Below are 57,671 nucleotides of genomic sequence, written 5' to 3'. Positions count from 1 at the left end.
CTCGGAGCCCTTGACGGTCGTCACGACCTCCGCGTCCTCACCGAACTCGGCGGCGTAGACGCCGCGACGGGCCTCGGCGAGGACGAAGATCCGCCCGGCGAACTCACCGGAGTTGACCCGGACCACCGAGTAGTCGATCTCGGGGTGGACGGCGGCGGCGAGGTTGGAGGGCAGGGTCCACGGCGTGGTGGTCCACACCAGTGCCTCGGCGCCGTGGAACGGGCTGTCCTGCGGGGCCTCCAGGGGCAGCCCGACGGTGACGGCCGGGTCCTGACGCATCTTGTAGGCGTCGTCCAGGCGGGTCTCCTGGTTGGACAGTGGCGTCTGCTCGTACCAGGAGTACGGCAGCACGCGGAAGCCCTTGTAGATCAGCCCCTTGTCGTAGAGCCGCTTGAAGGCCCACAGCACGGACTCGGTGAAGTCGATGTCGAGGGTCTTGTAGTCGTTCTCGAAGTCCACCCAGCGGGCCTGGCGGTGGACGTACTTCTCCCACTCGTCGGTGTACTGCAGCACCGACATCTCGCAGGCGTTGTTGAACTCGGCCAGGCCCATGTCGAGGATCTGGGACTTCTCGGTGATACCGAGCTGCTTCTCGGCCTCGAGCTCGGCGGGCAGGCCGTGGCAGTCCCAGCCGAACCTGCGCTCGACCCTGTACCCACGCATGGTGCGGTAACGCGGGACGACGTCCTTGACGTACCCGGTGAGCAGGTGACCGTAGTGGGGCAGGCCGTTGGCGAACGGGGGCCCGTCGTAGAAGACGTACTCCTGCGCGTCCGCACGGTTACGGATGGACTCGCGGAACGTGTCGCGCTCGTCCCACCGCTGCAGGACCGTCTCCTCGAGGGCGGGGAACGACGGCGTCTGGGACGTGGCGCCCCCGGCGAGGTCGAGCACGGGGTACGCGCTGCCGGTGGCAGCGGGCTCGCCGTCGGCGCGCTCGGTCGCTACGGGTTCGGTGCTCATCTGGGCGGACTCCTCGCGTACGGGGCCCGCACGAGTTCGCATCCGTGGGGCCGTCAGGCCTGCGCTCGGGGACGAACCGGATCGCGTCTGGCGCGTTCCGTCCGCGGTACCACCCCGTTTGGCGACGACGTGCGACGCCCACTCGTGGGTCGGGCTGTGACGGGCTCCCCCGTTCGGTTCTACTGAGCGGTCCCCGCCGTGCGGGATCCCACCGTTCTTCCGAGCACTCCCCGGTGATGGCCGGATCTCCGCGCGTCCGGCTCACGACCGGACAGGTTCAGATATTACCCGTCGGTGCGGGCGTCCGCCTCTTCCGAGGTCGCCCGCGGCTCGCGGTCGCGCTCGGCGCGCCCCCGGACAAGGTCCACCAGCAGCAGGATGAGCCCCAGGGCCCCGACGAGGATGCACGCCCACGCCCACCCGATCTGACCTGTCGCGACGGCCGCCACGAGGAAGGCGAAACCGAGGACCGTCAGTCCGAGCGCGGCGACGAGCATCCGTGCCTCCTGGTGGGCGAATCCTTGTGTTGGGCGAATTCTGGGAGCTGTGCGATGGGAAAGGGGGTCGCACCGTCGGTGGCCCCGTCCCCCACCCCGAATATACGTCGGTCCCCGCACCCTTGGGCAGGGGCGGGGACCGCATCGGTCACGCGGAGTGGATCACTCGGCGCGGTGACCGCCGTCCTTCTTGGCCGACTGGTCGGACGAGCCGGGAGCGCCGGCACTGCCGGTACCCTCGCCGGCCGCGGACGAGGCCGCCGGGCCGCCCGGGGTGGACGAGGCCGCAGTGGCCGCCGGGGCGGCCGGGGCGGCCGATCCGGTCTTGCCGAGCTCCGAGAGCTGGTTCTCCAGGTAGCTGGTGAGGCGGCTGCGGTAGTCCTTCTCGAACGTCCGCAGCTGGTCGATCCGGCTCTCGAGCACGCCACGCTGCTGGTTGATGGTGGCCATGATCTCGGTGTGCTTGCGCTCGGCGTCGGCCTGCAGGGCGTCGGCCTTCGCCTGCGCCTCCTTGACCTGCTGCTCGGACCGGGCCTGGGCGTCCTTGACGATGCCGTCGGACTTGCTCTTGGCCTCGGTGAGGATCTTGTCGGCCTCCTTGCGGGCGTCGCCGACCATCTTCTCGGACTGGGACTTGGCGTCGCCGACCAGGCGATCGGACTGGGACTTGGCGTCGCCCACCAGCCGGTCGGACTCGCTGCGGGCCTTGGCCATGAGTCCGTCGGACTCCTTCTTGGCCTCGCCGGTGAGCCGGTCGGCCATCTCCTGGGCCATGGCCAGGACGCGGGCGGCGCGCAGGTGGGTCTCGTTGTTGGCGGCGCCGTCGTCCTCGCTCTTGCCCAGCGACGGGGTCGCGGCGGCCGGAGTCGGGGTGGTCGGCGCGGCGGCCGCAGCAGGTGCGGGCGCGGGGGTCGGCGCGGGCGCCGGGGCGGCCGGCTGCTGTGCCGTACCCGAGCCGCCGGTGGCGGCGCCGGAGGACTTGCCGGACTCGTCGGCGGCCTTGCGCGCCTTCTCGAGATCCTTGGTGAGCTCCTCCACCCGCTGGCGGAGGTCCTCGTTGTCCGAAACGAGTTCCGCGAGCTCCGTCTCGACCAGGTCGAGGAACTGGTCGACCTCGTCCTCGTTGTAGCCCCGCTTGCCGATCGGCGGCTTGGAGAACGCGACGTTGTGCACATCGGCTGGAGTCAACGGCATGGGATACCCCTCGTGGTCGTCTCGGGTGCCGGCCCGGCGTTGTCGCACCGGACCCGCGACTTCATTACTACCTTAACGGTGGCCAATCTAGTCACAATCGGCCCGCGCGTCACCAGCGGCCGCAACGGGGCCTCACGCCACGCTCATCATGAGGCCACGCAGGATCACCTGGATGACGATGATGATGACGAAGAGCACCAGCACCGACAGGTCCAGCGAGATCTGTCCCAGGCGCACGGGCTTGATGACCTTCCGCAGCGCCTTGACCGGCGGGTCCGTGACGGTGAACAGCCACTCCAGTACCACGGCGAGGACGCCACGGGGGCTCCACCCGCGGGAGAACGAGGCGATCATCTCGACCACGATCCTGGCGAGGAGCATGTACCAGAAGATCTGGGTGATGATGTAGAGGACCAGCAGGATTTCACGCACGGTGTAACCCTACTGGCCCGCGACGTCGCGCCGTCACCGGCGTCCTGTCGGCCGTGGTCAACGGGGTCGGCTGCGTCAGCGCCGGAAGGCGCCGTTGACGGCGTCGCGGACCTCGGCCTCGGTGAGGTCCATGCCGGCGGGCTGCAGGAGGAAGGTCCGCTCGCGGTCGGCGACCTTCTCCATGCGGCCGTCGAGGCCGAAGACGAGTCCGGCGGCGAAGTCCACCATGCGCCGCGCATCCCCGGAGGCCATGGTCGAGAGGTCCAGCACGACGGCGCGGCCGGCGCGGAAGTGCTCGCCGAGGCTCTTGCCGTCGCCGAAGCCGCGGGGGCGCTCCACAACGGTCTCGGGCACGGTCACCAGTCCGTCCTCCACGAAGTCCTCCTCGGGCGCGAGCGCGACGGCGCCGCGGGTGGCGGGAACGCCGCGCAGGGTGGCGCGGGCCCCGGCCTCGGCGGCGTGGTAGCGGCGCGGGCGGGGAGCCGGCTCGTCGATGTCACCGCGACGCGGGGCGACCGGGCGCTCGTCGACCGGGTCGAGGTCGGCGATCCGGGCGCGGGGGGCGGGCTCCTCCAGGTACCGGTCGGCGGCGTAGCCGTAGTCGTCCCGACGGTCGCGGGCGACCGGGCCGAGGTCGTCCGTCTCGTGGATGCCGCGGGGGGCACGCACGTCGTGGTGGACGGGCCGGTCGTAGTCGTCGAGGTACTCGTCGTCGTACGCCGCGACGGGCGCCATTCCGAAGTACTCCTTGAACCGGGCGATTGCGCTCATCTTCCGGGACCTTCCTGGTAACGGGGTCGTCGCGGGCGTGTGTTCTTCGCGGGCGGGTGTCCCCGCGAGGCTGGCTCTCAAACTACTGGTCGGGGGCCGAGGATGGCCGTTCCGACACGCACGCAGGTCGAACCCGCGGCGACCGCCTCCTCGATGTCCCCGGACATCCCGGCGGAGAACTCCACCGCGTCGGGGTGCTCGCGGCGCAGCGCGGCCGCGACCTCGGCGGCGTCGGCGAAGTGGGCCCTCGCCTCGCCCTCGAGCGGGGGGACGACCATGAGCCCGGCCAGTCGCAGGTGGCCGAGACCGGCCACGTGGTCGGCGAGGGCGGACAGGTCCTCACGAGCGATTCCGCCGCGCGAGGTGTCACCGTCCAGGCTCAGCTGGAGCAGGACGGGCAGCGGGGTGACGTCGTCGCGCTCCCCGGCGGCGCGGGCGCGGCCCTTCTCGAGGCCGTCGGCGACCTTGGCCGAGTCGACGGAGTGGACGCGGTCGGCCCACCCGGCCACTGCGGCGGCCTTGTTGGACTGGATGTGACCCACCATGTTCCAGCGCACCGCCGCGGCCAGCTCGGCGTCGGCGGCGGCCAGATCGGAGACCTTCGCCGCCGCCTCCTGGACGCGGTTCTCCCCGACGTCGCGCACCCCGAGGCGGGCGAGCCGGACGACGTCGGTGACGGGGTGGAATTTGGTGACGACGACGAGGTCGACCTCATCGGTCCGTCCCGCGGCCGCCCGCGCCGCGTCCAGACGTTGCCGGGTCGCGGCGAGTCTGGTGGCGAGTTCGTCCGCCCTGGGATCGGTCATGTCCGCTCTTCCTCCTCCCGGCCGGCGGGTGCGCCGGCCCCGGGTCTCTACCGCTGCCGCCAGATCACGCTGGCCTGGCGCCCGGTCCGCCCCTGTCGACGATAGGAGAACAGTGACTCCTCGGCGATCGTGCAGCGCGGGTCGGAATCGACGCGGGTGACGCCGAGCCCGGCGAGTTGGCGCGTGAGGCCCCGACGGAGGTCCACCCCGGGGGTCCCCGCGACGGTCCGGGCGCGGCTGCCGGGCAGGGCGGCCTCGACCTCGTCCACCATCTCGGGGGGCAGCTCGTAGTGCTCCCCCGCCGCGGCGGGTCCGAGGAGCACGGTGATGCGCTCGGGCCGGGCACCCAGGGAGGTCATGGCCCCGATGAGCGACGGGACGATCCCGCCGACGGCGCCGACCCGGCCCGCGTGCACGGCCCCGATCACCCCGGCCTCGGAGTCCGCGGCCAGGACCGGTACGCAATCGGCGGTGAGTACCGCCAGCGCCAGGCCCGGCCGGTCGGTCACCAGTCCGTCGGTGGCCGGGACCGGGCCGCCCGTCGGACGGGTGACGCGGGCGATGCGGGTGCCGTGGACCTGGTCCATCCACACGACGTCGGTCGCGGGCAGGCCGAGTCGACGGGCGAGCCGCGCCCGGTTGGCGGCCACCGCGGCCGGGGCGTCCCCGACGTGGTCACCGAGGTTGAACGAGTCGAAATCTCCGGTCGACGCGCCGCCGCGGCGGTCGGTGACCACCCGGCGTACGCGCCCCGTGCCGTCGGGTGCCATGGATCGGACCGTCAGTGCCGCATGAACGGCGGCACGTCGATATCGTCGTCCTCGTCGCGGCGGCGGGAGGAGGACCCTCCCGCCGGAGCCGGGTTGCCGGCCGAGGCGGCGGGACCCGGGTAGGCCGACTCCTCGCGGCGGCGGCTGTCGAGGGGGGTCGAGCCGAGTTCGGAGGCACCGCCGGTGTCGCCGGAGGCGCCGGGGACCGACTCGTCGTCGTCGAGGTGGTGGCGGCCGCGACGCGACTGTCCCGCGCCCGCGGTGACCGGACGGGACCCGCCGTCGAACCCGGCGGCGATGACGGTCACACGGACCTCGTCGCCGAGCGAGTCGTCCACGACGGTGCCGAAGATGATGTTGGCGTCCGGGTGCGCCTCCTCCTGCACGAGCGTGGCGGCCTCGTTGATCTCGAACAGCCCCAGGTCGCTGCCGCCGGCGATGGACATGAGGACGCCCTTGGCGCCCTCCATCGTGGTCTCGAGCAGCGGGGAGTTGATGGCGGCCTCGGCGGCCTTGAACGCGCGTCCCTCCCCGCGGGAGGAGCCGATGCCCATGAGGGCGCTGCCCGCCCCGGACATGACGCCCTTGACGTCGGCGAAGTCGACGTTGATCACGCCGGGCGTGGTGATGAGGTCGGTGATGCCCTGGACGCCGTTGAGCAGGACCTCGTCCGCGGTCTTGAAGGCCTCCATCATCGACACACCCGCGTCGCCGAGCTGGAGCAGGCGGTCGTTGGGGATCACGATGAGCGTGTCGCAGGCCTCGCGGAGCTGGTCGATGCCGGTGTCGGCCTGGCCTCCGCGACGCTTGCCCTCGAACGAGAACGGGCGGGTGACCACACCGACCGTCAGGGCGCCGAGCTTGCGGGCGATCGCGGCCACGACGGGCGCGCCGCCGGTGCCGGTCCCGCCACCCTCGCCGGCGGTGACGAAGACCATGTCGGCCCCCTTGAGGACCTCCTCGATCTCGTCCTTGTGGTCCTCGGCGGCCTTGCGACCGACCTCGGGGTCCGCGCCGGCGCCCAGCCCGCGGGTGAGCTCGCGGCCGACGTCCAGCTTGACGTCGGCGTCCGACATGAGGAGGGCCTGTGCGTCGGTGTTCACGGCGATGAACTCGACGCCCTTGAGCCCCTCGTCGATCATCCGGTTGACCGCGTTGACGCCGCCGCCGCCGATCCCGACGACCTTGATGACTGCGAGGTAGTTGTGCGGTGAGCTCATCGAGGCCCGGCCTTCCTATGGGGGTGTCGTGCTCGGTTGCATGCTGTCTCGACGAAAGTTCCGCGAGCCTAAAGTCTCACCCTCTAGTTGAGGGTTAAACTTGCTGGTCAGAGGCCTTTTCCGCCGTCTGCACACACGGTAGGTCCAGCAGCCCCGCGCGTCCACGAGGCTCGCGGGCGTGTCGTGTCCACCGGCTCCCGACCGGGCTACCGCGAGGCCGGCAGGGCGGGGTTCGACACGTTCCAGATCTGGCCCGGTTGCTCGAGCACCATCTGCAGGGCGACGGCCTTCTCGTGATCCCGCCCCGCCGCGCCCCATTCCACGATCCGCCCGTCGGCGAGTGTGAGGACGATGGACGCGGGGGTCTCCACCTCGACCGAGGCGATCTCCTGACCCGCCGTGCCGCGCACCTCGGCGAACACGGTCGCCAGATCGCGGACGATCGACGGCAGGTCAGCGCCGGCCGCGTCCCCGACGGTGAGCAGGGGCGTGCCGGGCGGGGGCTCACCGGGGCCGAAGTCGATGCCTTGGGCGTCCACGAGGTGCTGGGTCCCGTCGACCTCCACGACCACCAGGGCGGTGCGCTCGATCAACTCGATCCGCAGCCCCGAGGGATAGTCGCGCTTGACGGTCACCTGGTCGACCCGCGGGAGTCCGGCCACCCGCCGCGCGACGGCGTGCGTGTCCACCTGGAGGAGCGGGGTCCCGGGGACCACGGCGGCGCGCTCGGTCACCACCTCGGACGGGATCGTCCGGGTGCCCTCGACGCCGACCTCGCGGACCGAGAACACCGGCAGGAAGTACAGGGCGATGTAGCCGAGGAGCAGCACCACCAGTGCCACCCCGAGTCCGGCGTAGATGCGGTTGGTGCGTCGGCGGCGCCGCCGCAGCCGCGCGCGGACGGCCGGGTCGGAGTGCCGGACCCGCTCGTCGGAGCTGCGGACGGTGGCCGCGGCGAGCCGGCGGTCCGGGTCATCCGTGGACGTGGCCTCCGGGCCGCCCTCGGACGCCCGGTCCCCCGCTCCCCCGTCGGCGGTCGGGTGGTCCGGCCCGTCATCCGGCGTGTCGTCCGGCTCGCCGGGACGTGCATCGAGGGGTGCGTCGTCCGGACGGTCCCCGGGTACGTCGGTCACCGCGCGGCCCTCCTCACGAACCCTGGCCCGACGGACCCCGGCCGGCGACGATCCGCGGACCGAGCGTCGTGATGTCCCCCGCCCCGAGGGTGAACACCACGTCATCGGCCTCGAGCAGCCCAAACACGGCCCCGAGCGCGGAGTCCAGGTCGGGCACGTGCTGCACGGGGACCGTCACGTGCCGCGCGACGGAACCGCCGTCGATGCCGGGTTCGGGCTGCTCGCGGGCGCCGTAGACGTCGAGCACCACGACCCGGTCGGCGAGCGAGAGCGCCCGGCCGAACTCCTCGGCGAAGATGCGGGTCCGCGAGTACAGGTGCGGCTGGAAGACGGCGACCAGTCGACCGCCGTCCGCCTCGACGATCTCCCTCGCCGCGCCGAGGACCGCCGCGACCTCGGTCGGGTGGTGCGCATAGTCGTCGTAGACACGCGCGCGCCCGCCTCCGACGACGGCCTCCCCCTTGGGTTCGAATCGTCGTCCCACTCCCCCGAACCCGGACAGGCCGGCGAGGAACCCGTCGGTCTCGAACCCGGAGGCGCCGATGCCGCTGGCGGCGATCCCGTCGGCGGCGGTCACCTCGCGCGCGGCGAGCAGGGCGGCGAGGGCGTTGAGCGCCATGTGTTCGCCGGGGGTCCCGACGTGCAGTTCGCCGTGGGGGACGCCGTCGAGCATGAGGTCGGCGCGGGTGCCGGCGGAGTCGACGACGATCTCCGAGAGTTCGCCCGACACCGGCAGATCGGAGACCGGCCCGTCGGAGGTCCGGTACCCCAGCACGCGGACGCCCGCCGCCGCGGCCCGCCGGGCGCGCTCGGCGGCGCCCTCGTCGTCCAGGCACACCACCAGCGCGCCGGTGGCGGGGATACGGGCGAGGAAGGTGTCGAACACCTCGTAATAGGCCTCGGCGGTGCCGAAGTGGTCGAGGTGGTCGGGCTCGGCGTTGGTGAGGATGACCACGTCGGGGTCGTAGTGGACGAGCGAGCCGTCGGACTCGTCGGCCTCGGCGACGAACACCGGGTCGCTGCCGCCGCGGGCGTTGGTCCCGAACTGCAGCACGGTGCCGCCCACCGCGAAGGACGGGTCCGAGCCGGCGGCGAGCATGCCGGCGATGAGCATCGACGTCGTCGAGGTCTTGCCGTGCGTGCCACAGACCATGATCGAGCGGCCCGACCGTGCCAGGTGTCCCAGCACCTGTGACCGCGTGACGACGGGAATCCCCGCGGCCCTCGCGGCCGCGAGCTCGGGGTTGTCGGCGGGGATCGCGGCCTTGGAGATCACGACGATCTCCGGCGGTGCACCGTGGGCCCCGAGCGCCTCGGCACTGTGCCCCACCCGCACGATCGCGCCCCGATCGGCCAGGGCCCGCAGGTCGGCCGAGTCGCGGGCATCGCTGCCCGAGACCGCGACGCCGTGATCGAGCAGGATCCGGGCCACCCCGGACATGCCGGCGCCGCCGATCCCGATCATGTGGACGCGGGTGAGGGTGGCGGGGACGTCATCGACGGACGCCGTGGTCGGCGGGGCCGGCGGGACGGACGGGGTCGGCGGGGTCTGGTCGTTCAAAGAGGGGCCTTTCCGGCGGCGTCGAGCGCGATCCGCGCCACGACCTCCGCCGAGTCTCGGGAGCCGCCGCTGACTGCGGCGGCGGACATCGAGTCCAGGCGGCCGCGGTCCAGCAGCAGCGGCAGGACCTCGGTCCGCAGGTAGTCGGTGGTCAGTGCGCCGTCCTCCACGAGGAGTGCGGCGCCGCCGGCGACCAGGTCGCGGGCGTTGAGGGCCTGCTCACCGTTGCCGTGCGGGAGCGGGACGAACACCGCGGGCAGTCCGACGGCGGAGACCTCGGCGACGGTGATGGCTCCGGACCGACACAGGATGAGGTCCGCGGCCGCGTAGGCCAGGTCCATCCGGTCGAGGTAGGGCACGGTCACGTACGGGGTGCCGTCGGCGGGCACCCGGGGGGCGTCCGCGACGTTCTTGGGGCCCACGGCGTGGAGGACGCCGACGCCGGCGCGGGAGAACTCCTCGGCGACGCCCGCCATCGCGGTGTTGAGCGAGCGCGCGCCCTGCGAGCCGCCGACCACGAGCAGGGTGGGGGCGTCGGGGTCGAGACCGAAGGCGGCGCGTGCCTCCGCGCGGAGTGCCGCGCGGTCGAGCGTGGCCACCGAACGCCGGACGGGATTGCCCACGACGCGGGCGTCGAGGCCCGAGCCGGTGACGGCGGCCAGCGTGGCGACGGCGAACCGGGCGCCGAGCTTGTTGGCGATGCCGGCGCGGGAGTTGGCCTCGTGGACGATGATCGGGATCCGACGTCGCCCGCCGGCGCCCGTCCGGCCCAGGGGGGCCGCCGCCGCGAGGTAGACCGGCACGCACGCGTAGCCGCCGAACCCGACGACGACGTCCGCCTCGGTGCGACGCAGGACGGCCCGCGCGCCCCGTACCGCCCGGAACAGTCGGGTGGGCAGTCGGAACAGGTCGCCGCCGATGCTGCGCGGCAGCGGGACGGGGTCCACGAGTTCGAGTGGGACGCCCCGGCGCGGGACCAGCTCGGTCTCGAGCCCGCGCGGCGTGCCCACCGCGGTGACCCGCGCGGTGGGATCGAGGGCGGTGACGGCCTCGCCGACGGCGAGCGCCGGCTCGATGTGACCGGCGGTGCCGCCGCCGACCACCAGAACCGAGGGCCCGCCGGAGCGTGGGGCGCTCATCGCTCCCGTCCCCGGTGGATCGGGCTCGGGCGACCCGCGCCGGGGCTCTGTCGGGAGCCGGCGTCAGGGGCCGGGCGACGCGGCTGGCGACGCTCGGCCTCCCGTCCGCGCACGGGCCGGGCGGTGCGGCCGGTCATCGCGGTGGCGCCGCGACGACGGTCCCGCGCGGCCTCGGCGGGGATGGGCATCGTCTCGTACGCCGGCGGCCTCGGGGTCCCCCGGGGCGGCCGCGGGACGGGGGCGGGCTGGGCCGAACGGCGGGCGCCCGCGGACCTGTCGCGTGGGGCGGGACCGCCGGTCCGCGGCGGCTGCGGCCTGGTCACCGGGTCCCCGAACCGGCGGGTGCCGGCGCTGGACCGTCCGGGCGTGGCGGAGGCCGGGACCGGCCGCTCGGGCGTGTAGGGCCGCGGGTCGGGCAGCGCGAGCCAGCTGCGCCGGCGCCGCGACGGGGAGCTGAGGATCGCGGAGATGGCCTCCGGCTCGTGGCGGGCACAGTTGGCGAGCAGCCCGAGCGAGGTCAGGGTGACGACCGCCGACGTGCCGCCGTTGGAGATCAGGGGCAGCTGCAGACCCGTCACCGGCAGCAGGCCGACCACATACCCGATGTTGATGAAGGCCTGGATGACGATCGTCGCGGTGACGGTGCCGGCGAGCAGGCGCCGGAACGGGTCGACCGACCGCAGCGCGACGCGCATGCCGACCCACCCGAGGGTGAGGTAGAGCGACACCACGACCGCGGCCCCGAACCAGCCCAGTTCCTCGCCGATGATCGCGAAGATGAAGTCGTTGGTGGCCTCGGGCAGGTAGAACCACTTGGCGCTGGACTGCCCCAGCCCGACGCCGAACAATCCGCCGTCGGCCAGCGAGAGCATGCCCTGGTACGACTGGTAGGCCGCGCCCTGGGGGTTGGAGAAATCGCCCCGGAAGGTGTCGAAGTAGGTCCGGATCCGCTCGAAGCGGTAGGCGAACGCCACGGCGAGTACGCCGAACACCACGACGCCGACCGCGATGACCCACACGAAGTGCCGGGTGGGGTACCCGGAGAACCACAGCACACACAGGAAGGCGATGGTCACCGCGGTGGCCATGCCCAGGTCGGGGGCGACGACGACGAGGACCGCCACGACGAGGTAGCCGACCACGGCCGGGAAGAGCAGATCGAGCCAGTACCCCGTTCGCATCCGCTTGGCGACCACCGAGCACGCCCAGAGGATGAAGGCGAACTTGGCGATCTCCGCGGGCTGGATCGAGAACAGCCCCAGGTCGATCCAGCCCTTCGACCCGTTGATCTCGGACCCGACCCCGGGGATCAGCACGGCCACGAGCAGTCCGATCGCGACCAGCAGCAGCGGGAACGCCGCGGCCCGGACCAGCTCGATGCGGACGCGCAGCGCCGTGACGAAGCCGACCCAGCCGATGAGGACGAAGAGCGCCTGGCGCAGGAAGATGTCGAACGGCGTGCCGCCGCCGGAGAAGGCGAGCACGTTGGAGCTGGACAGCACCATGCCCAATCCGATGACGGTGAGCAGGGCGGTGACCACCATGACCACGTGGTACGAGGTCAAGGGCGCGCGATTGATGGCGGCCAGGGGTGCGGCGATACGCCCGAGCAGGTCCGGTCGCGTCTCGGTGTCCGCGCGCTCGTGCTGTGACTTTTCACGCGCCGACTTCTCACGCGCCGGCTTCTCACGCGCCGGCTTCTGGCGCGCTGCCTTGTCGGTTGCCATTGCCCTACCTCCCGGCCACGCGGCCCACGGCGAGGACGAAGCTGCGCCCGCGGTGACCGTAGTCGGTGAACATGTCCATCGACGCGGCCGCGGGGGCGAGCAACACGGTGTCGCCTCCGGTGGCCATCCGTGCGGCCTCGGCGACCGCCCGGTCCATCGTCTGCTGCGGCTCGTCGGGACCCGCGGCATCGTCATCGTCTCCCGAGGCCAGCTCCACGACGGGCACCGCCGGCGCGTGTCGGGCCAATGCCTCGGCGATCCGCCCACGGTCGCGGCCGATGAGGACCACGCCGCGCAGCACGCCCGAGACCTCGGCGACCAGCGGCTCCACGTCGGCGCCCTTGAGCAGGCCCCCGGCGATCCACACCATCGTCCCGCCCGCGAGCAGCGAGGTCCGGGCGGCGTGGGGGTTGGTGGCCTTCGAGTCGTCCACGTAGGCGACCCCGTCGATCGTGTCGACCGGCTCCGCGCGATGGGCGCCCACGGTGAAGCCCCGCAGGGCCGCGGCCACGTGCTCGGGTCGCGCGCCCACGGAGAGGGCGACGGCCGAGGCGGCGAGCGCGTCGAGCACGCCCGCGGGCCCGGCCGGGCGGACGTCCCCGGCGGGCAGCAGCGCCACCTCGTCGTCGTCCTCGTCACCACCGCCGATCCGCGCGGTGAGAACGCCGTCGACCACGCCGCACTCCCACGGACCGGGCGCACCGAGGCGCACCCCGATCGCGGTCGGGGCGGGCGCGGCGGCGAGCAGGCGCGCGGCGATCTCGTCATCGGCGCCGGCCACGGCCACCCGGCCTGTGAGGACACGGGCCTTGGCGTCGGCGTAGGCCTGCATGGAGCCGTGCCAGTCGAGGTGGTCCTCGGCGACGTTGAGCACCACCCCGACGTCCGGGCGGCAGCTCGGCGCCCAGTGCAGCTGGAAGCTGGACAGCTCGGCCGCCAGCACGTCGACCCGGGGCTCGGCCAGCAGGACGTCCGTCACCGGCAGCCCGATGTTCCCGCAGGCGCGCGCGGCCATCCCGGACTCCAGGCAGATGGCCTCGAGCATCGAGGTGGTGGTGGTCTTGCCGTTGGTGCCGGTCACCGCGAGCCAGGTGCGTCGCGGCCCGAACAGTTCAGCGGCGTCGGCGCGCCAGGCCAGTTCGACATCACCCCACACCGGCACCCCGGCGTCGGCGGCGGCCAGCAGCAGCGGCGAGTCCGGCCGCCAACCGGGGCTCGTGATGACGAGGTCGACACGGCCCGGACCATCGGATCCGTCGAGGAGCTCGGCCGCGCGGTCGAGGTCGACGCCCGCACATCCGATGTCGTCCGGCAGCGCCTCTCGGAGTCGTGAGATGGCCTCGGGACGGGAGTCGGCGACGATCGGCTCGGCGCCCAGCGCGTGGAGGATGCGGACCGCGCCCGGGCCGGACACGCCCGCGCCCAGGACCAGCACGCGGGAGCCGGTCAGCTCGCGCACGTCGGGACCGGCGCCGACCGCCGTGCCGGCGGTACCTGCGGTGTGGGTCGTGTCGGTCATGTCGGTCATCCCGTCGAGCTCGCGAGCCAGTCGCCGTAGAACAGGGCGATCGCCAGACCACAGGAGATCGCGACGAGCAGCCAGAACCGGATGGTCACCGTGGTCTCGGCCCAGCCGCCGTTCTCGAAGTGGTGGTGGATGGGGGTCATGCGGAACGGCCGACGGCCCGTGGTGCGGAACGCGGCCACCTGGATGAGCACGGAGACGAACTCGATGACGAACACCGCGCCCACGACCACCATGAGCAGCTCGGTGCGAGAGACCACGGACACGCCCGCGACGATGCCGCCGAGGAACATCGACCCGGTGTCCCCCATGAAGATCTTGGCCGGGGCCGCGTTCCACCACAGGAAGCCCAGGCAGGCGCCGAGCGCCGCCGAGCAGACCACCGCGATGTCGAGGGGGTCACGGACCTGGTAGCAGCCGGACAGGTCGACGCCCTCCGCGGTGGAGAAGCAGGAGTAGCGGAACTGCCAGAAGGTGAACACCACGTAGGTGCCCATCACCATCGCCATGGACCCGGCGGCGAGGCCGTCCAGGCCGTCGGTGAAGTTGACGGCGTTGGACCAGCCGTAGACGAGGACGACGATGAAGACGAGGAAGACGACGACGGGGAAGCTCACCGCGACGAAGTCCCGCACGTAGCTCAATGACGTGCTGGCCGGGGTGAGCCCGTCGTTGTTGCGGAACTGCAGCACGAGGATGCCGAACGCGAGGGCCGCGAGGACCTGGCCGGCGGTCTTGGACAGGATGCCCAGGCCCTTGTTGTGGCGCTTGAAGACCTTGAGTCCGTCGTCGACCATCCCCACCACCGCCAGCGCGGTGGCCAGGCCGAGCACGAGCACGCCCGAGGCGGTGAACCCGCCCCCACCCACCGTGACCTGTCCGATCACCCCGGCGACGATGTATCCGAGCCACACGGCGGTGAGGATCGCGACGCCACCCATGTTGGGCGTGCCGCGCTTGCTCATGTGGGACTGCGGTCCCTCGAGACGGATCTCCTGGCCGTAGCCCTTGCGCCGGAAATAGATGATGAGCAGGGGTGTGAGGAAGATGCTCACGACGAAGGCGACGATGCCTGCGATCATGATCTGGGTCATGACTGGTTCTCCTCACCACGCGACGCGAGCAGGTGCTCGGCGACGCTCCACAAACCGACGGCAGCAGAGGCCTTAACCAGGACGATGTCGCCCGGCTCCACGCGCTCGTCCAGGATCGCCACGGCCTCCTCGGCGGTGGCGACGTGCTCCGCCTCGGAACCCCACGAGCCCTCCTGGATCGCGCCCTGGAACAGCGCACGCTGGGGGCGGCCCAGGCCCACGACCACGAGCTGGGACACGTCCAGGCGGACGAGGAAACGCCCGAGCAGGTCGTGCTCGGTGACCGCGTCCTCGCCGAGTTCGGCCATCTCCCCCAGCACCGCCCAGGTCCGCCGGTGGCCGCCGCCGGAGCGGGCCATGACGGCCAGGGACTTCAGCGCGGCCCGCATCGAATCGGGGTTGGCGTTGTACGAGTCGTTGATGACGGTGACGCCGTCGGCGGTCATCCGTACGTCCATCCGGCGTACGGAGGCGGCCTCCGCGGTCCCCAGGGCCGCGGCCACCTGCTCGACCGACATCCCGCACGCGAGACCCACCGCGGCCGCCGACAGGGCGTTGCCCACCTGGTGCTCCCCGTGCACACGGAGCGCCACATCGGCCTCACCCCGCGGGGTGACCAGACGGAAGGAGGCGCGTACCTCGTCGTCGAGCCGTACCCGCTCCGCACGGACGTCCGCGGCTCCCTCCACCCCCACGGAGACCACCTCGGCGGCGGTGCGTGCGGCCATGGTCCGGACCCGCTCGTCGTCGGCGTTGAGGACGGCCACCCCGCCGTGGGCGGCGTCCGGGAGGGCCTCGACGAGTTCGCCCTTGGTGGCGGCGATGAGCTCTCGCGAGCCGAACTCGCCGAGGTGTGCGGTGCCGACGTTGAGCACGACGCCGATCCGCGGCGGTGCCAGGGCCGCCAACTCGCGGATGTTCCCGGGCGCCCGGGCACTGAGTTCCAGGACGAGGAAGTCGGTGCCGGAGTCGGCCCGCAGTGCGGTCCAGGGGTGCCCGATCTCGTTGTTGAACGATCCGGGTGGCGCGACGACCGTCCCGGCCGCGGACAGCACGGCGCCGATGAGGTCCTTGGTGCTGGTCTTGCCGGACGAGCCGGTCACCCCCACCACCACCAGTCCGTGGTCGGCGACCAGCCGGTCGACACTCGCGCGGGCGAGGGCGCCGAGCGCGGCGAGCACCGACGCGCCGGAGCCGTCCGTGTCCGCGGCGAGTGCCATGGCGTTGGTCTGCCTCCGGTCGACCGCGGGCAAGACGATCTGTGCACCGTCCGCCCCGTCCACCTCGTGGGCGACGAGCGCTGCGGCGGCCCCGGCGTCGAGGGCACGGGCGACGTAGTCGTGACCGTCGACGCGCTCCCCGGGCAGCGCCAGGAACAGCCCGCCCTCCCCGATCCGGCGGGAGTCGAACTCCACGGAACCGGTGACGGCCGACGCGGGGTCTCCACCGACCAACCGACCGCCGACTATCCCGGCGATCTCGCCGAGGGTGAGGTCGATCATGGTGCGTTGTCCTCCGTCTCGCCCGTGGGGGCGGCGTATCCGAGTCGTCTGATGAGTTCTTCGGCGGCTCTGGTGCGGTCGTCGAACGGGAACACGGTCCCGTTCCTCTCCTGACCGGTCTCGTGGCCCTTGCCGGCGATCACGACGACGTCCCCGGTGCGGGCCCAGTCGATCGCCGTGGCGATCGCCGCTCCCCGGTCACCGACCTCCTCGATCAGGGTGTCGTCACCGGCGGCGGACTCGGCGCCCGCGAGGACCGCCGCGCGGATCTCGGCCGGGTCCTCGCTGCGCGGGTTGTCGTCGGTGACCACGACCAGGTCGGCGACCTCGGCGGCGGCGGCGCCCATGAGCGGGCGTTTACCCGGATCGCGGTCGCCACCGGCACCGAGGACCACGGCGATGCGGCCCTCGGTCTGCGCGCGGACGGACCGGAGCACCGCCGCCACCGCGCCGGGCTTGTGGGCGTAGTCGACGAGCACCCGGAAGTCCTGGCCCCGCTCGACGGGCTCGAGCCGTCCGGGGACCCGGACGCGGGCCAGACCGGCCGCCGCGCCCGCCACGTCCGAACCGAGGGCATCGACGACCGCCAGGGCCACCAGTGCGTTGGCGACGTTGAACCGGCCGAGCAGCGGAAGTTCGACGTCGGCGGTCAGCCCGCGGGGGCCGTGCACGGTGAAGGTCTGGGTGCCGCGCTCGGTGGTCGCGGACTCCCCCGCCGTCCAGTCCGCGTCGGCCCCGGGTTCGGCGGAGACCGTGACCGCGTCCGGCCGCATCCCGAGCAGTCTCCGGCCCCAGTCATCGTCCACCACGACGACGGCCCGCTCGGCGGGGCGGACCGCGGACCCCGGGTCGGCCTCGGCGTCGAACAGACGGCACTTGGCACGGAAGTAGTCGTCCATGCTCGGATGGAAATCCAGGTGGTCCTGGGTCAGGTTGAGGAAGGCACCCACGGCGAACCTGGTGCCGTCCACGCGCCCGAGCCGCAGGGCGTGGCTGGAGACCTCGGCCGCGACCGCGCGGGCCCCCTCATCCCTCATCCGGGCCAGGAGGGCCTGGAACTCGGGGGCCTCGGGGGTCGTGAGGCGACTCGGCAGCGCCCGACCGTCGACCCGGCTCCCGGTGGTGCCGATGAGGCCCGCCACATGGCCGCCGCCCTCGAGCGCGGCCTCGACGAGGTAGGAGGTGGTCGTCTTGCCGGACGTCCCGGTGATCCCCACGACGTCGAGGGCGGCGGAGGGGTCTCCCGCGACCGCCGCGGACACCGCGCCGAGGACGGATCGGGGGTCCGGATGCACCAGGACGGGGACCCGGTCGGCCACGGCGGCCATCATCTCGAGCCCCTCGGGGTCGGTGAGCACGGCGTCGGCGCCCGCCTCGATCGCGGTGGCACCGAACGAGGCGCCGTGGACCCGCGTGCCGGGCAGTGCCGCGAAGAGGATCCCGGGGCCGCAGTCCTGTGCGCGGATCGTTGCACCCACGAGGTCGTCACCACCCCGGGTCCTGTCGCCGAGAAGGGTGGCCCGCACCGCGTCTGCCAGCTCTCGCGCTGTCGTCATCGCCTGTCCTCGCCCCGCCTTCCTTGCTCGCTACCCTCCCGTGAACCCGCTACACGCTACCCTGCCGGGCGCTGATCACCGCGCCTGCAGGACCAGTTCCGGCGCGGGGGCGGACGGCGGGATGTTGTCGCGATTGACCAGCCACGATGCGATGTCGTGGAAGAGCGGGGCCGCGGAGGCCCCGAGCACGCCGCGCGAGGGGGCGTCGAGCATGATCGCGATCACATACCGTGGGTCGTCGGCGGGCAGGATGCCGGAGAAGGTGATCCAGTAGCGCGAGTTGGAGTAGCAGGAGCACCCGGGGTCGATCTGCTGCGCGGTGCCGGTCTTGCCACTGATCTGGTAGCCGGCGACCGCGGCCTGCGGGCCGGTGCCCCCGGACTGCACGACCGAGCGGAACATGTCCCGCACCGTGCGGGCGGTCTCGGTGCTGATGACCCGCTCACCTTCGGGACGCTCGGTCTCGGTGCGCTCGCCGTCGGGGCCGACGCGCTCGGCGACGATCCGCGGCGGCACGCGGACACCGTCGTTGGCGATGGTCTGGTAAATGCCCGCCATCTGCAGGGTGGTCATGGACAGGCCCTGCCCGATGGGCAGGTTGGCGAAGGTGCCGCCCTGCCAGTTCTGCAGGTCGGGCACCAGACCCTCGGACTCCCCGGCGAGTTCGATCCCCGAGCGCTGGCCGAGGCCGAACTTGTCGAGGTACTCGGAGAACGGCTCCTTGCCCACCCGCTGGGCGAGCATGAGTGTGCCGACGTTGGAGGACTTCCCGAAGATGCCGGTGGTGGTGTACGGGGTGGGGCCGTGCTGCCACGCGTCCGAGACGGTGACACCTTCCATCCGGATGCTGCCGTCCACGGAGTGGACCTCGTTCGGATCGGTCAGCCCCGCCTCGATCGCGGCGGCGGCGGTGATGATCTTCTGCACGGAGCCCGGTTCGAACGGCGAGGTGATCGCCGGGTTGCCCAGGTCCGCCCCCCGCTCGAGCTCGGCACCGACCCCGACGGCCGGGTTGAACGTGTTGTCGTTGGCCATCGCGCGGACCTCACCGGTGCGCGCGTCGAGCACGACGGCGGACGCGGTCTCGGCTCCGGAGGTGTCCTTGGCGGTCTGGATGGCCTTCTGCACGTGCCACTGCAGGTCCGCGTCCAGGGTGAGGCGGATGGTGTCGCCGTCGCGCGGCTCGGTCACGTTGCGCAGGGTGCCCGGGATGACGGTGTTGTCCTGGGCCCGGTCGAACGTCTGCCGTCCGTCCTCCCCGTCCAGTTCGTCGTTGAAGTGCGCCTCGATGCCCTGGAGTCCGATCAACTTGCCCTCGTCGCTCTTCGTCGTCGCACCGACGACGTTCGCGGCGAGCGCGCCCCCCGGGTACTCACGGATGTCGACGCGCTCGGCCCCGATCATGGGGTACTCGCGGGTGATGGCGTTGGCCAGCGTGACGTCGACGTTGCGGACGAGGTAGGTGAAGCCGCCCTCCGAGGTGAGTTTGGCCTCGATCTCGTCGCGGTCGACGGCGTCACCGAGCACGGTCTCGAACTCGTCGGCGATCTCCTCGACCAGTTCGTCCCAGGTGGGCTTGGTGCTGTCGAGTTCCCGTCGCGCCTCGGCGTTGCGCTGTTCGACCAGCGGCTGGATCGACAGGTCGCGGGCCTCGCGGGTGAACGCGATGGGGTCGCCGTTGAGGTCGACGATCGCTCCCCGCGTGGCGGGCAGGACCTCGTGGACCTGGCGTTGGCTCTCGGCGCGGGCCGCGAGCTCCGTTCCCCCGAGGGTCTGCACCCAGAAGAGCTTGACCAGCGCGATGACCATGATCATCGCGAAGGCGGAGCGCATGAAGGTGAAGCGTCGCTCGGTCGCCGAGGCGGTGAGGACCCTGCCGAACCGGTTCGGTGGCCGTCCGGCTCCCGGCGCGGTGCCGCGCGGGGCGCCCGAGGGGACCCGGGCGCCCGTTCCCGGGCTGCGTCGTTCGGTCATCTCCAGCGGGCCTTTCGGGGTTCGGGTGTCTAGAAGAGCTGTCCGGGCACCGGGGCGAGGGTCGCGGCGTCCTCACCGGGCGGTGCCGGAGCCGGCGGGACGAGGTCGGGCGCGGGGTCCGCCTGTGGGGCGGGAGCCGGCGGGGCGGACTCGGCCATGGCGGGCGGTGGGGCGACCGGGGACGGAGGGGCTGCGAGGGGCGGGTAGGGAACGGGGGCGACCCCGCGGGGCGTGCGGTCCTGGGGCGCCTGCGCGGGCGGTGCGTCGAATCCGTCCCGGTCGGACGACCTCGACGGTCCGGACGCTACCGGAGCGGGCTGCAGCGGCTTGATCGGCGCGCCGAGTTTCGCCTCGGGCTCGCCGACGATCTCGAGCACGCCGTCCGATCCCCTGGTCAGGATGGGTGCGCTGGCGACTCCGACCATGCCGAGCTTCTCAGCGCGCTGCGCCAGCACCTCGGCGGACCGGGCGCGTTCGTTGGACGCCTGCAGGGCCTCCATCCGTTCCACCAACTCCACGTTGGCGTCGCGGGCGTTCTTGAGGTCGTAGGTGTCCTGGGTGGTCTGCGCGGACAGCAGGAGGGTGCCGCCCACCCCCGCGCCGATGAGCAGGAGGAGGACGACGACGAAGGGAACCCTCGCGGCGAGCTCGGCGGGACTCAGACGTTCCGCCGGGACGACCACGGTCCGGCGGCCGCGCACCGAGCGGGTGACGGGCTTGCGTCGGAGGCCGACGGGTCGTCCCGCGGGTGCGGGCGCGCCGACACCCGGTGTCGTCGCCGGGCGGGTGTCGAGCCCACCGGCGGTGCCGGGCGTGTCGATCGTGCTCGTCATGGGGTTCTCCCGTCGATACGCCGGACACATCGCACGCGCACCGAGGCCGAGCGCGGGTTGTGGTCGATCTCCTCCTGTGAGGCCTTCTCCGCTCCCCTGGTGACCGCCTCGAACTCGGGGCCGTGGCCGGGGAGCTCCACGGGCAGGCCCGCCGGCGTCCGCGATGCGGTGCGCGTGGCCAGCTCGCGCTTGACGATCTTGTCCTCGAGGGAGTGGTAGGACATGAACACCGCACGGCCGCCGAGGCGGAGCAGGTCCAGGTATCCGGGCACCGCGTTCTCCACGGCCTCCAGCTCGGCGTTGACCTCGATGCGCAGGGCCTGGAACACGCGTTTGCCCGGGTGTCCGCCGGTCCGGCGGGCACCCTGCGGGATGGTGTCGTAGAGCAGCTCGACGAGTTGGGAGCTGGTCACGACGGGGTCGGTGTCCCGGCGGCGGACGATCGCCGCGGCGATCTGTCGCGCGAATCGCTCCTCGCCGTAGACGCGCAGGACGCGGGCGAGGTCGTCACGCGGGTAGTCGGCCAGGATGTCGGCCGCGGTGGGGCCGGTGGTGGGGTCCATCCTCATGTCGAGCGGGGAGTCGACCGAATACGCGAACCCTCGCTCGGCCACATCGAGCTGCATGGAGGAGACACCGAAGTCGAGCAGGATCCCGTCGATCGCGGGGCCCGCCTCGTCCCGGGACTCCCCGGGCAGGGCCGCCACGACGCGGTCGAAATCGTCGAAGCGGGCGTGAACCGGCGTGAACCGGTCGCGGTAGGCCGTGAGTCGACGGGTCGCCATCTCGAGGGCCTCGGGGTCGCGGTCGACACCGAGGATGCGCAACTCACCGAACTCGGCCAGCAGGTGGGAGGAATGCCCCCCGAGCCCGAGGGTCCCGTCCACGATGACGGGGACGCGACCGTCCTGCTCGGCCGCCTCGACGACGGGCCGGAAGAGCTCGATCGTCCGCTCGAGGAAGACGGGTATGTGCCCGGAGCGCGTGGCGTCGCGGTCGGCGTCGGACTCGTCTGCCATCTCGCCTCCTCGCGTCCGGAAGTCGTCGGTGCTCCGGTTGTGGTGGAGCCCCCTGGTCCCCGTCCGGTACCCACCTGGCGTTGGGGAAGTACGTCAGGGTGGTGCCGGGCAGGGGCCGGGGGGCTCCGTCCGTCGTGCTCTCGCTTGCTCGTGTCCGTCCTCTCCCCGGATCAGAATTCGATCCCGAGCGAGGTGCCCTCCATCTCGGAGAACACGGGTAGGTTCTCCTCGCTGTAGCGGTCCCACGCCTCGGCGTCCCAGACCTCGAGACGCTCCCCGAGGCCGTTGACGACGCAGTCCTTGTCCAGACCCGCGTAGTTCCGCTGACTCGCCGGGATGGAGATCCGTCCCTGCGAGTCCAGTTGTTGGACTTCCGCGCCGCTCACCAGGAGCCGGAAGAACGCCATGTGCCTCTCGCTGAGGTTGGCGGTCGGCCGGACCTTTCTGACCAGCGCGTCGAACTCGTCCTCAGGGAAGACCGAGAGCGTGTTGGTGAACCACCCACACACCACCACCCCGTCCGCCAGGCCTGGCCTGAATCTGGCGGGGATCGTCAGCCGCCCCTTGTCATCGAGCTTGGGACGGTGTGTCCCGTACCCGACGAAGGCTCGTTCACGTCCGGAGTCGACGAGATCGGTGTCGGTCACCCGCCACCTCCTGGGGTCCAGGCCCATCGAGCTCCTTGCGTGCCCCACTCTACCCCACAACGCCCCACAAACAAGGCCTGCGCCCCACTTCGCCCCACTGTCTCACATCACCGCAGTTCAGTGGCCGTAGACGCCCTGCAGTCGCCGTCCCGACACCGGATCAACGGCCCGGAGAGCGCCCACTTCCGCGGTTCTCTTGGGACTCATGTGACTCGAGACGGCTCTCGTGGCAGCCGAGCCGGCCCCTGTGGGGAGATGTGGGGCGGAGGGGTGGGGCGTGGTGGGGAGCACGGGTGGGACGTGGTGGGGAGGAAGGACGGAGCGCCGGCATCTCGGCCGGGTCGGACGTTCCGGGTCGCGACGGGCTCCGGGCTGCCGGCCCGAGAGCGTCAGACAAATGGACGAAGGGGTGAGCGCGTGTGCGCTCACCCCTTCGTCGAAAGGCCGTGGGACGGGCCGGTCAGGGCTCCTGGTCGAACCGTCGGCGGAAGCGGTCCTCCATGCGGGAGGAGTAGTTCCGCCCGTCGGCGGGCTTGGCCGATGTCCGCCCGGTGCCGGGGACCCGGGGGCCGCCGGTGCCCTTGGCGCCGGCGACGCCGTGCGACGGCGTGGACCGCAGCGCGAGGACACCCGCCGCGAACATGACCAGGAACCCGACGAGACTCAGTACCGGGAAGCCGCCTGGCTTGAAGTCGAGGGCGAGCCCGCCGATCAGAAGCGCCACACCGAGGATCGCCAGCGCGACCACCAGGCCCGCCGGACGACGAGCACCGGTCGCACCGGTCTTTCGGACAGACGACGCGAACTTCGGGTCGTCGGCGTAGAGCGCGCTCTCGATTTCCTTGAGCATGCGCTGCTCGTGCTCGGACAGGGGCACTTCGACCTCCTTCAGATGCTCGTGACGAACGAGCGCGGCCGGCTCGGTCGGTTCGCACCAACCGTGGATGGGGGATCAGCCGGTCAGGGTTCCCCCCATCATACGAGGGCAACGCGGCGGGTACCACCGGGATTCCCCTCTGAGACCTGAGGATTCCCCCGTCTCACCGCCCGGCCCCTCAGGCGGCGGGGCCGAGGACCCCCAACCGCTCGTCCACCAGATCGAGAAACCGTCCCACCGCCCACAGGAAATCGTCCGCCATCCGGTCCGAGACGGTACGCGGGAGCCCGTCCTCGACCGCCGCCGCCAGAGCGGAGTACCCACTGAAGGCGGTCGCCCACCGCTCCAGCTCCGGCACCTCCGCCGCGAGCCGGTGCCACACGTCCGCGGGACCGCGTCGCCGCGGCCCGGGGGCCAGCAGGGCCCCGGCCGCGTACCTCGCGGCGCGGTACGACTCGAGGAACCGCTCGGAGGGAGCAGCGGCGGCGATCGCGCGCCCGCGGTGCAGCTCCGCACGACTCGCCCGTCCGAGGGTTCCCACCGCTCCCCCGCCGGCCGTCCGCATCCTGTTCCTGGTGTCCATCTCCCCTGCACCTCCCCTTCTGCGCGCACGGTATCGCCGGGGTACGACACAACCGGACGCCCCGTATCCGCGCCCGTGATCAAATGGGGTCGATGGACACCGTGATCACCCGGCTCGACGCAGCCGACTTCCGAGACCGACTGCCCGAGGCTCTGGGGGTCTACGTCGACGCCATGGGCTATCCGCCGCAGGTGGTCCGCTCCCGGGCCGCGGCGTGGATGGAGCACAGCTACCGGGACGGCTGGTCCGGTGTGGCCGCGTTCGAGGCCCCGCGCCGACGGCTGCTCGGTCAGACCAGGGGGCAGCTCGTCGCCATCTGCTACGGCTACCACGGCGCTCCCGGGCAGTGGTGGTACGACCAGGTCTCCCGGGGACTGCGGGACCGGGACCGTGAGCTCCCGCCCGACTACGTGGAACTGACCGAGCTGCACGTCTCACCGGGACTGCAGGGGCGCGGAATCGGCGCGACCCTCGTGCGGACCTTCCTGGCCGACCGGCCGGAGAGTACGGTGCTGCTGTCGACCCCGGAGGTCGACGGCGAGGACAACGCGGCCTGGCGCCTGTACCGGTCGTTGGGGTTCACCGATGTGCTGCGTTCGTATCGGTTCCAGGGGGACGCGAGACCGTTCGCCGTCCTGGCCCGGTCGCTACCGCTCGCCGAGATCGGAGACCGAACGTGACCCCCCGGCATGACGTGGTGGTGATCGGCTCCGGGCACAACGGACTGGTGTGCGCCGCCTACGTCGCCCGCGCCGGGCTCGACGTGCACGTGGTCGAACGGGACACGGTGATCGGCGGCGCCACGTCGACGGTCGAACGGTACCCGGGCCACCGCACCGACCGTGGGTCCTCGGCACATCTGATGATCCGCCACACCGGGATCCCGGAAGAGCTCGGGCTGGAGGCCCACGGACTGCGCTACGTGGACTGCGACCCGTGGGGCTTCGCGCCCGCCCCTCCGGGATCCGACGCGCCACCGATCGTCTTCCACCGTGACCTCGACGCCACGTGCGCCAGCATCGCGGTGGCCTGCGGTGAGGCCGACGCCGTCGCGTACCGGGAGTTCGTCCGCCGGTGGGACGTCCTGGCGGGACGGATGATGAAGGGGTTCGCGGTCCGCCCCACCGCCCCGGGTCTCGGTTCGGCGTTCCTCGGGGCCGACGACCTGCGCGATCCGTTCGGCGCGGTCCAGACTTTCCTGTCCTCCGGTGACGCGCTGCTGGATGCGATGTTCACCTCGGAGCGCCTCAAGGCGGCACTGTCGTGGTTCGGTGCGCAGTCGGGGCCGCCGATGTCCCACCCCGCCACAGCCCCCATGATCGGGTTCGCCGCCCTGATGCACCGGATCCCGCCGGGACGCGCGATCGGCGGTTCGGGCGCGCTCGCGGAGGCCCTCACGGCCTCCGTCCGGGCGCACGGGGGGACGGTCACCGCCGGTGCCGGCGCCACCTCGATCAGGCGCTCCGGTTCGGGATGGCGCGTCGACACGGAGGGCGGGCGATCCCTGTACTGCTCGGCCGTGGTCGCCGCCTGCCACGTCCACACGACCCTGGACCTCCTCGCCGGCGAACTCCCGGCTTCGACGCTGGACGGGTGGCGGCGGCGGATCAGGCCCGGTTTCGGACTGGGGATGGCCGTCAGGCTCGGTACCGACTCGCTGCCCACCTATCCCGGCGTGCCCACGAGCACCAGCGCCCACGGCCTGCAACTGCTCGTCACCGACCGACGGGACCTCGACCGCCGCTACGGCGTCGCCGCCGCGGGCGGCCTCGACGCCGATCCCGCCGTCCTGGCGATGAGCTTCAGCGCGCTCGACCCCTCGCTGGCTCCGGAGGGTCGCCACGAGTTGACGCTGTGGTCGCAGTGGCACCCGCGCCACCTGGCCGACGGCCGTGGCTGGTCGGATGAGGGCGCCGCGGAGGCGGACCGGATCATCGCGGTCGCGGACCGCTTCGCGCCGGGGCTGGCCGACTCGATCGTCCACCGTCACGTCCAGACCCCCGAGGACCTGGAGACCGAACTCGGCCTGATCGGCGGAAACGTCATGCACGTGGAGATGTCCCTCGACCAGATGCTGCCGATGCGTCCCCACCCCGATCTGCGCGGTCACGCCGTGCCCGGGGCCGACGGCGTGTTCCTGGCGGGGGCCTCGACCCACCCCGGTGGCGGTGTGATCGGGACCAGCGGCAGGACGGTGGCGCGGCTCGTGACCCGCCGACTCGGCAGGTCGGCGCGGCGACGGCGGGGATCACGGGCACAATGACCGCCGTGACCCCGCCCCATCCGACAGCGAACGCCCCCACGAGCAGTGGCCGCTCCCGACTGCCCCGGCGACTGGCTGGTCTCACGGCCCTGACCACCCTGCTGGTGCTCCTGTCCGGGTGCCTCCAGCTGAACGCCCAGATGAGCGTCCGCAAGGACGACACCGTCTCCGGCCGGATCCTCGTGGCGGGGGACCAGCCCGCGCAGGCGGCCGCGCTCGACCGGATCACCACGCCGTCCGGGCTCGAGCAGAAGGTCCGCATCACCCCCTACTCGGCGGACGGCTTCACCGGCCGCGAGATCTACTTCACCCAGCTGACGTTTGCGGAGGTCGACACGCTCACCCTCGCGATCGATATCGAGGGCGCACGGCCGTACAGCCTGGGCTTTCGACGCAGTGGCGACACGGTCTCGTTCAGCGGATCGGTGGACCTGTCCCTGCTGCCCGCCGACCGCGCCGAGACGGCGACCACCCGGGTCGATCTGACCTTCCCCAACCGCATCAAGGAGACCAACGGCACCATTGGGGCCGGCAACTCCGTCAGCTGGTCCCCCGCGCCGGGGTCCATCACGCGGATGCAGGCCTCGTCGTCGTATCCCGACCCGGCCGCACGCGGGTTCGCGGTGTGGATGATCGTCGGGATCGGCACCGCCCTGCTGGTGTCCATCGGGACGATCCTGGCCGCCCGGACGTCCAGGGCCCGTGCCGACCGGCTGGTGCGCTGACCCGAGCCGCACCCCCACCGGGGCGGATCAGATCCTGCCGGCCGCCACCCCGGGGGCGGGGGCCATCGACAGGTTGGTGAGGACCTCGTGGGTGGCCTTGGAGAAGTTCAGGGTGTTGAAGTGCAGGCACGGGACACCCTCGGCGATCAGTCGCTCGCACATGCGGGTGGTGAGATCGATCCCGACCTCACGGACCGCCGCCCGGTTCTCCTCGGGCCCGTCCCCGGCCGCGGTCCGGAGCCGCTCGGCCAGGTCGTCGGGCAGGGCGCAGCCCGAGAGCTCGACCATCCGCTGGACCTGCCGCAGACTCGTGACCGGCATGAGTCCGGGGATGATGGGCTTGGCGCCCTGCTCCGGGTCGGCGGCGACGGCGCGGTCCCGCAGGCGCAGGTAGTGCTCCACGTCCCAGAACATCTGGGTGATCGAGTACTCGGCGCCGGCCCGGAGCTTGTTCACCAGGATCTCGGAGTCGTGCTCGAGGTCCCGGGCCCGGTAGTGCCCCTCGGGGAAGGACGCCACCCCGACGTGGAAGTCCCCCACCTCGTGGATCAGACGGACGAGTTCCTCGGCGTAGTGCAGCCCCTCGGGGTGAGCCGTCCACTCGCCCAGCGGGTCCCCGGGCGGGTCCCCGCGCAGGGCGAGGATGTTGGACACCCCGACCTCGCCGTACATGCGGATCATGTCGGTGAGTTCGGCCACCGTGTGGTCCACCGCCGTCAGGTGCGCTATCGGCAGCAGATCGGTCTCGCGGACGAGCCGCTCGACGACCCGGACCGTCCGGTCCCGCGTGGATCCGCCGGCCCCGTAGGTGACCGAGACGAACGCCGCCCCGAGGTCGGAGAACACGGTGGCGGCGCGCCAGAGTCGGTCCTCGGCGGCCTCGTCGCGCGGCGGGTAGAACTCGACGGAGAACGGAACCCTCGGGGTGGTCGACGTCGCGATCCGCTCCACGATGCTCGGGTGCCGGCCGCCGTCCGTCGGGTCGGAGTCGGGTAGCTGGGTCACCCGACCAGGGTAGCCCGACGCGCGCCACGTCCGGCCGCCGCCCGACGACTAGGATCGTCGGCGACGAGGGCGGCCGAACACCGGCGCCCGGAAGGAATGGTGCCCGTGGTCACGGCGACTCGCCCCGACGACGGAGAACGCGTCCTCGACGCGCTCCGCCGACTCATCGACGAACGGCGCACGGTCGTGGCGGGGATCGACGAGCGGGTCGACCGCCTGGCCGGCCTGCTCTCCGACTTCGTCCTCGACGGCGGCAAACGGATGCGACCACGGTTCGCCCTGGCCGGCTGGGCCGCCGCGAGCGACGCGGACGCTCCCGCCCCGGACGAGGTCGTGACCGCCTGCGCGGCGCTCGAACTGATCCAGGCCTGTGCGCTGGTCCACGACGACATCGTGGACGCCTCCGACACCCGGCGAGGCCGCCCCACCGTCCACCGGACGATCGAGGCCGCGCACCGCGACGAGGGTTGGGACGGGGACGCGGCCCGCTACGGCGTCTCCCAGGCCATCCTCGTGGGCGACCTGGCCCTGACGTGGGCCGACGAGATGTTCGTGACCTCCGGGGTACCCCCCGAGGCCCTGGCCCGCGCGCTGGGTCCCTGGTACGCCATGAAGACAGAGGTCCTGTCGGGGCAGATGCTCGACATTCTCGCCGAGGCCTCGGGCGCCACCGACGAGCTCACCCCGGCCCGGGTGAACCGCTTCAAGACCGCGGCCTACACGGTGGAGCGGCCACTGCACATCGGCGCCGAGCTGGCGGGTGCCGGGACGGAGACCGTCTCGGCCCTGCGGGAGTTCGGGGTGGCCGTGGGCCAGGCGTTCCAGTTGCGGGACGACATGCTGGGCGTGTTCGGCGACCCGGAGGTCACCGGCAAGCCCTCCGGGGACGATCTGCGGGAGGGCAAGCGCACCCTGCTGCTCGCCCGTGCGACCGCCCTCGCCCCCCGCCGGGACGCCGAGTTCCTCCTCGGAGTTCTCGGGACGCAACCCGACGCGGCCACGCTCGAACGCGCGCGCAGCATCCTCGTGGAGTCCGGTGCGGTGGTCTCGGTGGAGGCCGAGATCGACGCGTTGACCACCCGCGCCCTGGACGCCGTGGCCTCCGATGCGATCAGCGACCACGGGCGGGACACACTGCGCGCACTGGCGGAGGCCGCGACCCGCAGGCGGGCCTGATCCGTGCTCGGAGCGTCCGCCCCCCGGCCGGAGGCGACCACCTCGTCGTCGTCGCCATTGTCGTCATCACCATCGTCGCGGATCCGCCGGGCGACCACCGCGACGACCGCCTCGGCCCGCGCCGCCCTGACCGGTCCCTCCGGTCCGGCGCTGTGGCGCGGCGTCCTCGGCTCGGTCCTGCTCACCATCGCCGGTTTCGGCGCGGGCGCCCTGCCCGTGGACGGCGGCGTCGCGGTCGCGGTGGGGCTGCCCGGGTACACGTTCGGCCACGGTGAGGTCCTCGCCCTCATCCTCTGCTGGGCGGGCGTCGCGCTGCTGGTCACCTCGTGGCTCGCGCTCGGCCCCCGGGCGGTCTCGGGCCGCCTCCCCACCCGGGACGCCGTGTGGGCCACGGCCCTGTGGTCGGCGCCGATGCTGCCCGCGGTCCCCCTGTTCAGCCGCGACGCCTGGTCCTACCTGGCGCAGGGCGCCATGAGCGCCGCGGGAGTGGACCCGTACCACCACGGACCGGAGGCCAACCCCGGCCCCTTCACCGACGAGGTCAGCCCGGACTGGCAGTCCACCGCGACCCCGTACGGCCCGCTGCACCTGCTGCTCATGCGCGTCGTCGTGGCGCTGTCCGGCGGCCACCCGGCGGTGGGGATCGTCATCCTCGGGGTGGTGGTACTCGCCGCACTGGCCGGGCTCGTCGCGCTCGTGGTCGCCCTGGCCCGCCGCGCCGGGGTGGACGCCGGCGCCGCGGTGTGGATGGCGGGCGCCTCCCCGCTGTCCGTGATCCACTTCGCGGGCGGGCTGCACAACGAGATCTTCCCGCTGGTGGCATGCGTCGGCGCCGTGGTCCTCACGCTCGACCGGCGCTACGCGTGGGCCGGGGCGGCGATCGGGATCGCGGTGGCGTTCAAGGCCACCGCCGTGATCGTGGCGCCGTTCCTGCTGTGGATCGCCCTGGACCGACGGCGGACGTCGATCGGGGCGCGCCGCCCCCTCGTCGGCGCCCTCGTCGACACCGGGGCCGCGGCGGGGGCCGCCGCCGTCGCGTTCGCCCTGGCGACCCTCGCCTCGGGCACCGGGTTCGGCTGGCTCGACGCGATCTCCGTCTCCGACCGGGTCATCAACTACCTCAGCGCGCCCACCGCCGTGGCACACCTGGTCCACGCCGTGGTCGACACCCCCGGATTCGAGGACGTCCTGGCGGTCGCCCGCCGCGTCGGACGCGTGGTCCTGGGGGTCACCCTCGTCGTGGTGTGGTGGCTCCACCGGCGTGACACCCGCTCGGCGCTCCGCGGCATCATGGTCGCGCTGCTGGCCTTCGTGGTCCTCAACTCGCTGGCCTGGCCCTGGTATTACGTGTGGGTGGCGGCGTTCTGGGTCGCCGCCCGACCCGGTCGACGCGCCACCACGGCCGCCGTGGCGGTGACCGTCTTCCTCGTGATGGCGATCGGACCCAACGGGTCGACCAGCCTCTACAGCCCCGCGCTCGTCGGGGCGGCCCTCGCGGCATCCCTCGCCGCGGTCTGGTGGTGGCGGCGCGCGACCGCCGGGGTCAGAACGCCATCGCCTGGGCGCGCCGCATGACCTCGCGGGCGCGGTGACCGTGTAGCGCGTCGGCCGGCCGGCCGGGCAGGCTGTCGTCCTCGGCGAACAGCCACCGCAGGATCTCCTCGTCCCGGTAGCCGCCGTCCCGCAGGACCGCGACCAGCCCGGGCAGGAAGCGCACGACCTCGTCGTCGTCATCCAGGAAGGTCGCCGGCACCACCACGATGCCCGCTCGCCGCACGGCGAGCAGGGTCCCGTCGCGCAGGAGATCGTGCACGCGGGTCACGGGGATGCCCAGGCGCTCGGACACCGCGGGGAGGTTGATGGTCTCGACGTCGGCGGGCAGGACGTCGTCGGCGTGCGGAACAGTACTCACGCCACCCAGGTTAGTCCCACGGGTGCGCCCGGGCCCCACCGGCGGTGCCGGCGCGGCCGACGGCGTCGGGCTACGGACCCCGTCCGCTAGGGACGTACCGCGGACGGGACGGGAGGGGCAGAATGGACGACATGAGCACTTACGACGGGAAGCCCCCCGGCCCAGGGACACTGCTCGACGGGCGATACCGGCTCGACGCCGTCATCGCCCGCGGCGGGATGTCCACCGTCCACCTGGCCACCGACGAGCGGTTGGACCGCCACGTCGCCGTCAAGCTGCTCGATCCGACCCTCGCCGGGGACAAGGCGTTCGTCGACCGCTTCACCCTCGAGGCCAGGTCGGTGGCCCGCCTGTCGGACTCCGGCATCGTCCAGGTCTTCGACCAGGGCGTCGAGGCCGACACCGCGTTCCTCGTGATGGAACTCGTGCCCGGAGGCACGTTGCGGGAGCTGCTCGACGAGCGTGGCCCCATGCCCCCGTACGCCGCGGCCGCCGTCCTGCGTCCGCTCCTCGGCGCCCTGCGGGAGGCCCACCAGGCCGGGCTGGTGCACCGCGACATCAAGCCCGAGAACGTGCTGATCTCCGGCAGCGGCGCGGTCAAACTCGCCGACTTCGGCCTGGTCCGGGCGGTGGCCGAGTCCCGCGCCACCTCGAGCAGCGTGGTGATGGGCACGGCGGCCTACCTGTCCCCCGAACAGATCTCCGGCGCCGACACCGACGCCCGGTCCGACCTGTACTCCCTCGGCGTTCTCGCCTACGAGATGCTCACCGGGGAGCCACCGTTCAGCGGTGACAACACCATCGCCGTGGCCTACCGTCGCCTCGACACCGACGTGCCGGCCCCCTCCGACCAGTCCGACACCGTGGCCGAGGACCTCGACCACCTGATCCTGCGCGCCACGCGACGCAGCCGTGAGGACCGCTACGCCGACGCCGGCGAGATGCTGCGGGACCTGGACCAGGCCGCCAGGATCGGCCGGTTCCCCGACTATGTCGTCCCGGCACCACGGCAGTCCTCGTGGTCGCGGGCGCGGGCCAACGCCGCGCGGGCCACCCCGGGCGGGGAGTCCGAGTTCGACGCCGCCGACCGTGAGAGCGGAGAGGCGCTGAGGCGGGGCGGCGGGCCGACACCGACGCGGGTGGACACCATGGTGGCCCCGGCGGCGGCGGGTCCCGGGGCGGGAGCGGGGGCCGGCCCTGCTCCTGCGCACTGGCACGGCACGGGATCGGGCCACTATCCCCCCGGCGGCAACGAGCCCGCGCCCGACCGGGACGTCATCCGGCCCCGCCGCCAGCGCGGCATGCTGTGGCTCATCGTGGTGCTCGCCGCCGCGATCGGCCTGGCCGTGGCCGGCTGGTGGCTGGGTTCCGGCCGGTTCGTGGAGGTGCCGTCGGTCCAGGGTATGTCGGTGGGGCAGGCGACCGAGGCGGTCAACGCCGTCGGGTTGGCCGCCGCGACCCGCGACGCCTTCAGCAACGACGTCCCCCCGTCCGCGCTGGTGGGCACCGACCCCGCGGCGGGCGAGCGGGTGCCGCGCGGCGACACCGTCGATGTGTTGGTGTCCGTCGGTCGCCCCGTGGTGCCCGAGGTCGGCGCCGACAGGTCGGCGGACGCCGTGTCCGCAGCGCTGCGGGAGAACTCACTGGAACCGGTCCGGGGCGGGAACGAGTACTCGGACTCGGTACCCGTCGGCCAGGTGGTCTCCCTCCAGCCGGGCGCGGGCACGACCGTCGACGTGGGCACCCGGGTGGCCATGGTGACCAGTTCCGGCCCCGCACCCGTCGCCGTCCCCGAGGTCGTGGGCCTGGAGGAGGACCAGGCGCGCGCGGCCCTGGAGGGCGCGGGCCTCACCGTGTCACAGGTCAGACGGGTCTACGACGACGAGGTGGACGGCGGCGTGGCCGTGGGCACCGACCCGGACAGCGGAACCGACGTGTCCCGCGGGGACGGGGTCGTCCTGCTCGTCTCCAATGCACTGACCGTGCCGGACCTCCGGGACGTGCCCCTCGACGAGGCGACCGGGATCCTCGAGGACGAGGGGTTCACGATCGTCCGCGAATCGCCCGTGACCGATCGTCAGATCTCCGACGGCCGCGTGGTGCGCACCGATCCGCCCGCCGGGACCCGGCTCGACCCGACGAACGCGGTGCTGCGGGTCGTCCCGTCGGACGCGGTGACCGTCCCGGTGGTGCTGGGTTCGCGGGCCTCCGACGCGCGCCGGACGCTGCAGGACGCCGGGCTCGAGGCCACCATCGACTCGGGAACGTCGAGGGGGATCGTCTACGGCCAGACCCCGCTGCCCGGCCGGGTGGTGGCCAGGGGCAGCGAGGTCGAGATCGACGCGCTCGGCTAGGGCCGGCCGCGTCTCCGGCGCGGGCCGGCCGTGCCCCCGGGGGCGCGGCCGGCCGTGCCTCCGGGGGCGCGGCCGGCCGTGCCTCCGGGGCGCGAGGCCGGCCCCTACGGCGTCAGCTGCGCAGCATCTCCGCCACGAGGTAGGCGAGCTCGAGCGACTGCTGGGTGTTGAGGCGCGGGTCGCAGGCGGTCTCGTAGCGACCGGCCAGATCGATGTCCGAGATGTCCTGGGCTCCGCCGAGGCACTCGGTGACGTCCTCACCGGTGAGCTCGATGTGGATGCCACCCGGGTGGGAACCGAGAGCGTGGTGGACCTCGAAGAAGCCCTGTACCTCGTCGATGATCCGGTCGAAATGGCGGGTCTTGTACCCGTTGGACGTCGAGTGCGTGTTGCCGTGCATGGGGTCGCACTGCCAGATGACCTTGTGGCCGGTCGCCTCGACGGCCTGGACGATCGGCGGCAGCGCGTCGCGGACCTTGTCGTTGCCCATCCGGGAGACGAGCGTCAGTCGACCCGGCCGGTTGTGGGGGTCGAGCTTCTCCACGTACTCGACCGCCAACTCGGGCGTGGTGGTGGGACCGATCTTCAGGCCGATCGGGTTCTGGATGAGCGAGGCGAACGCCACGTGGGCGTCGTCGATGCCGCGGGTCCGCTCCCCGATCCACAGGAAGTGCGCCGACAGGTCGTACAACCCCTGCTCGGCGTCGCCGGTCAGGCCCGTGCCGTCGTCGGCCAGGCGCAACATGGCCCGCTCGTAGTCCAGGACGAGCGCCTCGTGGGAGGAGAAGATGTCGGCCGAGCGCAGGTTCTGGTCCGAGACCCCGCACGCGTCCATGAAGCGCAGGCCACGATCCACCTCGGCGGCGAGGGCCTCGTAGCGGGCACCAGCGGGCGAGCCCGCGACGAACTCCATGTTCCATTCGTGGACGCGATGCAGGTCCGCGGTGCCCGACGCCGTGAGGGAACGGACCAGGTTCATCGCCGCGGCCGCGTTGGCGTAGGCACGGACGAGCCGGGAGGCGTCGTGCTCACGGGCCGCCTCGTCCGGCTCGAGCGCGTTGACCATGTCGCCGCGGTAGGACAGCAACCCGGTTCCGTCGCGGTCCGCCGAGCGGGGCTTGGCGTACTGGCCGGCGATCCGGCCGACCTTGACCACGGGCATCGACGCACCGTAGGTCAGCACGACCGACATCTGCAGCAGGGTGCGGATCACGCCCTTGATGTGCGGCTCGGTGTTCGCCTCGAACGTCTCGGCGCAGTCACCGCCCTGGAGCAGGAACGCACGCCCGTGCGCCACGTCGGCGAGGCGATCGGAGAGGTGCTCGACCTCGGAGGCGACGCAGATCGGCGGCACGCTCTCCAACACTTTGCGCATCGCCGCGGCGTGACCGGGATCCCACGACGGCTGCTGCAGGGCGGGCCGCGAGAGGGCGTCCGCCAGCTGCCGATCCAGGTCCGCGGAGAGCGGCGGGAGGTCGGGGAGTTGCGCGATGTCGACGTCGACTGTCCAGTTGCTCACCCCGGCGACGATACGCCACCACCGGCGGAGCGGGCCTCAGAGACCCAGGTGGGGCGACTTCGCCGCGATGGCGCGGAAGCGCATCGCGGCGTGGCGGGCGTCGGCGAGGGCGTCGTGTTCCCCTCCCGGGTGTGCGGGCAGGTCGGGCTTGCCGGCGGTCTCCCAGAGCTGGCGGACGTCGCGCGTGAACCGGGGCATGGCGGCGGGAAGGGCTGTCATGTCGCCCCACAGCTGGCAGACGGCCACGTGGTCGTACGCCCCGATCCACGCCCACATCTCGACCCCGCCGGTGGGCGGCGCGGTGACGAACTCGTAGAGCTCGTCCCGGATGCGGCTCCGGGACATCCACGCGGACGACGACGGGTTGGGCAGCTTCGGAAGGACGTTGCGCCGCACCCACGGCCCGGCCGCCGAGGCGTCGAAGTCGGTGGACACGGCGTAGAACTCCCGGCCGTCCTCGGCGACGATCCCCACGGAGACCAACTCGATCGTCGTGCCGTCCTCGATGAACTCGCAGTCGTAGAAGTAGCGCACCGGCGATCAGCGCTGTCCCTCGACGGGGTGGTCGAGCAGGTTCCGCCCGGCCTTGCGCACCGCCTCGTAGCGCTTCTTCATCTCGGCGCCATACGTGTCGTGGACGTACTCCTGATTGGTCAGCGCCTGGATCCGCCGCATGAGCTCGTCGGTGATCTCGCGCTCAGCGTCCCGGTCCCCCTCGCGCCCGGCCCACGGGGACAGATCGAGCGGCTCGCCGAGCATGACCCGGATCTCGGTGCGCCGCCCGGGGCGGAACCGGGAGATCCGGCGTATGTACTCGGAGGTCCCGGTCACGCCCACCGGGATGATGGGCACCCCGGCGCGGAGTGCGAGGCGGGCGGGCCCGGTCTTCCCGCGGTACAGACGACCGTCCGGCGAGCGCGTCCCCTCCGGGTAGATGCACAGGATCTCCCCCGATGAGAGGACCTCGAGCCCGGCGTCGAGGGCGGCCTGCGCGGCGTCGGCGTTGGTGCGGTCGATCGGGTGCTGGCCCGAGCCGGCGAAGAACCACCGGCTGAGCATGCCGCGGACACCGGTTCCGGTGAAGTAGTCGCTCTTGGCCAGGAAGGTGACCCGGCGGGGCAGGAGCAGAGGGGTGAACAACCAGTCCGCGACGGACTGGTGGTTGCCGACCAGCAGGGCGCCACCGCGCTCGGGGAAGTGCTCGCGTCCCGTGACGACCCGACGACTCGTCAGACGTAGGAACGGGCCGATGAGCACGTATTTGAACAGGTAGTACAGCAACGGGTCACCGGTCCTCTTGTGATGGCTGTCGACGAATGCGGATACTACCCGGCGCGGTCCGCAGATCCGGACGGTACGAGGTTCGGGGGCCACAGATCCGGGTCGGGCAGGAAGCTGATCACCAGTCGACCCGCGTCGCGCTCGAAGACGGACTGCGTGAGCACACACCGGCGCAGCAGCGGCGGCAGCGCCACCACCGCCCGGAACCCGTCGAACTCCAGGCGGAGCAGGTCCCCCTCGACCGAGACCGGCGCGGACGGGCGGGTCGGGGCCGGGTACTCGACCCGGTATCCGCCCTCGCCGTCGGGCGCCACCACCGGGGTGACGGCGCCGCGGGCCAGAGTCGCCATGGCAGCCGTGGAGCCGGCCGGGGACCCCACCACGATGGTCTCGATCCTCCCGGCGAGGAAGCCGGCCACGTCACCGGCGAGCAGCGCGAGTCTGTGCGCTTCCCGCACCCGCACGTCGGCGCGTCCGCCCGCCGCCATGGAGGCGAAGCGCACATTGGCGGGCCAACGTGATTCCACGAACGCGGCCAGTTCCCCGGCCGCCGCGAGCCGGCGCACCGCGGTCAGGTCCCCGTCGAGCTCGACCACGACGACGTCCCAGTACTCGGACGACGCGGCCCGTCGCGCGTACTCCCACCCGAGCACCGCGGCCAGTGGGGTGTCCCCTCCGGCGGCGAGCGCCGCGAGAACGTCGTCGTCCGGATCGGCGGCGCCGGACCGGTAGGCCTCGAGCCTCGCCGTCGGGTCGTCGACCCGGACCTCGACTGGCCCGTCCTCCGAGACGTCGAGACGGGGATCGACGGCATCGGGATGGCCGGTCAGGATCAACGCCGTGCAAGCGGGGTCCGCGAGCAGGTCGGCGGTGACGCCCGCGCGGTCCTCGGGATCTCCCCCGAGGACGACGACGACACGGGTTCTGCTCACCGCGACTCCGCCCGGCGCTTGAGTTCCTTCAGCGCGTCGCCCAGGATGCGCCGCTCGGCGCGGCTGCGCAGGCTCCCGATCACCGGGACCGTGAGCTCGATCTCGAGTTCGTAGTCCACACGCGTGCCGCCCTCCACCGGTTCGAGCCGGTAGTAGCCCCGTTGGGCCCTCTGCAACGCCGAGCTCTCGAGCCGCCACTCCAGACCGCGGTCGTCCGCCGACCAGGAGTAGACGAGGACGTACTCGTCGACGATCGCGCCCGCCTCGAGCTTGAACCGCACCCGGTCCGGACGACCGTCCTGACCTGTGGACAGCACTTCGGCCGCGCGGATCGACGCGGACCACTCCGGGTACGCGGCGAAGTCGGAGATGACCGCCATGACGTCCTCCACCGGTGCGTCGACCACCGTGGAGTCTCGGGTCGGCCACACCTCGGGGGCGCCGTCGTGCTCGCTCATACCCACAAGCTTCACATATCCCGCTCCGCGATGCGCCCCACCCGCGGCGCCCGGAGGGCAGGCGACGTGACCACCGTGTGGTCCCGGCGATAGTGTGTGTGGTCACCGACATACTCTGAACGTCTCCACCGGGAGGACCCTTTGCGCGAATACGTCGCGGTACCCGCCAACTTCACCGTCCCTGACGACTGGTCCTGCGTTCAGTCGGCATACGACCGCGCGGAGAACACCCCGGAGAACGTGGCGTTCCAGAAGCCCGTCGACGGTCGGTGGACGGACGTCACCAACCGCGAGTTCGCCGAGGAGGTCCGGACGATCGCCCGCGGACTGGTGGCGCTCGGTGTCCGGGCGGGCGATCGGGTCGCCCTCCTCAGCTCCACCCGGTACGAGTGGAATCTCCTCGACTTCGCGATCTGGGCCGTCGGCGCGGTCACCGTTCCCGTGTACGACAGCTCCAGCGCCGACCAGATCCACTGGATCATGGAGGACTCCGCGGCCCGGTTGATCATCGTCGAGAACGACACCCACGCCACCACCGCCCGGGAGGGCGTACAGGGCCTGGAGGTCGCCGACGTCCTGGTGATCGACGGCGCGACCCCGGTCCTGGAGACCCTCGCCTCCGAGGGGGCCACGGTCGACGTCTCGGTGCTCGACGAGCGCCGGGCCTCGGTCCGCGCCGACTCCCCCGCGACGCTGATCTACACCTCGGGGACCACGGGCCGCCCCAAGGGCGTCATGCTCAGCCACCGCAACTTCATGTCCGAGACGCTCGCCGTGCTCGAGACGCCGTTCAGCGGGATCCTGCGGGACGACGCCACCTCGGTGATGTTCCTGCCCCTGGCCCACGTGTTGGCCCGCGCCATCACCTACGCCGGCTTCCACGCCGGCGTGACCATCGCGCATTCCGCCGACCTGAACAACCTGGTCGAGACGTTCGGCGAGATGCAGCCGCACTACATCCTGGCCGTCCCCCGCGTGTTCCAGAAGGTCTTCAACAAGGCCCAGGCGACCGCGCAGGACGGCGGCGCGGTCAAGGCGTGGATGTTCGACAAGGCCGCCGACACCGCGGTCGCGTACTCCAAGGCCAACCGGGGTGACGGCCGGGTGGGTCCGTTCCTCGGGCTGCGCCACGCGATCTTCTCGAAGTTGGTCTACGCCAAGCTCGTCAACGCGCTCGGTGGGCGCTGCGAGGTCGCCATCTCCGGCGGCGCCGCCCTGGGTGACCGTCTGACCCACTTTTTCGACGGGATCGGGGTCAACATCTTCGAGGGCTACGGCCTGACGGAGACCTGCGCCGCGATCACGGTCAACACCCCGGGGCGGATGCGGATCGGCAGCGTCGGCCAGCCGCTGCCCGGCTGCGCGGTCCGGATCGCGCAGGACGGTGAGGTCGAGGTCAGCGGACCCGTCGTCGCCTCCGGCTACTGGCAGAACAAGGAGGCGACCGCCGAGTCCTTCAGCGACGGCTGGTTCCGCACCGGCGACCTGGGTTCGCTGGACGAGGACGGGTACCTGTCGATCACCGGCCGCAAGAAGGAGATCATCGTGACGGCCGGCGGGAAGAACGTGGCTCCCAACCAGCTCGAGGACGCGCTGCGTGCGGACCCGCTCGTGGCGGAGGCGGTGTGCGTGGGCGACGGCAAGCCGTTCGTCTCGGCCCTGCTGACCCTCGACCCGGAGGCCGTCGAACGGTGGAAGACCCACCACGACAAGTCCGGCTCGTTGTACGAGTTGCTCAAGGACGCCGACCTGATCGAGCACCTGGACCAGGCGCTGGTGCGGGCGAACCGGAGCGTGTCTCACTCCGAGTCGATCAAGAAGTACCACGTCCTCCCGGACCAGTTCACCGAGGAGACCGGTGAGCTCACCGCGTCCCTGAAGGTCAAGCGCAACGTCGTGCACCAGAAGTACGCCCAGCAGATCGAGTCACTCTACGCCTGATCGGACTGCGCGTCGGAACGCGTGCTCTCGCGGGTCACTCCCCCGAGAGCACGCGTTCCATGTCCCGGGCCAGGTCCTCCCAGCGCCAGTTCTCCAGCACCCAGGTGCGGCCGCGGACCCCCATGGCCGACGCCCTGGGCCGGTCCTCGAGGAGGCCGGCGACGGCGTCGGCGACCTCGCCCTGTGACGTCCCGTCGACGACGAGACCGGTCCGGCCGTCGCGCACCGTCTCCGGGGCACCGCCGCTCCGGCCCGCCACGACCGGCACCCCGCACGCGGACGCCTCCAGGTAGACGATTCCCAGCCCCTCGACGTCCAGCCCTCCCCCTCGGGTCCTGCACGGCATCGCGAAGACGTCCGCCAGTCGGTGGTGGTCGACGATCTCGTCCGCGGGGACGCGGCCGGTGAAGACGACCCGGTCGGCCACCCCGAGGCGGCGCGCCAGTCCTTCCAGCGTGCGCCGATAGGGCCCACCGCCGACGACGACGAGGACCGCCCCGGGCACCCGCCGGGCGATCTCCGGCATCGCCCGGATGAGCATGTCCTGGCCCTTCCGCGGCACGAGGCGGGACAGACACACGATCACGTCGCGGTCCGCGAGTCCGTAACGGTCGCGGATCGCCCTTCGCCGTGCGGGATCCGGCCGGAACCTCTCCGTATCGACGCCACCCGGCTGGTGCACCAGGCGGGCGCGGGGGCCGAACGCCGCCGCGAACCGCCTCCGTGTGTAGTCGCTCACGTAGGTGACCGCGTCGGTGGACTCGCCGATCAGTCGCAGGATCTGGCGCGAGCCCGGCAGCATCGACCAGCCGACCTCGTGTCCGTGTGTGCTCGCGATGATGCGGTCCACGGGGCCCTGCCGTAGCACCGGCGCCATGGCGGCGAGCGGGGCGGCGGCCCCGAACCAGATCGTCGTCGCGCCGAAGTCCGAGGCGAGCCTTCGTGCGCGTGCCGCGAGGTCGGGTGTGGGGAGCAACACCTCGGTGGGCACCCTCTCCACCAGATAGGGCTTGGCGGCGTCGTACTCCGCCGATTCGCCACCCCGGAACGTCGAGGCGAGCACCGCGACGTCCGTCGGGTCCAGGTGGCTCAGATACGTCTCCAGGTACGACTGGATCCCGCCCGGGCGCGGCGGGTAGTCGTTGGTGATCAACAGCGTCTTGGTCATCGGCTCCGAGCCTGCCACACAACCCGGCCCGCCTCGGCCCCGCCCGGTGCGTCGTCCTCGTCGGGAAGGGGCGGAGCGCGATCGGGGACGGCCGGTGTCTGCGCGGGGCGGCCGTGCTTGGCCGGGTCGGCCGGGGTCAGTAGCGGCGGATCCCGTGAATCGGCATCGCGTCGACCTGCTCGAGGCGGACCGGCACACCGTAGGTCGGGGCGTGCAGGACCAGACCGTCGCCGGCGTACATCCCGACGTGGGTGGCGCCGGGGAAGTAGATGACAAGGTCACCGGGCCGGATGTCGTTCATCGCCACCGGGGCGCCCGCGACCGCCTGCGCCTGGCTCGCCCGGGGCAGCGCCTTGCCCTCCTGCGCGTACGACCACACCATGAGACCGGAGCAGTCGAACTCGGACGGGCCCGTCGCGCCCCACGAGTAGGGCGCGCCCAGCCGGGAGAGTGCGACTCGGAGCGCCGCGGAATTGACGTCGTCCACCGGCGGGGCAACGTACCCCTCCGGCACCACCGGTCCGCCGATCCAGAGATCGCGTTGTGCGTCCGACAGTGCGTCGACCCGGCGACGGACCTCATCCATCCGTACCCGCATCTCCTCGGTTCGGCGGGCGAGCGCGTCGGTTCGCTCCTGCGCGACGCGGGCCGCGTCCCGGGCCTCGGCCGCGGAACGCGCGGCCTCTTCCCTGAGCTGCACCGCATCCCGGGACGCAGCTCTGGAGGCGTCCAGTGCACTCGTGGTGGCCCCGGACAGTCGGCGCAGCGTGTCGAGCCTGTGGACCAGGTCCCGGGGGCTCTCGGCGAGCACTGCCGCCCGTGTGGCGCCGGTGTCCCCGCCCCGGTACCGAATGGTCGCGAGGTGATCGACGGTGGACTGGTCCCGGCGCGCGGTGCCGTCCGCGAGGGCGGACCGTCCGGCTGCGACCCCGGCGGCCCGTTCGAGGCGGACGCGCTCCCCGTTGGCGCGGTCCAGTTCCCCGCGCGCGAGGTGGAGCTGCTCCCCCAATGCTCCCGCCTCCTCGGACAACCGGGCCAGCTCCGCCAGGTCCTCGCTCATCTCGCCGGGCACCGCTGTGGCGGACGGCGTGGTGGACGGTGCAGTCTGCGACGGAGCGGGGGAAGACGGAAGCGGTCGACGACGGAGCGGGAGAAGTCGACACCTGATCAGGCGGGGTAACCGGACCCGGGACAGGCGCCGTGGTCGCGGTTGGCGACGACCGGTCCGGGGTGGTGGTCTGCGCTCCGGCCGGCGCGGGACCGAGGGTCAACGAGGTGGTCACGGTCGCTGCGATCGCGAGCACCCTGAGGCTGCGGGTCATCTGGTGTCGTCGAACTCTCGGATCCGGGTCACGCAGGGCGCGGGCGCCCAGCCGACGCCTACGGTGGAATCGGGTACCCGAGAGGGGATGTTACAGACGACAGACCCCGCCGGTGACCGGTTCGAGACCGGACGCCGACGGGGTCTGCGGAGGTTCGGGGAGCGACCCGACTCAGTAGTAGCGGGTCGCACCGTAGAACGGCATGGAGTCCACCGGCGCGTAGCTCACCGAGGTGCCCGAGTACGGGGCGTGGACGACCTGGCCGTTGCCGGCGTAGATCCCGACGTGGCTGGCGCCACTGTAGAAGGCGACGATGTCGCCGGGCTGCAGGTCGGCCTTGGAGACCTGGGTGCCGCCGCCGATCTGGGCCTGGCTGGTGCGCGGGATGGAGATCCCCGCCTCCTTGTAGGCCCACGAGGTCAGACCGGAGCAGTCGAACGAGTTGGGGCCGGTAGCGCCCCAGACGTAGGGCGAGCCGACCCGGGTGGTGGCGGCGTCGAGGATGCGCTGGCCGGTCGAGACCACTGGCGCGGGGGCGGCGAACTCGACGGGCGCCGCCTGGGCCTGGGCCTGGGCCAGGCCGGCCGGGAGCTCGATGCCCTCCGGCAGGTCGAACGAGACCTGGTTCGGCACGCCGGGCAGCCGCAGCTCCACGGGGACGTCGACGGTAATGGGTGCGGCGGCGGCGGTCCCGGAACCGGCGACAGCGGCCCCGGCTGCGAGCAGGCCTGCGGCGGCGACACGACGGCCGGTCGAGCTGGTCTTGATGCTGTGGGCTCCCACGAAGATTGTTCCTCTTTCTTCCTGCGGCACCGACCGGGTTAGCTGACGGGTTCGGACACGGAAGTCTGTCCTACGCTTCGGACCTGTAGGCCCTCGTGCGATTCACCCCAGTGGATCCTGGTTCCCCGGTGCGCCCTTCGGCGCTTAGGTGTGACCCCGGCTCCCCGCCGGCAGGCTGGCGATGACTTCCGAGGTCTCGAAAAGGTTACGAAACCGTCTCGTCGAAGTCCAGTTCATCGCTCACGCGGCGACGTCAGCCCCCAGAATCTCGACCGTGGAGACCATTCCGACCTCGCGGAGGATGTCGATCGCCTCGCGGACCTCCGGGTCCAGAACGTAGCCGCACGACTCCGGAGAAAGCTCGTCCACCTGCGGTTTTCCGGCGTCGAGAACGGCGATGATGCACCCGTCACATGCGGCGGGCCCCGCGGGACATCGCACGCAGTCCATCGTGAACATGATCTACCTCACACTTCGTCCTGGGCGTGTTGCCCGTTCGTTATCGAGCCGCGATCCGGGCCCGGGGTGGTCGTACTGCGGGGCACCCTAGGGACAAGGTCCGACAACCACGGCGGGGCCGGCCGTGTCGGAGGGCGGGGCTACCGTCTCCGGCATGCCCCGATCCCCCTCCCCCGTCTCGACCGGGGTGCAGGCAGCTTTCGACGATCTCGAGCCTCTGCTGTCCGACGTCACGTTCGTCGTGGTCGACCTGGAGACGACGGGCACCCGGACCGGAAGCGACGAGATCACCGAGATCGGCGCGGTACGCGTTCGGGGCGGCGAGGTGCAGGCGGAGCTGTCGACGTTCGTCTCGATCGACGGTGCCCTGCCCGGCCACATCAGCAGACTGACCGGGATAGCTCCGGACGACCTCGTCGGTGCCCCGAGTCTCGGCGAGGTGATGTCGACGTTTCTCGAATTCTCCCGCGGGGCCGTCCTCGTCGCCCACAACGCGCGGTTCGACCTGGGGTTCCTGCGGGCCGCCGCCGCGTCGACCGGGCACCCGTGGCCCGATCCCCCGTCGGTCTGCACCCTGGCTCTCGCGAGGCGGGTGCTGCACCGCGGGGAGACACGAGGCCACCGGTTGGGAGTCCTCGCCGCGCACCTGGGGGCCACCGTGGAGCCCAATCACCGGGCCCTGCAGGACGCCCGCGCCACGGTCGACGTGCTCCACGCACTGATCTCGCGGGTCGGCGACTGCGGGGTCTCGACCCTGTCGGAGTTACGGGCCTACGACGGTCGCCTCTCCCCGGAGGTGAGGCGGCGGGCCGCCATGACCGGGTCATTGACCGAGGGGCCCGGTGTCTACGTGTTCCGGGACGACGCCGGTGGCGCCCTGTACGTCGGCTCGTCCGGCGCGGTCCGCAGACGGGCCCGGTCCTACTACTCCGGCGGTGACACGCGCGGACGGATGCGCACCATGGTCGGGCTGGCCGACTCGATCGACTCGGTCGCGTGCGCCCACCTCCTCGAGGCGTGGACCGTCGAGGAACAGCTCATCGACTCGCTTCAACCCCCGTTCAACACCCGGTCGCGGAGCCCTCGCCGCGGCTGGTGGCTCACGCCCCCCACCGGCCGCGCCACCCGCCCGAAGGTCGTGCGAACCCCGGACGACCCCGCCGCCATCGGGCCCTTCCGGCGCGCCGAGGACGCCCGGGCCGCCTGGGAGGACCTCCTCGGCGTGTTCGGCACCGCCCCGGGATCCGATCGCTGGGCGGCGCTGGCGGAGGGACGGGACTCCGGTCCCCTGCGGGATCTGGTCGACCGCGTGGAGGTACTCGCGGCCGAGGGCGCGTTCGAACGCGCGGCCAGGCTCCGCGACAGGACCGCAGCCCTCGTGCGGGTCCTCTCCCGACGGCAGGAACTCGCCGCAACGGCATCGCTGCCCGAGATCGTTCTCGCACAGCCGGCGCCGCGCCGGACGTGGGCGGTCGCGGTGGTGCGCCACGGTCGACTCGCCGGATCCGGGGTCGTCCCGCCGGGAGCGGCACCGATGCCGGTCATCGACGGACTCCGGGCCGCCGCGACCACCGTGCAGCCCGGCCCGGGCCCCTTCGCCGGTGCCACCGCCGCCCAGATCCGGAACGTCCACCGGTGGATCGACTCGACCAGGACACGCATCGTCTCGGTCGAGGGTTGCTGGACGCTCCCCCTTGACGGGGCGCACACGCTGACCGGCTGGGCGACCCTGGCCGAGAGCGCCGCCGCCGAGCACCGCGGGACCGGACTCGTCAGCGCACGCTGAACCCGGCCCACTTCTCGAGCAGCCGCGCCGCCTCGCCGTCGTCGATCGCCGCGGCGGCCCGGTCCACCGCGGCCCGCATGGCAGATACCAGGTCGGAACCACGCTCGAGACCGTCGAAGGCCACCAGCGCGGCCGCGGAGTTGAGCAATACCGCATCGCGCACCGGGCCCCGTGCTCCCGCGAGGAGATCGCGGGCGACCCCGGCGTTGTGGACGCCGTCCCCGCCCCGCAACTCCTCGATCGAGCAGGTGCTCATCTCGAAGTCGGCGGGCTCGACCTGATCCTCGTCCACATGACCGTCCGAGACCCGCAGCACCCGGGTGGGACCGGTCATGGTGATCTCGTCGAGGCCGTCCGACCCACGCACCACGAGCGCCGACCTGCCGCGCAGCGCGAACACCTCCGCCATCACCGTCATCAGCCCCTCGAAGGCGCAGCCGATGAGGTTCGCGGCGGGTGCCGCGGGATTCGTGAGAGGCCCGAGGATGTTGAAGACGGTAGGGATCCCGATCTCACGCCGGGGGGTCGCGGCGAAACGCAGCGCGGGATGGAACACGGGCGCGAAGCAAAAGGCCACGCCCACCTCGTCGAGGCACCGCCCGACGTCCTCCGGGCCGAGGTCGATCGCCACCCCGAGCGCCTCGAGCACATCGGCACCGCCGCTCTTGGACGATGCCGCCCGGTTGCCGTGCTTGACCACGGGCACTCCGCAGGCGCTCACCACGAGAGAGGACATCGTCGAGATGTTCACCGTGCCCTGGCGGTCACCACCGGTACCGACGATGTCCACGCAGGGACGATCAGTGGGCACCCGACGGGAGTAGTCGAGCATGGTCGAGGCCAGCGCATCGAGCTCCGGACCCGTGACGCCCTTCATTTTCAGGGCAACGCCGAAGGCTGCGATCTGAGCGTCGGTGGCGACACCCTCCATGATCCGGGACATCGCCCACCCGGCCTCCGCCGGATCGAGGTCCCCGCCCGCGGTGAGGGTACCGAGAACCCCGGGCCACGACCGGCCCCCGTCGAACGCTGCCGAACTGCCCACGTGTCCCGACCTCCTCTGGTGTCATGGAAACGGACACGCCCCACAGGGCGCCGCCCGCACGTCGTCAATCGTGCCACTGTTCCGACCCGGCCCGTGCGCTGACACCCTGCACTCCGGCGGCGGCGAGCGGCCGGTGCTCGCCTGAGAGTGCCCTGATAGCCCCTGCAAGGGGGACCAATACCGACCCTTGCCCTGAGAGTTTCCGAAGCGACCTGCGGAAACGCTGGACAGACACGCCGATTTCGGGGGTCCGTGCAGACTCGTCCCTCCTCAGGGGTCATACTTGGCCACGTGACGAGCGCAGTAGATAACTCAGGATCGGCCATGGCCCAGCGTGTTCATTCGCTGAATCGGCCGAACATGGTCAGTGTGGGCACCATTGTCTGGCTGTCCCAGGAGCTGATGTTCTTCGCGGGCCTGTTCGCGATGTACTTCGTCTCCAAGGCGAACTCGGGAGGTGACTGGCCTTCCTATCCCGTACACCTCAATGTGCCGTACGCCCTGACGATCACCGTCATCCTGGTGGCGTCGTCGTTCACCTGCCAGATGGGCGTCTTCGCCGCCGAGCAGGGTGACGTCTTCGGACTCCGCAGGTGGTACATGATCTCCGCCTTGATGGGAACAGTGTTCCTGATCGGACAGACGTACGAGTACGTGATGCTCTACCTCGAGGGCGTCACGATCTCGTCGAGCGTCTACGGGTCGGTATTCTTCATTACCACCGGTTTCCATGGGCTTCACGTGTTGGCGGGCGTCCTGGCGTTCGTCGTACTGGTCATGCGGACCACGATGTCGCGATTCACGCCGGCGCAGGCCACAGCCGCCATCGTCGTGTCGTATTACTGGCACTTTGTCGACGTGGTCTGGATCGGACTTTTCGTCACCATCTACTTCATTCAGTAGTCAGCTGGCCGCAGGACGCTGTGTCCAGCGGGTCCCAACTCCAAAGGGAACTCACAATGAACTCTCCTCTCCCACCCGCTGCCGATACGCCGTCGCCGGACCCCGTTGTGGCTCCAGCGCGCCCAGTGTCCACGAAGCGTCGCCGGAAGGCAGTCGGCGCGCTAGTCATCGCGGGCGGCCTCGTCGGGGCGGGCGCTGTCGCCACGGCTGTCATTCCCGAGCCACAGGTCGCGACGGCTCAACAGGACCAGGCCGCGCTCATCGCCGACGGAAAGCAGCTCTACGAGGTCTCCTGTGTCACCTGCCACGGGATAAATCTCCAAGGCGTCAAGGACCGCGGTCCATCCTTGGTCGGCACGGGCGCGGGAGCGACGTACTTCCAGGTGAACTCCGGTCGGATGCCGGCGGCGGACAACGAGGCCCAGGCGGAGCGCAAGAAGCCCCGCTACAGCGAGCACCAGATCATCGCGCTCGCAGCGTATGTCGACCTCTACGGCGGTGGCCCCGAGCTCGTCACCGACCCAGACGGTGAGATCGCCCAGGGCTCGCTGCGCGGCGCGTCCGGACAGGCCCGCGCCGAGGAGATCGCACGCGGTTCAGAGCTCTTCCGCCTCAACTGTGCGTCCTGCCACAACTTCACCGGTCGCGGCGGCGCTCTGTCGTCGGGCAAATACGCCCCCACTCTCGACCCTGCCAATGAGCAGGAGATCTACCAGGCCATGCTGACCGGACCCCAGAACATGCCCAAATTCTCGGACCGTCAACTCACCCCTGACGAGAAGAAGGACATCATCGCGTTCGTCAAGGACTCGGATTCCAAGGTCTCGCCCGGCGGTTACTCGCTCGGCGGACTCGGCCCGGTGACCGAAGGTCTGGCCATGTGGCTTGTCGGCATCGTCGCCCTCATCGGCGCGACCCTGTGGATCGGATCCCGTTCATGAGTGAGACCCCGAAGAACCCGTCCCCTGCGGATCTCGACCGGATGAGCGATGCCGAGCTCGTGCGCATGGGCACCGAACTCGACGAGGTCGACGTCCGGTTCCGCGAGGCCCGTTTCCCGGAGGGCACCACCACCCGCGCCGAGAAGCGCGCGGCGCTGACCGTCACCACCTGGTTCGCGCTGTCGGCACTGTTCGGCCTCGCCTTCGCCGTCGTCTACATCTTCTGGCCGTGGGAGTACCGCGGCGAGGGTGAGGACGGCTACTGGTTGTACATGACCTACACGCCACTGCTCGGCCTGACGATCGGGCTGTCGATCCTGTTCCTGGGCTTCGGCGCGGTGCAGTTCACCAAGAAGTTCATCCCCGAGGAGATCTCGGTCCAGACCCGCCACGACGGCGCCTCGGACGATCTCGACCGGCGCACCTTCGTCGCCGAGCTCAACGACTCGTGGAAGACCTCCACCCTCGGCCGCCGCAAGGTCATGGGCGGCTTCCTCGGCGCGGGTGTGGGGCTCATCGGCCTCTCCGCGATCCTGCCGCTCGGCGGCATGATCAAGAACCCGTGGAAGCGCGGGGAGATGACCCTCGCCGGTGACGGCACGCTGCACACCACCGGGTGGACCCTGGCGTCCGACACCCGTCCCGACGGCCTCCCGCCGGAGAAGGTCTACCTCGGCCGCGACACCGGCAAGGTCTACCCCGACGGGGACCCGCCGGCCGGCGAGGGTCGCCTCGAGCGCATCCGTGTGGACGACCTGTCCGCCGGTGGCCTCGAGTCCGTCTTCCCCCTCCCCGCCAGCGCCCTGGGCAACTTCGAGGAGCACATGCACTCGATCCACGGTTCGCGCAACTCGGTCATGTTGATCCGTTTCCGTCCCGAGGACGCGGCCCGCGTGACCAAGCGCAAGGGCCAGGAGAACTTCAACTACGGCGACCTGTACGCCTACTCGAAGATCTGCACCCACCTCGGCTGCCCCACGTCGCTGTACGAGCAGCAGACCCATCGATTCCTCTGCCCGTGCCACCAGTCGCAGTTCGACGCGCTCGAGTACGCGAAGCCGATCTTCGGCCCCGCCGCCCGTGCACTGCCGCAGCTGCCCATCGCCGTCGACAGCGAGGGTTACCTCGTCGCCAACGGTGACTTCATCGAGCCGGTCGGACCTGCCTTCTGGGAGCGTCGTTCATGAGCAACAACACGAGACTCGCGGCACTGGGCGATGGCCTGGACTCGCGGTACACCATGTCCAAGGGCCTGCGCCGGCAGATCAACAAGGTCTTCCCGACGCACTGGTCCTTCCTGCTGGGCGAGATCGCCCTGTACAGCTTCATCATCCTGTTGATCTCGGGTGTCTACCTCACCCTGTTCTTCGACCCGTCCCTGTCGAAGGTGATCTACCAGGGTGCCTACGCACCGCTCAACGGCATCGAGATCTCCCGTGCCTACGAGACGGCGTTGAACATCTCGTTCGAGGTCCGTGGCGGACTCTTCGTGCGCCAGATCCACCACTGGGCGGCGCTGCTGTTCGTCGCCTCGATGGTCGTCCACATGATCCGCATCTTCTTCACCGGCGCGTTCCGTCGCCCGCGTGAGGCCAACTGGGTCATCGGTTGTGTGCTGCTGCTCCTGGGCATCGTCGAGGGCTTCCTCGGCTACGGCCTGCCGGACGACGTCCTCTCGGGCACCGGCCTCCGGATCACCTCGAGCATCATCGTCGGCCTGCCGGTCATCGGCACCTGGATGCACTGGATGATCTTCGGCGGGGACTTCCCCGGCGAGCTGATGATCCCGCGCTTCTACGTCCTGCACGTGCTGATCATCCCCGCGATCATCCTCGCGCTGATCGCCGCTCACCTGGCGCTGGTCTGGTACCAGAAGCACACGCAGTTCCCCGGGCCCGGCCGCACGGAGAACAATGTCGTCGGTGTCCGGATCCTCCCGGTCTTCGCCGTGAAGTCGATCGCCTTCGGCGCCATCACCGTCGGCATGCTCATGCTCTTCTCGGGCCTGTTCACGATCAACGCGATATGGAACCTCGGGCCATACAACCCGTCGCACATCTCGGCGGGCTCGCAGCCGGACTGGTACATGCTGTGGACAGAGGGCGGCGCGCGAGTGATGCCGGCCTGGGAGCTCTACCTCGGCCCGTACACCGTGACCGCCACGACCTGGGTGGCCGTCATGCTGGGCGCCATGGTCGCGCTGATGTTCGCGTACCCGTGGATCGAGTCGAAGCTCACCGGCGAGAAGGGGCATCACAACCTGCTGCAGCGTCCGCGCGACGTGCCGGTCCGCACCGCGGCGGGCATGATGGCGATCACGTTCTACGTAATCCTGGTGCTCATGGGTGCCAACGACCTCATCGCGTACCACTTCTCGATCTCGCTCAACGCGACGACGTGGGCGGGTCGAATCGGCCTGATCATCCTGCCGCCGCTGGTGTACTTCGCCACCTACCGCCTGTGCCTGGGTCTCCAGCGCGCGGACCGCGAGGTGTTGGAGCACGGCATCGAGACCGGCATCATCATGCGGATGCCGCAGGGCGAGTTCATCGAGGTGCACCAGCCGCTCGGCGAGATGGACGAGCACGGCCACGCCGTTCCGCTCGCCTACGCCGGCGCGAAGGTCCCCACCAAGATGAACCAGCTCGGTGTGGCCGGCCGTCCCCCGCGGGGCGCACTCAAGGCCGACCCGGTCGAGGAGGCCCGTCTGCTCGAGGACGCCGACCACGACAAGCACCACCGCGAGCACTCGATGCTCACCACGTTGCAGGAGGAGAACCGGACTCGTCGCCACGACGGGCACTGATTCCCCGACAGCACCCGACCGCGGGCCGGATCTCCACCTGGAGGTCCGGCCCGCGGTCGTCGGAAGCCAGCCGTCGCGGCCGAGGGGAGGCACAGATGAGCGACGATCGGATGCCGGTGGGCCCCGGACGCGGAGGACTCGTGCTCACCGACGAGGTCGACCGCGCACTCGACCTTCTGCACTCGGGACACGATCTCTTTCTCACCGGTAGGGCCGGAACCGGAAAGTCGACCCTGATCCGCCGGTTCCTCGCCGAGACCGACCACCCCGCCCTCGTCGCCGCGCCCACCGGGATCGCAGCCCTCACCGTGGGCGGCTACACCATCCACCGGCTGTTCGGCTTCCACCCCGACCACACGGTCGACCACGTGCGCAGCAGCGCCTACCGTCCCGGGCGATTCACCCAGGCCCTCGCCGGCGCCCACACGCTCGTCATCGACGAGGTGTCGATGTTGCGGGCCGACGTCTTCGACATGGTCGCCATCGCGCTCGAGAGGTTCGGCCCGGACCCGACGATGCCGTTCGGGGGCGTCCGGCTCGTCCTCGTCGGCGACCTCTTCCAGCTACCGCCGGTGGTGACCGCGTCCGAGAGATCGTCCTTCGAGGCCGTCTACCCGACGCCGTACTTCTTCTCCGCCGAGCGCTACCACCCCGAGCACTTCCCCACCGTTGACCTCACCCATGTCTTCCGGCAGTCCGGTGACCCGGAGCTCACCGCGATCCTCAACTCGATCCGCGAGGGCGCTCTCGTCGGCCCGGCGCGCGAACGGCTCAACTCCCGCACCGACCCGGACTTCGATCCGCCGGACGACGAGTTCTGGCTGACGCTCACCACCACCAATCGCAGGGCCGCGAGCCACAACCAACGCCGCCTCGATCGGCTGTCCGGGTCGGAACTGGCGATGGAGGCGACGCTCACCGGCGATCTCACCGGGTTCGAGCTCCCCACCCGGGAGGTGCTGGGGTTCAAGGTCGGCGCGCAGGTCATGATGCTCACCAATGACCCGGCGGACCGTTGGGTGAACGGATCCATCGGACGGGTGCTCGATGTGACCCTCGGGCGACGGGGCGACCGCGGAGAGCGAGGGCCCGTCGTCGTCGTCGCGTTCACCGGCGGCGAGGTCGCCGAGGTCGCGCTCCACACCTGGGACGTCACCCGACCGGTGACGGACAGCGGCGGTATGCGACACGAGGTGGTCGGGTCCTTCACCCAGTTCCCGTTCACCCTCGCCTGGGCGGTGACCATCCACAAGAGCCAGGGACAGACCCTGGACAGGGTCGTCGTGGACCTCGGCGGCGGCACGTTCGTGGCGGGGCAGCTCTACGTGGCGTTGAGCCGCTGTCGGTCGCTGGGAGGCCTCGTCCTCACCCGGCCGGTGCTGCCCGGGGACCTCAAGACCGACCGGCGGATCATCCGGTTCCTGCGGGCGCCGGACGGTGGGCCCTCGGCCCGCCGCTGCTGTGCTGTCGCGGTGGTGTCCGTCGGCGAGGACGGGCCCCGGTCCCGGCCCCGGCCGGTGGAGCTCGCCATCGCCTTCCCCGACGGCACCGCGGTGACGACGCTGGTCAATCCCCAGCGCGACCTGGCCCGGGCGCGGACGGACTACGGCATCACCGTCTCCGATGTCCTTCTCGCCCCCACGCTCCTCGAGGCGTGGTCGATGGTCGCCCCACTGGTGGACGGGCACACCCCGGTCGGCGTGGACCTCGACGTCACTCTCGGTCGACTGGACGCCGAGTTCGCGCGCCTGGGAGGCACGGTGCCGTTGCCGGTCGGGGTCGACATCCCCACCGACGCCCTCACCCCGGGTGAGCGGGCACGTGGCCGCTCCGGATCGGCCCTCGCGCGTGCGCGGGTGGCGCTCGAGGCCCACGGGCGGCTGCACCTCGATGACGCGGCGGCCGGCACGTTCGACGCCGACCTCGTCGACGAGGCCGCGGTCGGCTACCTGCTCAGCCGCGACGCCGACGTCCGCCCACCGACCTCCGAGGTACTCCCCCAACTGTCGGCGATGCTCGGTATCAGCGCCGAGGTCGGGGCCGCTCTGTTGGGGCGCCCCCGCCGCGGTGGGCGCCCGGGGGCCGAGGTCGACGACGACGACGACGACGAGATCGTCACCCCGGGCGACCGCGATCTCCGGGCAGGCGCGCGCGGACTCGTCGCCGGGCAGATCCGACGCGCCGCGCAGCGGGTGCCGATGACCGCCGACGTGCTGGAGCGGCTCCGGCTGGCCTCCGAGATCGTGGGCTCGGACCTGACGCCGGGGCTGGAGGCTCCGCCGGAGGCTGGCGCGGCGGACGTCCTGCGGCCCGGGACGCGGGTGTGTTTCTCCGGCAGCGCCCTGGACCGCAGCGGCGTCCTCGTGTCCCGGGACGAGATGGAGGCCCTCGCCCTCGGCCGTGGCCTGGTGCCCGTCGGTGCGGTCACCAAGAGTCGCTGCGACGCCCTGGTGGTCGCGGAGCCGGGCAGCCAGTCGACCAAGGCGAGGGCGGCCCACAAGTGGAGCACGCCGGTCATCGCGGCCGCGGACTTCCTCGCATGGGCCGGCCGCTGACCGGGGTGGTTCGTCGCCGTCGCCGTCGCCGTGCTCAGGGAGCGATCGGCAGGGCCTGTCCGGCCATGTCGGCCACCGCCCGGTACGCCATGGTCATCCCGGACCCCAGGGGCACACCCGGCCCCGGGTAGGCCTCACCGGAGACCGACGCGGACGAGTTGCCTGCGGCGTAGAGACCCGGGATGGGACGTCCGTCCGCGTCGAGCGCGGCGCCGTTCGCGTCGATCACCGCACCGCCCTTGGTGCCGAGGTCGCCGAGGACGAGTCGGACGGCGTGGAATCGCTCGCCGCCGACCGGTCGCAGGCACTGATCGGCCGTGGAGGCACCGAGGAAGAACCGCCCGTACGGGTCCTCTCCGCGGGCGAAGTCGGCGTCGCGGCCCTGTTCTGCGAAGCCGTTGAACCGGTCCACGCTCTCGCGCAACGCGGCGGGATCGAGCCCGGTGGCCTCGGCCAGTTCCTCCACGGATCCCGCGGTGTGCCACAGGCCGGCACCGCGCAACGCGTCGGGCTCGGGTGCGGGGATACAGATGGCCGGGTAGCCGCCGGCCTCCGCGTCGTCGAACACCAGCCAGAAGTCGTCACCGGCCCCGTCGGACATGCGGGCGTGCATCCAGCGCCCCATCTGGTCGTACGGCAGCAGTTCGTTGGCGAAGCGCCGGCCGGTGCCGTCGACGATGATCCCGGAGCGGAAGCCCAGGGTGAACGCGGCGTGCCCGTTGGGGAACAGCGTGGCGGGGCACCACCAGGACTGATCGAGCAGGTCCAGCTCCGCGCCGACCTGCTCGAACATGCGGACGGCGTCGCCCGAGCCCGTGGCGGGGTGGGACGAGGACCAGTCGGCGGTGGGCATGTCCTGCCAGCGGCGGCGGAGGTCCGCCGACCGTTCGAAACCGCCGGCGGCGACCAGTACCCCACGGCGTGCGCCCAGCACCTGCCGGCCGGAGAGACCGTTCACGACCACCCCGACGACACGTCCGTCGTCGTCACGGACCAGTTCCTCGGCGGCGGTGTTCAGTCGGGTCTCCGCGGTGTCCATCGCGTCGAGTGCGAGCACGAGTCGCGCCACCCAGGCCCTGCCGCCCTCGAGCTTCGTTGTGTCCTCGTCCGCGCCGAACTGGTCAGCCGGAACCGGCGGACGGATGTCGGTCGCCCGGTCGCCGACCTCCTCGCCCTTGATGGGCTTGGGGTAGATGCTCCGGCCGAGTTCCTGGCGCCCCGGGGCGTCGAAGTAGTCGGGGAAGGCCTGGAAGCGGGTCGGGATGCCCAGCTCGTCCTGCAGGAACTCGACGACCTGCGGCCCGGTGTTGAGGAACGCGTCCTGGACGTCGGCGGCGGTGCGGTCCCCCACCACGGCGCGGAAGTAGGTGCGCCCCCGCTCGACGGAGTCCTCGACCCCGTCCCGGGCGAGGACGGAGTTGCCAGGGAGCCACACGGCGCCGCCGGAGTACGCGGAGGTCCCCCCGAAGCGGTCGGTCTTCTCGATCAGGCAGGTCGACAGACCCCGGGCGGCGGCGGCCGCGGCACCGAAGAGGGCTGCCACCCCCGACCCCACGACCACCACGTCGAATTCCGCGTCGAATGTGTTGTCCTGCGCCGTCACGGCAGCCCCTCATCGTCATCCAGCTCTGGTGGAACACGTTCCAGTTCCTGTCGTGACCCTAACACCGGCCCGGTGTGCGACACCCTCGATCGGCGATCGGTGGGGAACGAGGGGGAGGCGGGGCAGGATCTGGGTGTGACCGATCGAGACGACAGCACCGGCGCCGGCGTGGAGCACACCGAGGACGGTCGCCACATCGTGGTCGGGGGCCGGCGGTGGCGCGCGACGGATCCGTCCATCCCCGAGAAGCTCCGCTCGGAGCTCGTCCGGGCACTGATGACCGGTCGCCGGCTGGTCAAGACCGAAGGCGATGCCGCCCGGGTGATGGTGCACGACGCCAAGGTCGCGCTCGGAGAGCGCGGCGACCCGTGGTGGGAACCCACCCGGGAGGGGACACGCGGCCGCCTGGCCGCGACGATCAGGACGCTCCTGCGCTCGCGCGGCCAGGGGTCGATCTGCCCGTCGGACGCGGCCCGGGTGGCGGGTGGGGACCATTGGCGCGACCTCATGCCCGTCGCCCGGGAGGTCGCGTTCGAACTGCGCGACGAGGGCGTGGTGGCGGTGACCCAGCGTGGCGAACGGGTCACCGGACGTGAGGTGACCGGGCCGATCAGGCTGATCGCCGACGACGGCCTGGAGTTCACTCCGCCGACGGGGTGACGTCACGGCCTCGGACGGGTCGGCGGGCGGGTGAGAGAGTTCGAATTCTTGTAGGCTACTCACCAGTAGGAGTACACCAACCTGACGCTCCGCTCCCCTCCACGGTGGCCTGCCACCGGAGCAGACCGTCCAACGGAAAGGCACGCACTTGCGCCGCACTGTGTTCAACGAAGACCACGAGGCCTTCCGCCAGACCCTCCGTGACTTCATCGAGTCCGAGGTGACCCCCCACTTCCAGGAGTGGTTCGAGGCCGGCATCGTCCCGCGGGAGTTCTACTACAAGCTCGCCGACCTCGGCTTGTTCGGCATCAACGTCGACGAGGAGTACGGCGGCGCGGGGATCAATTCCCACAAGTTCGAGGCCATCCAGTCCGAGGAGACCGCCCGCGCCGGCGTGAACTTCGGCGGCTCGGGTGTCCACGTACTGCTCGGGCTCCCCTACATCAAGGCCCTGGCGACCGAGGAGCAGAAGCAGCGCTACCTGCCCAAGTTCGTCTCCGGCGAGGAGATGTGGGCGCTGGCGATGACCGAGCCCGGCACCGGGTCCGACCTGGCCGGCATGAAGAGCACCGCCAAACTCTCGGCTGACGGCACCCACTACGTCCTCAACGGTGCCAAGACGTTCATCACCGGCGGCGTCCACGCCGACCGCGTGATCGTGGCCTGCCGTACCGCTCCCCCGCGTGAGGACGACCGCCGCTTCGGCATCTCGCTGCTCGCCGTCGACACCAAGCTCGAGGGCTACGCGGTGGGCCGCAAGCTCGACAAGGTCGGACTCAAGACCTCCGACACGGCCGAGCTGTCCTTCACCGACGTCAAGGTCCCGGTCGAGGACCTGCTCGGCGAAGAGAACCGCGGCTTCTACTACCTCGGGCAGAACCTGCCGTCCGAGCGCTGGGGCATCGCCTACGGTGCGTATGCCCAGGCCGCGGCCGCCGTGCGGTTCGCCAAGGAGTACACGCAGCAGCGCACGGTCTTCGGCAAGGAGGTGGCCTCGTTCCAGAACACCAAGTTCGAGCTGGCCGCGTGCCAGGCCAAGGTCGACGCCGCGCAGGCCGTCGCGGACCGCGCCCTCGAGGCGCTGGACGAGGGCGAGCTCACCGCCGCCGAGGCGGCCTCGGCCAAGCTGTTCTGCACCGAGGTCGCCGCCGAGGTCATCGACCGTTGCCTCCAGCTGCACGGCGGCTACGGCTTCATGAACGAGTATCCGATCGCCCGCCTGTACTCGGACAACCGCGTCAACCGCATCTACGGTGGCACCAACGAGGTCATGAAGTCCATCATCGCCAAGGACATGGGCCTGTAGGTCCCACGACCCCCCTGGCTCCGTCGGGCCCCGTCCGCTCCCCGCGGACGGGGCCCGAGGCGTCCGACGGGTTGCGCCACGCCCGTCAGCCCTCGGGTGCGGCCTCGTAGTCGGCGTGCCCCTCGACCCCGTATCTGTATGTGATGGGGTCGATGAAGACGTCGGGCTCGGCGGGGGGCCTCAGGGTGAACGCCACGTAGGCGGCGACGATGCCCGCCAGGTAGAAGACCGAGAGGACGACGACGAGGACGTCCGCCTCCAGTCCGTTGAGCAGACTCACGAAGATCGCCTGGGCGAGCGCGATACACAGGCCGAACACGGCGATGTCCACCCACAGCACATTGCGACCTGCGACGGCCTTGTAGACGAAGACCACCCCGATCATCGTCACCGGGATCGAATAGAGGGCGACAGTGGCCGCGGGCACGAAGGACGGCTGCGAGGCGCCGCCGAGCACGAAGAGGGCCGCGTACAGCACCATGGTCGGCCAGGCGGCGATCTTGATGTGCTCCCAGTAACTCTCGTTGACCGCGGCGAACACGGCCACGACCCGGTTGTGCCCGCTCCAGTCGTAGGCGAAGTGGAGCACCGAGCCGACGACGATGAGCGGGATGATCGCCCACCAACTCACCGAGACGACGGCACCCGTGTCCAACACGGTCTCATCCTCCCACCGACCGGCGCAGTCCGCCGGTCTTCCCAGGTCAGAGCCGTGTGTCGGACCTGCTTGCTAGTGTTTCCCCAATCGAACACACAGGCGAATCAGGGTCGTGCGGTCAACCGCCGGAAAGGGGGTGCACATGCGGGAGACGACCACCGGGGATGATGCCGGAGCGGTGGCCGGCAGTCCCGCCGTCACCGCCGCCAGCTCCGCAGCCCTGGCGGCGTTGAACGCCGAGAACCGCGCGGCCGCCGCCCGACTGCGCGCCTGCCACGACCTGTGGG

Annotated in this window: 51 protein-coding genes and 1 riboswitch (1 of these 52 running past the window's edge); of the genes, 15 read left to right on the top strand and 36 right to left on the bottom strand. The window is 71.5% G+C overall.

Translation table 11 applies throughout. From position 1 onward, the window contains the following. The 22 genes from ileS to AYO52_RS04420 all read right to left on the bottom strand — a co-directional run. Nucleotides 1–963, bottom strand: the 5' end (the start) of a protein-coding gene (gene ileS, locus AYO52_RS04525; protein WP_172812115.1) for an isoleucine--tRNA ligase. 2,247 nt of this gene lie to the left of the window's left edge; 963 of the gene's 3,210 nt are visible here — the first part of the coding sequence; the start codon lies at nt 961–963; the stop codon falls past the left edge of the window. A 284-nt stretch (nt 964–1,247) separates the two neighbouring features. Next, on the bottom strand, nt 1,248–1,460 hold the full coding sequence (locus tag AYO52_RS04520) for a hypothetical protein (RefSeq protein ID WP_067713800.1): 213 nt from the start codon (nt 1,458–1,460) through the stop codon (nt 1,248–1,250). Between the two features lie 162 nt (nt 1,461–1,622). Beyond that, nucleotides 1,623–2,654: a DivIVA domain-containing protein gene (locus tag AYO52_RS04515; protein ID WP_067713797.1), complete on the bottom strand. Its 1,032-nt coding sequence runs from the start codon at nt 2,652–2,654 to the stop codon at nt 1,623–1,625. A gap of 132 nt (nt 2,655–2,786) precedes the next feature. Continuing rightward, entirely contained in the window at nt 2,787–3,086 is a 300-nt protein-coding gene (locus tag AYO52_RS04510) for a YggT family protein (protein ID WP_082923774.1), read from the bottom strand. Nucleotides 3,087–3,161: 75 nt separating this feature from the next. Next, a complete protein-coding gene (locus AYO52_RS04505) occupies nt 3,162–3,857 on the bottom strand; it encodes a cell division protein SepF (RefSeq protein ID WP_067713794.1) in 696 nt (231 codons plus the stop codon). A 77-nt stretch (nt 3,858–3,934) separates the two neighbouring features. Beyond that, the gene (locus tag AYO52_RS04500; protein ID WP_067713792.1) at nt 3,935–4,663 is read right to left on the bottom strand and encodes a YggS family pyridoxal phosphate-dependent enzyme; all 729 of its coding nucleotides are present in this window, start codon (nt 4,661–4,663) and stop codon (nt 3,935–3,937) included. Nucleotides 4,664–4,710: 47 nt separating this feature from the next. Then, entirely contained in the window at nt 4,711–5,433 is a 723-nt protein-coding gene (pgeF, locus tag AYO52_RS04495) for a peptidoglycan editing factor PgeF (RefSeq protein ID WP_067713789.1), read from the bottom strand. 11 nt (nt 5,434–5,444) lie between these two features. Then, a complete protein-coding gene (gene ftsZ, locus AYO52_RS04490) occupies nt 5,445–6,653 on the bottom strand; it encodes a cell division protein FtsZ (protein ID WP_067713786.1) in 1,209 nt (402 codons plus the stop codon). Between the two features lie 206 nt (nt 6,654–6,859). Then, nucleotides 6,860–7,786: a cell division protein FtsQ/DivIB gene (locus AYO52_RS04485; RefSeq protein ID WP_067713784.1), complete on the bottom strand. Its 927-nt coding sequence runs from the start codon at nt 7,784–7,786 to the stop codon at nt 6,860–6,862. Nucleotides 7,787–7,799: 13 nt separating this feature from the next. After that, complete coding sequence (gene murC / locus AYO52_RS04480) at nt 7,800–9,251, bottom strand: UDP-N-acetylmuramate--L-alanine ligase (protein WP_067713881.1); 1,452 nt, start codon at nt 9,249–9,251, stop codon at nt 7,800–7,802. Nucleotides 9,252–9,343: 92 nt separating this feature from the next. Continuing rightward, a complete protein-coding gene (murG, locus tag AYO52_RS04475; protein ID WP_067713781.1) occupies nt 9,344–10,486 on the bottom strand; it encodes an undecaprenyldiphospho-muramoylpentapeptide beta-N-acetylglucosaminyltransferase in 1,143 nt (380 codons plus the stop codon). Next, entirely contained in the window at nt 10,483–12,213 is a 1,731-nt protein-coding gene (ftsW, locus tag AYO52_RS04470; RefSeq protein ID WP_067713778.1) for a putative lipid II flippase FtsW, read from the bottom strand. The genes murG and ftsW overlap by 4 nt, the downstream gene beginning before the upstream one ends. Before the next feature lie 4 nt (nt 12,214–12,217). Then, complete coding sequence (gene murD / locus AYO52_RS04465) at nt 12,218–13,732, bottom strand: UDP-N-acetylmuramoyl-L-alanine--D-glutamate ligase (protein ID WP_082923779.1); 1,515 nt, start codon at nt 13,730–13,732, stop codon at nt 12,218–12,220. Nucleotides 13,733–13,737: 5 nt separating this feature from the next. Then, nucleotides 13,738–14,832: a phospho-N-acetylmuramoyl-pentapeptide-transferase gene (gene mraY / locus AYO52_RS04460; RefSeq protein ID WP_067713775.1), complete on the bottom strand. Its 1,095-nt coding sequence runs from the start codon at nt 14,830–14,832 to the stop codon at nt 13,738–13,740. After that, nucleotides 14,829–16,334, bottom strand: coding sequence for a UDP-N-acetylmuramoyl-tripeptide--D-alanyl-D-alanine ligase (gene murF, locus AYO52_RS04455; RefSeq protein ID WP_067713773.1), 1,506 nt, complete (start codon nt 16,332–16,334; stop codon nt 14,829–14,831). The genes mraY and murF overlap by 4 nt, the downstream gene beginning before the upstream one ends. Further along, nucleotides 16,331–17,890, bottom strand: coding sequence for a UDP-N-acetylmuramoyl-L-alanyl-D-glutamate--2,6-diaminopimelate ligase (locus AYO52_RS04450; protein WP_067713770.1), 1,560 nt, complete (start codon nt 17,888–17,890; stop codon nt 16,331–16,333). Before AYO52_RS04450 ends, murF begins: the two co-directional genes overlap by 4 nt. A gap of 75 nt (nt 17,891–17,965) precedes the next feature. Continuing rightward, on the bottom strand, nt 17,966–19,864 hold the full coding sequence (locus tag AYO52_RS04445) for a penicillin-binding protein 2 (RefSeq protein WP_067713767.1): 1,899 nt from the start codon (nt 19,862–19,864) through the stop codon (nt 17,966–17,968). Between the two features lie 29 nt (nt 19,865–19,893). After that, entirely contained in the window at nt 19,894–20,697 is an 804-nt protein-coding gene (locus AYO52_RS04440; RefSeq protein ID WP_067713764.1) for a hypothetical protein, read from the bottom strand. Then, nucleotides 20,694–21,716, bottom strand: a complete 1,023-nt coding sequence (gene rsmH / locus AYO52_RS04435; protein WP_067713761.1) for a 16S rRNA (cytosine(1402)-N(4))-methyltransferase RsmH — start codon at nt 21,714–21,716, stop codon at nt 20,694–20,696. Before rsmH ends, AYO52_RS04440 begins: the two co-directional genes overlap by 4 nt. A 170-nt stretch (nt 21,717–21,886) precedes the next feature. Beyond that, entirely contained in the window at nt 21,887–22,363 is a 477-nt protein-coding gene (mraZ, locus tag AYO52_RS04430; protein ID WP_067713759.1) for a division/cell wall cluster transcriptional repressor MraZ, read from the bottom strand. Nucleotides 22,364–22,823: 460 nt separating this feature from the next. Then, entirely contained in the window at nt 22,824–23,240 is a 417-nt protein-coding gene (locus tag AYO52_RS04425; RefSeq protein ID WP_067713756.1) for a DUF3040 domain-containing protein, read from the bottom strand. Between the two features lie 178 nt (nt 23,241–23,418). Further along, nucleotides 23,419–23,823 (bottom strand): SAV_6107 family HEPN domain-containing protein, encoded by a 405-nt coding sequence (locus AYO52_RS04420; RefSeq protein WP_067713753.1) that lies wholly within the window; start codon nt 23,821–23,823, stop codon nt 23,419–23,421. Between the two features lie 92 nt (nt 23,824–23,915). On the opposite strand from AYO52_RS04420, the gene AYO52_RS04415 reads away from it, so the two are divergent. Genes AYO52_RS04415 through AYO52_RS04405 form a run of 3 tightly spaced genes read left to right on the top strand, consistent with a single transcriptional unit; the run spans nt 23,916 to nt 26,811 of the window. Next, nucleotides 23,916–24,503, top strand: coding sequence for an N-acetyltransferase (locus AYO52_RS04415; RefSeq protein ID WP_067713875.1), 588 nt, complete (start codon nt 23,916–23,918; stop codon nt 24,501–24,503). Beyond that, nucleotides 24,500–26,086 carry an NAD(P)/FAD-dependent oxidoreductase gene (locus AYO52_RS04410; protein ID WP_067713751.1) on the top strand — a complete coding sequence of 529 codons (1,587 nt, stop codon included), beginning with the start codon at nt 24,500–24,502 and terminating at the stop codon, nt 26,084–26,086. Before AYO52_RS04415 ends, AYO52_RS04410 begins: the two co-directional genes overlap by 4 nt. After that, nucleotides 26,083–26,811, top strand: a complete 729-nt coding sequence (locus AYO52_RS04405) for a DUF3153 domain-containing protein (RefSeq protein WP_067713748.1) — start codon at nt 26,083–26,085, stop codon at nt 26,809–26,811. Before AYO52_RS04410 ends, AYO52_RS04405 begins: the two co-directional genes overlap by 4 nt. Nucleotides 26,812–26,838: 27 nt before the next feature. On the opposite strand, the gene metF is transcribed toward AYO52_RS04405, so the two are convergent. Beyond that, on the bottom strand, nt 26,839–27,816 hold the full coding sequence (gene metF / locus AYO52_RS04400; protein WP_067713745.1) for a methylenetetrahydrofolate reductase [NAD(P)H]: 978 nt from the start codon (nt 27,814–27,816) through the stop codon (nt 26,839–26,841). A 96-nt stretch (nt 27,817–27,912) separates the two neighbouring features. Here metF and AYO52_RS04395 point away from each other — a divergent pair, with 96 nt between their 5' ends. Then, nucleotides 27,913–28,992 (top strand): polyprenyl synthetase family protein, encoded by a 1,080-nt coding sequence (locus AYO52_RS04395; protein WP_067713742.1) that lies wholly within the window; start codon nt 27,913–27,915, stop codon nt 28,990–28,992. Between the two features lie 3 nt (nt 28,993–28,995). Next, nucleotides 28,996–30,567, top strand: coding sequence for a polyprenol phosphomannose-dependent alpha 1,6 mannosyltransferase MptB (mptB, locus tag AYO52_RS04390; protein ID WP_253696073.1), 1,572 nt, complete (start codon nt 28,996–28,998; stop codon nt 30,565–30,567). On the opposite strand, the gene AYO52_RS04385 is transcribed toward mptB, so the two are convergent. Continuing rightward, nucleotides 30,536–30,904: an Rv2175c family DNA-binding protein gene (locus AYO52_RS04385; protein ID WP_067713740.1), complete on the bottom strand. Its 369-nt coding sequence runs from the start codon at nt 30,902–30,904 to the stop codon at nt 30,536–30,538. The two genes, mptB and AYO52_RS04385, sit on opposite strands and share 32 nt — an antisense overlap. 131 nt (nt 30,905–31,035) lie before the next feature. On the opposite strand from AYO52_RS04385, the gene pknB reads away from it, so the two are divergent. Continuing rightward, nucleotides 31,036–33,258, top strand: a complete 2,223-nt coding sequence (gene pknB, locus AYO52_RS04380; RefSeq protein ID WP_253701888.1) for a Stk1 family PASTA domain-containing Ser/Thr kinase — start codon at nt 31,036–31,038, stop codon at nt 33,256–33,258. Nucleotides 33,259–33,370: 112 nt separating this feature from the next. On the opposite strand, the gene AYO52_RS04375 is transcribed toward pknB, so the two are convergent. From AYO52_RS04375 to AYO52_RS04355, 5 genes are read right to left on the bottom strand one after another with little or no spacing between them, the layout of a single operon-like run. Continuing rightward, on the bottom strand, nt 33,371–34,777 hold the full coding sequence (locus AYO52_RS04375) for a class II 3-deoxy-7-phosphoheptulonate synthase (RefSeq protein ID WP_067713735.1): 1,407 nt from the start codon (nt 34,775–34,777) through the stop codon (nt 33,371–33,373). Between the two features lie 36 nt (nt 34,778–34,813). Then, nucleotides 34,814–35,311 carry a polyadenylate-specific 3'-exoribonuclease AS gene (locus AYO52_RS04370; RefSeq protein WP_067713732.1) on the bottom strand — a complete coding sequence of 166 codons (498 nt, stop codon included), beginning with the start codon at nt 35,309–35,311 and terminating at the stop codon, nt 34,814–34,816. 6 nt (nt 35,312–35,317) lie between these two features. Continuing rightward, a complete protein-coding gene (locus AYO52_RS04365; protein ID WP_067713729.1) occupies nt 35,318–36,058 on the bottom strand; it encodes a 1-acyl-sn-glycerol-3-phosphate acyltransferase in 741 nt (246 codons plus the stop codon). A gap of 44 nt (nt 36,059–36,102) precedes the next feature. Then, nucleotides 36,103–36,990 carry a hypothetical protein gene (locus tag AYO52_RS04360; RefSeq protein ID WP_067713726.1) on the bottom strand — a complete coding sequence of 296 codons (888 nt, stop codon included), beginning with the start codon at nt 36,988–36,990 and terminating at the stop codon, nt 36,103–36,105. Continuing rightward, nucleotides 36,987–37,448, bottom strand: a complete 462-nt coding sequence (locus tag AYO52_RS04355; RefSeq protein WP_067713724.1) for an SRPBCC family protein — start codon at nt 37,446–37,448, stop codon at nt 36,987–36,989. Before AYO52_RS04355 ends, AYO52_RS04360 begins: the two co-directional genes overlap by 4 nt. A gap of 141 nt (nt 37,449–37,589) precedes the next feature. Between AYO52_RS04355 and AYO52_RS04350 the strand changes: the two genes are divergently transcribed. Continuing rightward, nucleotides 37,590–39,389 (top strand): long-chain fatty acid--CoA ligase, encoded by a 1,800-nt coding sequence (locus tag AYO52_RS04350; RefSeq protein ID WP_067713721.1) that lies wholly within the window; start codon nt 37,590–37,592, stop codon nt 39,387–39,389. 34 nt (nt 39,390–39,423) lie between these two features. On the opposite strand, the gene AYO52_RS04345 is transcribed toward AYO52_RS04350, so the two are convergent. From AYO52_RS04345 to AYO52_RS04330, 4 genes are all read right to left on the bottom strand, one after another. Then, nucleotides 39,424–40,557, bottom strand: a complete 1,134-nt coding sequence (locus tag AYO52_RS04345; RefSeq protein ID WP_067713719.1) for a glycosyltransferase family 4 protein — start codon at nt 40,555–40,557, stop codon at nt 39,424–39,426. A gap of 136 nt (nt 40,558–40,693) precedes the next feature. After that, nucleotides 40,694–41,617 carry an NlpC/P60 family protein gene (locus tag AYO52_RS04340; RefSeq protein WP_082923772.1) on the bottom strand — a complete coding sequence of 308 codons (924 nt, stop codon included), beginning with the start codon at nt 41,615–41,617 and terminating at the stop codon, nt 40,694–40,696. 433 nt (nt 41,618–42,050) lie between these two features. Then, nucleotides 42,051–42,662, bottom strand: coding sequence for a C40 family peptidase (locus AYO52_RS04335; RefSeq protein WP_067713716.1), 612 nt, complete (start codon nt 42,660–42,662; stop codon nt 42,051–42,053). Nucleotides 42,663–42,674: 12 nt separating this feature from the next. Further along, a riboswitch (cyclic di-AMP (ydaO/yuaA leader) is annotated at nt 42,675–42,823 on the bottom strand. A gap of 79 nt (nt 42,824–42,902) precedes the next feature. After that, on the bottom strand, nt 42,903–43,112 hold the full coding sequence (locus tag AYO52_RS04330; protein WP_253701885.1) for a hypothetical protein: 210 nt from the start codon (nt 43,110–43,112) through the stop codon (nt 42,903–42,905). 163 nt (nt 43,113–43,275) lie between these two features. Here AYO52_RS04330 and AYO52_RS04325 point away from each other — a divergent pair, with 163 nt between their 5' ends. After that, a complete protein-coding gene (locus AYO52_RS04325) occupies nt 43,276–44,907 on the top strand; it encodes a DEDD exonuclease domain-containing protein (protein ID WP_067713711.1) in 1,632 nt (543 codons plus the stop codon). Here the strand turns inward: AYO52_RS04325 and trpD are convergent. Continuing rightward, entirely contained in the window at nt 44,894–45,952 is a 1,059-nt protein-coding gene (gene trpD, locus AYO52_RS04320; RefSeq protein ID WP_067713708.1) for an anthranilate phosphoribosyltransferase, read from the bottom strand. The genes AYO52_RS04325 and trpD overlap by 14 nt on opposite strands. Nucleotides 45,953–46,243: 291 nt before the next feature. Between trpD and AYO52_RS04315 the strand changes: the two genes are divergently transcribed. From AYO52_RS04315 to AYO52_RS04295, 5 genes are all read left to right on the top strand, one after another. Next, on the top strand, nt 46,244–46,855 hold the full coding sequence (locus tag AYO52_RS04315) for a heme-copper oxidase subunit III (protein WP_067713706.1): 612 nt from the start codon (nt 46,244–46,246) through the stop codon (nt 46,853–46,855). Nucleotides 46,856–46,911: 56 nt separating this feature from the next. Further along, nucleotides 46,912–47,796: a c-type cytochrome gene (locus tag AYO52_RS04310; RefSeq protein WP_082923770.1), complete on the top strand. Its 885-nt coding sequence runs from the start codon at nt 46,912–46,914 to the stop codon at nt 47,794–47,796. Next, a complete protein-coding gene (locus AYO52_RS04305; protein ID WP_067713701.1) occupies nt 47,793–48,983 on the top strand; it encodes a ubiquinol-cytochrome c reductase iron-sulfur subunit in 1,191 nt (396 codons plus the stop codon). Before AYO52_RS04310 ends, AYO52_RS04305 begins: the two co-directional genes overlap by 4 nt. Then, nucleotides 48,980–50,602 carry a cytochrome bc complex cytochrome b subunit gene (locus AYO52_RS04300; protein ID WP_067713699.1) on the top strand — a complete coding sequence of 541 codons (1,623 nt, stop codon included), beginning with the start codon at nt 48,980–48,982 and terminating at the stop codon, nt 50,600–50,602. The genes AYO52_RS04305 and AYO52_RS04300 overlap by 4 nt, the downstream gene beginning before the upstream one ends. 95 nt (nt 50,603–50,697) lie before the next feature. Continuing rightward, nucleotides 50,698–53,157 (top strand): AAA family ATPase, encoded by a 2,460-nt coding sequence (locus AYO52_RS04295; protein ID WP_067713696.1) that lies wholly within the window; start codon nt 50,698–50,700, stop codon nt 53,155–53,157. A 34-nt stretch (nt 53,158–53,191) separates the two neighbouring features. Here AYO52_RS04295 and AYO52_RS04290 read toward each other — a convergent pair whose 3' ends face one another. Further along, nucleotides 53,192–54,760, bottom strand: a complete 1,569-nt coding sequence (locus AYO52_RS04290; RefSeq protein WP_067713693.1) for an FAD-binding protein — start codon at nt 54,758–54,760, stop codon at nt 53,192–53,194. 135 nt (nt 54,761–54,895) lie between these two features. On the opposite strand from AYO52_RS04290, the gene AYO52_RS04285 reads away from it, so the two are divergent. Together AYO52_RS04285 and AYO52_RS04280 are read left to right on the top strand one after the other, a co-directional pair. Beyond that, nucleotides 54,896–55,420 (top strand): DUF3253 domain-containing protein, encoded by a 525-nt coding sequence (locus tag AYO52_RS04285; RefSeq protein ID WP_067713870.1) that lies wholly within the window; start codon nt 54,896–54,898, stop codon nt 55,418–55,420. A 148-nt stretch (nt 55,421–55,568) separates the two neighbouring features. Further along, nucleotides 55,569–56,726, top strand: a complete 1,158-nt coding sequence (locus AYO52_RS04280) for an acyl-CoA dehydrogenase family protein (RefSeq protein WP_067713690.1) — start codon at nt 55,569–55,571, stop codon at nt 56,724–56,726. 85 nt (nt 56,727–56,811) lie between these two features. Here AYO52_RS04280 and AYO52_RS04275 read toward each other — a convergent pair whose 3' ends face one another. Next, on the bottom strand, nt 56,812–57,384 hold the full coding sequence (locus tag AYO52_RS04275; RefSeq protein ID WP_216635309.1) for a DUF6512 family protein: 573 nt from the start codon (nt 57,382–57,384) through the stop codon (nt 56,812–56,814). Nucleotides 57,385–57,671: the final 287 nt, after the last annotated feature.

The organism is Dietzia sp. 111N12-1 (assembly GCF_001658045.1).
Classification (GTDB): Bacteria; Actinomycetota; Actinomycetes; order Mycobacteriales; family Mycobacteriaceae; genus Dietzia; species Dietzia kunjamensis.
This window is presented reverse-complemented; position numbering and strand designations above follow the sequence as displayed.

What these genes read in the sequence shown, in the direction of transcription:
- AYO52_RS04520 (WP_067713800.1), bottom strand. Translation starts at nt 1,460, where the DNA reads ATGCTCGTCGCCGCGCTCGGACTGACGGTCCTCGGTTTCGCCTTCCTC.
- AYO52_RS04515 (WP_067713797.1), bottom strand. Translation starts at nt 2,654, where the DNA reads ATGCCGTTGACTCCAGCCGATGTGCACAACGTCGCGTTCTCCAAGCCG.
- AYO52_RS04505 (WP_067713794.1), bottom strand. Translation starts at nt 3,857, where the DNA reads ATGAGCGCAATCGCCCGGTTCAAGGAGTACTTCGGAATGGCGCCCGTC.
- AYO52_RS04500 (WP_067713792.1), bottom strand. Translation starts at nt 4,663, where the DNA reads ATGACCGATCCCAGGGCGGACGAACTCGCCACCAGACTCGCCGCGACC.
- pgeF (WP_067713789.1), bottom strand. Translation starts at nt 5,433, where the DNA reads ATGGCACCCGACGGCACGGGGCGCGTACGCCGGGTGGTCACCGACCGC.
- ftsZ (WP_067713786.1), bottom strand. Translation starts at nt 6,653, where the DNA reads ATGAGCTCACCGCACAACTACCTCGCAGTCATCAAGGTCGTCGGGATC.
- murC (WP_067713881.1), bottom strand. Translation starts at nt 9,251, where the DNA reads ATGATCGGGATCGGCGGCGCCGGCATGTCCGGGGTGGCCCGGATCCTG.
- murG (WP_067713781.1), bottom strand. Translation starts at nt 10,486, where the DNA reads ATGAGCGCCCCACGCTCCGGCGGGCCCTCGGTTCTGGTGGTCGGCGGC.
- ftsW (WP_067713778.1), bottom strand. Translation starts at nt 12,213, where the DNA reads ATGGCAACCGACAAGGCAGCGCGCCAGAAGCCGGCGCGTGAGAAGCCG.
- murD (WP_082923779.1), bottom strand. Translation starts at nt 13,732, where the DNA reads ATGACCGACACGACCCACACCGCAGGTACCGCCGGCACGGCGGTCGGC.
- mraY (WP_067713775.1), bottom strand. Translation starts at nt 14,832, where the DNA reads ATGACCCAGATCATGATCGCAGGCATCGTCGCCTTCGTCGTGAGCATC.
- murF (WP_067713773.1), bottom strand. Translation starts at nt 16,334, where the DNA reads ATGATCGACCTCACCCTCGGCGAGATCGCCGGGATAGTCGGCGGTCGG.
- AYO52_RS04450 (WP_067713770.1), bottom strand. Translation starts at nt 17,890, where the DNA reads ATGACGACAGCGCGAGAGCTGGCAGACGCGGTGCGGGCCACCCTTCTC.
- AYO52_RS04445 (WP_067713767.1), bottom strand. Translation starts at nt 19,864, where the DNA reads ATGACCGAACGACGCAGCCCGGGAACGGGCGCCCGGGTCCCCTCGGGC.
- AYO52_RS04440 (WP_067713764.1), bottom strand. Translation starts at nt 20,697, where the DNA reads ATGACGAGCACGATCGACACGCCCGGCACCGCCGGTGGGCTCGACACC.
- rsmH (WP_067713761.1), bottom strand. Translation starts at nt 21,716, where the DNA reads ATGGCAGACGAGTCCGACGCCGACCGCGACGCCACGCGCTCCGGGCAC.
- AYO52_RS04420 (WP_067713753.1), bottom strand. Translation starts at nt 23,823, where the DNA reads ATGGACACCAGGAACAGGATGCGGACGGCCGGCGGGGGAGCGGTGGGA.
- AYO52_RS04415 (WP_067713875.1), top strand. Translation starts at nt 23,916, where the DNA reads ATGGACACCGTGATCACCCGGCTCGACGCAGCCGACTTCCGAGACCGA.
- AYO52_RS04405 (WP_067713748.1), top strand. Translation starts at nt 26,083, where the DNA reads ATGACCGCCGTGACCCCGCCCCATCCGACAGCGAACGCCCCCACGAGC.
- AYO52_RS04395 (WP_067713742.1), top strand. Translation starts at nt 27,913, where the DNA reads ATGGTGCCCGTGGTCACGGCGACTCGCCCCGACGACGGAGAACGCGTC.
- pknB (WP_253701888.1), top strand. Translation starts at nt 31,036, where the DNA reads ATGAGCACTTACGACGGGAAGCCCCCCGGCCCAGGGACACTGCTCGAC.
- AYO52_RS04355 (WP_067713724.1), bottom strand. Translation starts at nt 37,448, where the DNA reads ATGAGCGAGCACGACGGCGCCCCCGAGGTGTGGCCGACCCGAGACTCC.
- AYO52_RS04345 (WP_067713719.1), bottom strand. Translation starts at nt 40,557, where the DNA reads ATGACCAAGACGCTGTTGATCACCAACGACTACCCGCCGCGCCCGGGC.
- AYO52_RS04340 (WP_082923772.1), bottom strand. Translation starts at nt 41,617, where the DNA reads ATGAGCGAGGACCTGGCGGAGCTGGCCCGGTTGTCCGAGGAGGCGGGA.
- AYO52_RS04330 (WP_253701885.1), bottom strand. Translation starts at nt 43,112, where the DNA reads ATGGACTGCGTGCGATGTCCCGCGGGGCCCGCCGCATGTGACGGGTGC.
- AYO52_RS04325 (WP_067713711.1), top strand. Translation starts at nt 43,276, where the DNA reads ATGCCCCGATCCCCCTCCCCCGTCTCGACCGGGGTGCAGGCAGCTTTC.
- AYO52_RS04310 (WP_082923770.1), top strand. Translation starts at nt 46,912, where the DNA reads ATGAACTCTCCTCTCCCACCCGCTGCCGATACGCCGTCGCCGGACCCC.
- AYO52_RS04305 (WP_067713701.1), top strand. Translation starts at nt 47,793, where the DNA reads ATGAGTGAGACCCCGAAGAACCCGTCCCCTGCGGATCTCGACCGGATG.
- AYO52_RS04300 (WP_067713699.1), top strand. Translation starts at nt 48,980, where the DNA reads ATGAGCAACAACACGAGACTCGCGGCACTGGGCGATGGCCTGGACTCG.
- AYO52_RS04295 (WP_067713696.1), top strand. Translation starts at nt 50,698, where the DNA reads ATGAGCGACGATCGGATGCCGGTGGGCCCCGGACGCGGAGGACTCGTG.